Source organism: Corynebacterium nasorum (assembly GCF_030229765.1).
Taxonomy (GTDB): domain Bacteria; phylum Actinomycetota; class Actinomycetes; order Mycobacteriales; family Mycobacteriaceae; genus Corynebacterium; species Corynebacterium kefirresidentii.
Map to the genome: position 1 here is coordinate 205,832 of NZ_JASPGY010000002.1, position 57,671 is coordinate 263,502.

Annotated in this window: 43 protein-coding genes and 1 tRNA gene (2 of these 44 running past the window's edge); 25 read left to right on the plus strand and 19 right to left on the minus strand. The window is 57.7% G+C overall.

The genetic code is table 11. From position 1 onward, the window contains the following. From QP904_RS02865 to QP904_RS02895, 8 genes are all read left to right on the plus strand, one after another. Positions 1 to 734, plus strand: partial view of a succinic semialdehyde dehydrogenase gene (locus QP904_RS02865; protein ID WP_248100022.1) — the 3' portion only. 853 nt of this gene lie to the left of the window's left edge; the window shows 734 of its 1,587 coding nt (coding positions 854–1,587); its start codon lies beyond the left edge, outside the window; it ends in the stop codon at positions 732 to 734. Between the two features lie 166 nt (positions 735 to 900). After that, positions 901 to 1,668: an FAD-dependent oxidoreductase gene (locus tag QP904_RS11775; RefSeq protein WP_396130025.1), complete on the plus strand. Its 768-nt coding sequence runs from the start codon at positions 901 to 903 to the stop codon at positions 1,666 to 1,668. A 32-nt stretch (positions 1,669 to 1,700) separates the two neighbouring features. Then, complete coding sequence (locus QP904_RS02870) at positions 1,701 to 2,597, plus strand: oxygenase MpaB family protein (protein WP_051138306.1); 897 nt, start codon at positions 1,701 to 1,703, stop codon at positions 2,595 to 2,597. A 97-nt stretch (positions 2,598 to 2,694) separates the two neighbouring features. Further along, positions 2,695 to 5,463 carry a (Fe-S)-binding protein gene (locus tag QP904_RS02875; protein WP_023020034.1) on the plus strand — a complete coding sequence of 923 codons (2,769 nt, stop codon included), beginning with the start codon at positions 2,695 to 2,697 and terminating at the stop codon, positions 5,461 to 5,463. Between the two features lie 34 nt (positions 5,464 to 5,497). Then, positions 5,498 to 6,772, plus strand: coding sequence for a cation:proton antiporter (locus tag QP904_RS02880; protein ID WP_284835506.1), 1,275 nt, complete (start codon positions 5,498 to 5,500; stop codon positions 6,770 to 6,772). 96 nt (positions 6,773 to 6,868) lie between these two features. Further along, a complete protein-coding gene (locus tag QP904_RS02885) occupies positions 6,869 to 7,471 on the plus strand; it encodes a DUF1707 SHOCT-like domain-containing protein (RefSeq protein ID WP_034656035.1) in 603 nt (200 codons plus the stop codon). A gap of 55 nt (positions 7,472 to 7,526) precedes the next feature. After that, positions 7,527 to 8,756: a pyridoxal phosphate-dependent aminotransferase gene (locus QP904_RS02890; RefSeq protein WP_023020037.1), complete on the plus strand. Its 1,230-nt coding sequence runs from the start codon at positions 7,527 to 7,529 to the stop codon at positions 8,754 to 8,756. A 149-nt stretch (positions 8,757 to 8,905) separates the two neighbouring features. Beyond that, a complete protein-coding gene (locus tag QP904_RS02895) occupies positions 8,906 to 10,069 on the plus strand; it encodes a YibE/F family protein (RefSeq protein WP_248100018.1) in 1,164 nt (387 codons plus the stop codon). 67 nt (positions 10,070 to 10,136) lie between these two features. Here the strand turns inward: QP904_RS02895 and QP904_RS02900 are convergent, their stop codons facing one another. Both QP904_RS02900 and dcd read right to left on the minus strand, forming a co-directional pair. Next, on the minus strand, positions 10,137 to 11,465 hold the full coding sequence (locus tag QP904_RS02900; protein WP_284835507.1) for a UDP-glucose dehydrogenase family protein: 1,329 nt from the start codon (positions 11,463 to 11,465) through the stop codon (positions 10,137 to 10,139). Positions 11,466 to 11,507: 42 nt separating this feature from the next. Beyond that, entirely contained in the window at positions 11,508 to 12,071 is a 564-nt protein-coding gene (gene dcd, locus QP904_RS02905; RefSeq protein WP_034656041.1) for a dCTP deaminase, read from the minus strand. 65 nt (positions 12,072 to 12,136) lie between these two features. Between dcd and QP904_RS02910 the strand changes: the two genes are divergently transcribed. After that, positions 12,137 to 12,210, plus strand: a tRNA-Gly gene (locus QP904_RS02910). A gap of 22 nt (positions 12,211 to 12,232) precedes the next feature. On the opposite strand, the gene QP904_RS02915 is transcribed toward QP904_RS02910, so the two are convergent. Genes QP904_RS02915 through QP904_RS02925 form a run of 3 tightly spaced genes read right to left on the minus strand, consistent with a single transcriptional unit; the run spans position 12,233 to position 15,429 of the window. Continuing rightward, the gene (locus QP904_RS02915; protein WP_239206591.1) at positions 12,233 to 12,532 is read right to left on the minus strand and encodes a hypothetical protein; all 300 of its coding nucleotides are present in this window, start codon (positions 12,530 to 12,532) and stop codon (positions 12,233 to 12,235) included. Positions 12,533 to 12,545: 13 nt separating this feature from the next. Then, positions 12,546 to 14,234: a VanW family protein gene (locus QP904_RS02920; protein WP_284835508.1), complete on the minus strand. Its 1,689-nt coding sequence runs from the start codon at positions 14,232 to 14,234 to the stop codon at positions 12,546 to 12,548. Between the two features lie 34 nt (positions 14,235 to 14,268). Continuing rightward, entirely contained in the window at positions 14,269 to 15,429 is a 1,161-nt protein-coding gene (locus tag QP904_RS02925) for a glycoside hydrolase family 3 N-terminal domain-containing protein (RefSeq protein ID WP_284835509.1), read from the minus strand. Between the two features lie 58 nt (positions 15,430 to 15,487). On the opposite strand from QP904_RS02925, the gene QP904_RS02930 reads away from it, so the two are divergent. The 3 genes from QP904_RS02930 to QP904_RS02940 are packed head-to-tail and all read left to right on the plus strand — an operon-like array spanning position 15,488 to position 19,285. After that, positions 15,488 to 15,994 (plus strand): universal stress protein, encoded by a 507-nt coding sequence (locus QP904_RS02930; RefSeq protein WP_034655562.1) that lies wholly within the window; start codon positions 15,488 to 15,490, stop codon positions 15,992 to 15,994. Positions 15,995 to 16,016: 22 nt separating this feature from the next. Next, the gene (locus QP904_RS02935) at positions 16,017 to 16,214 is read left to right on the plus strand and encodes a DUF2613 domain-containing protein (protein WP_005325448.1); all 198 of its coding nucleotides are present in this window, start codon (positions 16,017 to 16,019) and stop codon (positions 16,212 to 16,214) included. Between the two features lie 2 nt (positions 16,215 to 16,216). Beyond that, positions 16,217 to 19,285, plus strand: a complete 3,069-nt coding sequence (locus QP904_RS02940; RefSeq protein WP_284835510.1) for an alpha-(1->3)-arabinofuranosyltransferase domain-containing protein — start codon at positions 16,217 to 16,219, stop codon at positions 19,283 to 19,285. On the opposite strand, the gene QP904_RS02945 is transcribed toward QP904_RS02940, so the two are convergent. Beyond that, positions 19,206 to 20,324, minus strand: coding sequence for an acyltransferase family protein (locus QP904_RS02945; protein WP_284835511.1), 1,119 nt, complete (start codon positions 20,322 to 20,324; stop codon positions 19,206 to 19,208). The two genes, QP904_RS02940 and QP904_RS02945, sit on opposite strands and share 80 nt — an antisense overlap. Before the next feature lie 51 nt (positions 20,325 to 20,375). Here QP904_RS02945 and QP904_RS02950 point away from each other — a divergent pair, with 51 nt between their 5' ends. Both QP904_RS02950 and QP904_RS02955 read left to right on the plus strand, forming a co-directional pair. Next, positions 20,376 to 21,533, plus strand: a complete 1,158-nt coding sequence (locus tag QP904_RS02950; protein ID WP_284835512.1) for a PorA family protein — start codon at positions 20,376 to 20,378, stop codon at positions 21,531 to 21,533. After that, positions 21,523 to 22,941: an MmpA family trehalose lipid delivery protein gene (locus QP904_RS02955; RefSeq protein ID WP_284835513.1), complete on the plus strand. Its 1,419-nt coding sequence runs from the start codon at positions 21,523 to 21,525 to the stop codon at positions 22,939 to 22,941. The genes QP904_RS02950 and QP904_RS02955 overlap by 11 nt, the downstream gene beginning before the upstream one ends. Here QP904_RS02955 and QP904_RS02960 read toward each other — a convergent pair. Continuing rightward, on the minus strand, positions 22,856 to 23,965 hold the full coding sequence (locus QP904_RS02960; protein WP_284835514.1) for a glycosyltransferase family 4 protein: 1,110 nt from the start codon (positions 23,963 to 23,965) through the stop codon (positions 22,856 to 22,858). The genes QP904_RS02955 and QP904_RS02960 overlap by 86 nt on opposite strands. 24 nt (positions 23,966 to 23,989) lie before the next feature. On the opposite strand from QP904_RS02960, the gene QP904_RS02965 reads away from it, so the two are divergent. Beyond that, positions 23,990 to 24,757 carry a class I SAM-dependent methyltransferase gene (locus QP904_RS02965; RefSeq protein WP_284835515.1) on the plus strand — a complete coding sequence of 256 codons (768 nt, stop codon included), beginning with the start codon at positions 23,990 to 23,992 and terminating at the stop codon, positions 24,755 to 24,757. Here the strand turns inward: QP904_RS02965 and QP904_RS02970 are convergent. The 3 genes from QP904_RS02970 to QP904_RS02980 form a co-directional block, all read right to left on the minus strand. Next, positions 24,738 to 25,391, minus strand: a complete 654-nt coding sequence (locus tag QP904_RS02970; RefSeq protein WP_200288558.1) for an ABC transporter ATP-binding protein — start codon at positions 25,389 to 25,391, stop codon at positions 24,738 to 24,740. The two genes, QP904_RS02965 and QP904_RS02970, sit on opposite strands and share 20 nt — an antisense overlap. A gap of 4 nt (positions 25,392 to 25,395) precedes the next feature. After that, the gene (locus QP904_RS02975) at positions 25,396 to 27,360 is read right to left on the minus strand and encodes a bacteriocin-associated integral membrane family protein (RefSeq protein WP_284835516.1); all 1,965 of its coding nucleotides are present in this window, start codon (positions 27,358 to 27,360) and stop codon (positions 25,396 to 25,398) included. Between the two features lie 384 nt (positions 27,361 to 27,744). Next, the gene (locus tag QP904_RS02980; protein ID WP_049359979.1) at positions 27,745 to 29,568 is read right to left on the minus strand and encodes a phosphoenolpyruvate carboxykinase (GTP); all 1,824 of its coding nucleotides are present in this window, start codon (positions 29,566 to 29,568) and stop codon (positions 27,745 to 27,747) included. Between the two features lie 347 nt (positions 29,569 to 29,915). Between QP904_RS02980 and trmB the strand changes: the two genes are divergently transcribed. Genes trmB through QP904_RS03005 form a run of 5 tightly spaced genes read left to right on the plus strand, consistent with a single transcriptional unit; the run spans position 29,916 to position 34,795 of the window. Further along, a complete protein-coding gene (gene trmB, locus QP904_RS02985) occupies positions 29,916 to 30,692 on the plus strand; it encodes a tRNA (guanosine(46)-N7)-methyltransferase TrmB (protein WP_200288555.1) in 777 nt (258 codons plus the stop codon). Next, positions 30,693 to 31,286, plus strand: coding sequence for an NYN domain-containing protein (locus QP904_RS02990; protein ID WP_005325427.1), 594 nt, complete (start codon positions 30,693 to 30,695; stop codon positions 31,284 to 31,286). Positions 31,287 to 31,298: 12 nt separating this feature from the next. Next, on the plus strand, positions 31,299 to 33,452 hold the full coding sequence (locus tag QP904_RS02995) for an MMPL family transporter (protein WP_200288554.1): 2,154 nt from the start codon (positions 31,299 to 31,301) through the stop codon (positions 33,450 to 33,452). After that, a complete protein-coding gene (locus QP904_RS03000; RefSeq protein WP_284835517.1) occupies positions 33,453 to 34,469 on the plus strand; it encodes a lysylphosphatidylglycerol synthase transmembrane domain-containing protein in 1,017 nt (338 codons plus the stop codon). It abuts the gene before it with no gap. Then, positions 34,466 to 34,795, plus strand: coding sequence for a DUF3054 domain-containing protein (locus QP904_RS03005; RefSeq protein ID WP_023020056.1), 330 nt, complete (start codon positions 34,466 to 34,468; stop codon positions 34,793 to 34,795). The genes QP904_RS03000 and QP904_RS03005 overlap by 4 nt, the downstream gene beginning before the upstream one ends. Before the next feature lie 196 nt (positions 34,796 to 34,991). Here QP904_RS03005 and QP904_RS03010 read toward each other — a convergent pair whose 3' ends face one another. The 7 genes from QP904_RS03010 to QP904_RS03040 all read right to left on the minus strand — a co-directional run bounded on the left by QP904_RS03010 (position 34,992) and on the right by QP904_RS03040 (position 47,923). Beyond that, positions 34,992 to 36,548: an acyl-CoA carboxylase subunit beta gene (locus tag QP904_RS03010; protein WP_259825187.1), complete on the minus strand. Its 1,557-nt coding sequence runs from the start codon at positions 36,546 to 36,548 to the stop codon at positions 34,992 to 34,994. After that, positions 36,523 to 41,217, minus strand: coding sequence for a type I polyketide synthase (locus tag QP904_RS03015; RefSeq protein WP_284835518.1), 4,695 nt, complete (start codon positions 41,215 to 41,217; stop codon positions 36,523 to 36,525). Before QP904_RS03015 ends, QP904_RS03010 begins: the two co-directional genes overlap by 26 nt. 78 nt (positions 41,218 to 41,295) lie before the next feature. Further along, positions 41,296 to 43,008, minus strand: a complete 1,713-nt coding sequence (locus QP904_RS03020) for an AMP-binding protein (protein ID WP_284835519.1) — start codon at positions 43,006 to 43,008, stop codon at positions 41,296 to 41,298. Positions 43,009 to 43,067: 59 nt separating this feature from the next. Beyond that, positions 43,068 to 43,982, minus strand: coding sequence for a cutinase family protein (locus QP904_RS03025; RefSeq protein ID WP_023020061.1), 915 nt, complete (start codon positions 43,980 to 43,982; stop codon positions 43,068 to 43,070). A 22-nt stretch (positions 43,983 to 44,004) separates the two neighbouring features. Further along, positions 44,005 to 44,436: a hypothetical protein gene (locus QP904_RS03030; protein WP_284835520.1), complete on the minus strand. Its 432-nt coding sequence runs from the start codon at positions 44,434 to 44,436 to the stop codon at positions 44,005 to 44,007. 2 nt (positions 44,437 to 44,438) lie between these two features. After that, positions 44,439 to 46,385: an alpha/beta hydrolase-fold protein gene (locus QP904_RS03035; RefSeq protein ID WP_023027781.1), complete on the minus strand. Its 1,947-nt coding sequence runs from the start codon at positions 46,383 to 46,385 to the stop codon at positions 44,439 to 44,441. Between the two features lie 137 nt (positions 46,386 to 46,522). Further along, on the minus strand, positions 46,523 to 47,923 hold the full coding sequence (locus QP904_RS03040) for an NAD-dependent succinate-semialdehyde dehydrogenase (protein ID WP_023020064.1): 1,401 nt from the start codon (positions 47,921 to 47,923) through the stop codon (positions 46,523 to 46,525). Between the two features lie 342 nt (positions 47,924 to 48,265). Here QP904_RS03040 and QP904_RS03045 point away from each other — a divergent pair, with 342 nt between their 5' ends. From QP904_RS03045 to QP904_RS03060, 5 genes are all read left to right on the plus strand, one after another. Then, positions 48,266 to 48,589: a hypothetical protein gene (locus QP904_RS03045; protein ID WP_239208199.1), complete on the plus strand. Its 324-nt coding sequence runs from the start codon at positions 48,266 to 48,268 to the stop codon at positions 48,587 to 48,589. Positions 48,590 to 49,389: 800 nt separating this feature from the next. Continuing rightward, entirely contained in the window at positions 49,390 to 50,220 is an 831-nt protein-coding gene (locus QP904_RS03050) for a GDSL-type esterase/lipase family protein (RefSeq protein ID WP_198010438.1), read from the plus strand. A gap of 48 nt (positions 50,221 to 50,268) precedes the next feature. Continuing rightward, positions 50,269 to 51,069: a GDSL-type esterase/lipase family protein gene (locus QP904_RS03055; RefSeq protein ID WP_232212561.1), complete on the plus strand. Its 801-nt coding sequence runs from the start codon at positions 50,269 to 50,271 to the stop codon at positions 51,067 to 51,069. After that, positions 50,952 to 52,010, plus strand: coding sequence for an SGNH/GDSL hydrolase family protein (locus tag QP904_RS11780; protein ID WP_396130026.1), 1,059 nt, complete (start codon positions 50,952 to 50,954; stop codon positions 52,008 to 52,010). The genes QP904_RS03055 and QP904_RS11780 overlap by 118 nt, the downstream gene beginning before the upstream one ends. 1,392 nt (positions 52,011 to 53,402) lie before the next feature. Next, a complete protein-coding gene (locus QP904_RS03060; protein WP_234288152.1) occupies positions 53,403 to 53,558 on the plus strand; it encodes an IS3 family transposase in 156 nt (51 codons plus the stop codon). Positions 53,559 to 53,661: 103 nt separating this feature from the next. Here the strand turns inward: QP904_RS03060 and QP904_RS03065 are convergent, their stop codons facing one another. Both QP904_RS03065 and QP904_RS03070 read right to left on the minus strand, forming a co-directional pair. Then, positions 53,662 to 55,347 carry an AMP-binding protein gene (locus QP904_RS03065; protein ID WP_200288550.1) on the minus strand — a complete coding sequence of 562 codons (1,686 nt, stop codon included), beginning with the start codon at positions 55,345 to 55,347 and terminating at the stop codon, positions 53,662 to 53,664. Between the two features lie 38 nt (positions 55,348 to 55,385). Beyond that, positions 55,386 to 57,671, minus strand: partial view of a cytochrome P450 gene (locus QP904_RS03070; RefSeq protein ID WP_200288549.1) — the 3' portion only. The gene runs 984 nt beyond the window's last position; 2,286 of the gene's 3,270 nt are visible here — the last part of the coding sequence; the start codon falls outside the window, past its right edge; it ends in the stop codon at positions 55,386 to 55,388.

Here is a 57,671-nt window from a genome sequence, read left to right on the forward strand (position 1 = left end):
ACACCATAGCCACGGCCTGCTTTTCCAATTCTGGACAACTCTGTGTATCCATCGAGCGAATATATGTTCCTGAGTCCATCTATGATGAATTCTTAAGAGCCTTTCAAAGAGCCACGGAATCCATCGTCTTAGGCAAGGGACTGAATTGGGGTTACACTATGGGCTCTTTGATCGGTCCGGAGCAACTGGACCGAGTGCAAGGATTGGTTGATGATGCAAGAGCAAAAGGGGCAACTGTCCTTACAGGCGGAAAGCCCCGACCAGACATCGGTCCATATCATTTCGAACCCACTGTTCTGACCAATGTGGGCGCGGACATCAAATTGGCAACCCAGGAAGTCTTTGGACCAGTAGTTTTTGTCCAACGAGTTCGTGACATCGATGAGGCAATTTTCCTGGCAAATGAAACCTCGTATGGACTAAACGCATCCGTGTTTGGCAAGCCGGAGACTGCGCGCGACATCGCAGAACGAATAGACGCCGGAGGTGTCACCATTAATGACGGTTACGCCGCGACGTGGGCATCAATTTCTACCCCACTGGGAGGAGTAAAAGAATCCGGTGTAGCTCGCCGCCATGGTGAAGAAGGCCTGACAAAGTACACAGAGGCCAAGAACATTTCCGCCCAGCGAATTATGCCGATGCGAGGTCCGCGGTGGCTACCACGTCGGTTCTACGGCAGCCTTATGACCGCCGCCCTTCGCCTAGGTAGGTTTCTCCGTTTTCTTCCCTAGCCTCCCAAGACATCACACAACTACCCGATTTGTGTACTGCGCTTCACATGGCCAATAAATGTGTGTATCATCACATATCATCCCGCGATAGTTTTAACCCCCCCAAATCCACTACTCGATACGAAAGGTTCCGCACCCTACCGTTGCAACCTCGAAAGGAACAGTAATGTTCAAGCCCTACCGCCGACCAACCGTTGCCGTGGTTGGAGCCGGGGTGACAGGATGCGCTGCCGCCTCTGAGTGCGCATTCGCCGGATTCGACACGACACTTTTTGATAAGAACTCGGAGATCGGAGGTCAGTTCACCTCGCCTAATGCGCCAAGGGTCTCTCGGTCTTTTCATTTTCGCACCCCGTACCTTCGACTGACCAGAACCGATGGGTCACCGGCGTCGATTTCGCAGCACCTCGAAGCTGCCGTCGAAGCGAGCGGTGCCATATTCCGCGGCTCGACAGAGGTAACGGCAGCAGAATTCGATGCTGAAGAAGGTCACTGGACCGTTTCCTACAGTGGAGAATCGGGACTTGAATCCCGATCTTTTGATGTTCTTATCCGAGCTACCGGAGAAAGTTCACCATGGATTTCAGTTCCAGGACGGCCGCATACCAAGATCGATGACTTATATCTTCATCACGGAATTGAGGTACTGGGGCTTCCCAATACTTTATTCGTTGATGGGCCAGTGCCACAGGATTCTTACTTGAAGCGGCATCCACTCGCAGCAGTAGAAGCGCGCGCTGATCACTGCCGTCGATATGTACGCCAATTGGAGATTCGCGGTCCAGGCGCACTGACTGTAAAGCACGATAAGTGGCTAGTTCAGCCGGGTACCGTCCGCGGCATACGAACTACCCTTGCAGGATTCGACGCCGACGCGCACGCATTTACAACTGCTAGCAACTATGACGCCCAGACCGTCTCTTCCACTACCTAACAGCGCAATAAAGCTACCGCCCTCAAGGAGGCATGATGACTAACCTGAGCAATCCCACCAGCACTACTTTCGTTGACTCCACGGCCCATCCAAGCCAGCCGGAACTCCCAGAGCTTGGTCCAGATTCTTTACTGTGGCAGCGTTTTGGTGATTGGCGTTCCGCTTTCGTCGCTCTGTCCGCCGGACTTCTCCAAATTGCACACCGCGACATTAGCCGTTCCCTGGTCCAGCACTCCAATGTCTTTGACAATGAGGTAGCCCGCTTGGTCCGCTCTGCGTTCCCAATTATTCGAACAGTTTATGAGGGCCCAGAAGTTGGCATCATGATTCGTGATTTTCACAAAGACATTAAGGGAACTCACCCCGATGGAAGTCGCTACCACCCTCTAAACCCTGAGGTCTATTACTGGGCGCACGCCACTTTCGCTGCTATGCCATATGCCTTGGCGGGCAATTTCATGAACCCTCTGAGCAGCGAGGAGCGCGAGCGTTTATTCCAGGAGACTCGGACTTGGTACAGCTTCTATGGCGTCGCTGAACCCGATGATGCACCTAAGTCATATGCCGAGTATGAAAAATACATGGATCGCATGATCGATGAGCTCTCAATAAGCGAAACCATTGAGCGTTCTCGCATTATCAATGGGTTGACACTAGACAGCCCTGATCCCAAAGTCCCTAACTGGCTGTGGCGCCCTATTTCTCCATATGCTTCACGCCTCTTGTTGTGGGTAGCTATCGGTCTCATTCCTGACAAGCTGCGAAACAAACTGGGTTGGGAGTGGACTAAGAAGGACGCGCGCAGGCTCAAGCTTTTCTCTCGCAGCGTCAGAGTCGCATTCTCAGTACTGCCCCGAAAGCTGCGTATGGTGCCTATCGCTTCTCGTGCGTTCGATCGCGCAGAGGCTGAGGGCGGCTTTCGTTATTAGGACGTCACGCCTCCGCACTGAATGCAGACTCTCTGATTTCCAGCCCTAGGCTTTAAGGTAGAGAGAAACGTGGAGCATCAGTTTTAAAGGAGCACGCATGACCACCGTGTTCGGTTGGATCGCTATAGCCGCATCGATTCCGGTGTGGTTGTACTTTTTCACCCGCGTATGGGCCCTCTTCAAGTTCATCCGCTCGGGCGGGCCTACCCAGCTCAAACGCACCGACAATATAGGCAAGCGTTTATGGCGCGTGATTGCAGAGGTCTTTGGCCACTCCCATTTCAAGGGAAAACCTCTGGTCAATGCCGCCCACTGGCTGGTGATGGTGGGCTTCCTTTTCGGCATCCTGGTGTGGTTCGAGGCCTATATCCAAACCTTCGCACCGAATAAGGGCTGGCCGTGGCTCAGCCACTGGCCGGTCTACCACTTTGTGGAAGAAGTCTTGGGCATCGCGACGGTGCTCGGCATTGGCTTCCTCATCGGTGTGCGCCTCAAGCTCGGCGATACCGAGCGTGGCAGCCGCTTCTTCAACTCCCAGACCGCCTCCGCACGCTGGGTAGAGTTCATCGTCTTTTCCGAGGGCCTCGGCATGATCTTGGTGAAGTCCACCAAGATCGCCACCTACGGCGGCGGTTCCGCCTGGGCGGATTTCTTGAGTATCCACTTGGCCAAGCTCTTCCCCGAGTCACCGGCCCTGGTGAGCTTCTTCGCCCTGTTCAAGCTGCTGTCCGGCATGCTGTTTATCGTCTTTATCTCCCGCAATTTCCAGTGGGGCGTCATGTGGCACCGCTTCACCAGCTTTTTCAATATTTTCTTCCAACGCAATGCCACCGGTGAAAAGGCACTGCAGTCCTTGCCCACCCCGGATTTGGAAGAGGACATCACACCAGGCAGCTGGAAGATGCTGCTGGATTCCACTTCATGTACCGAGTGTGGTCGCTGCCAGGAGCTATGCCCAGCCTGGAATACCGAGAAGCCACTGAGCCCCAAAAAGCTCATGATGGACCTGCGCCAGGGAGCGCTGGATAACTACAACCCGCACGAGGGCTTGGATGTACTGTCCATGGCCGGCGTTATCGATGATGATGTGCTGTGGTCTTGTACCAACTGTGGTGCGTGCGTGGATCAGTGTCCTACCGATATTGAGCACATCGACCACATCGCAGACCTGCGCCGCTTCAAGGTGCTCGCTGAATCTGACTTCCCATCTGAGCTCACCGGCCTATTCAAGAACATGGAAAACAAGGGCAACCCGTGGGGCCGGAATAATTCTGAGCGCCGCGCCTGGATCGATGAGGCCCGCGCCGATGGCATCGACGTGCCCATCATCGGTGAGGACGAGGCCGATTTCTCCGATATGGAATACCTGCTCTGGGTGGGCTGCGCCGGCGCCTATGATGACGACGGCCGCCGCACCACCCGTGCGGTCGTAGACCTGCTGCATACCGCGGGCGTGAAGTTTGGTGTCCTCTCCACCGGCGAGACCTGTACGGGCGATCCTGCCCGCCGCGCTGGCAACGAGTTCCTTTTCCAGATGATGGCGCAGCAAAACGTGGAGACCCTCAACAACGCCTTCGACGGCGTACCGGAGGGCCAGCGCAAGATCATCACCACTTGCCCGCACTGCTTTAACACCATCCGCAACGAGTACCCAGACTTTGACGGGCATTTCGACGTCTTCCACCACACCCAGCTGCTCAACCGCCTGGTACGCGAAAGCCTGCTCAAGCCGGTGCCGCGTACGCCGGAAAACCGCAAGCCGATTACCTACCACGACCCTTGCTTCCTCGGCCGCCACAACAAGGTCTTCGATCCCCCACGCGAGCTGCTCGAGGCCACCGGCGTGGAACTGCGCGAGATGGACAAGAACCGCGACGAGGCCTTCTGCTGTGGCGCCGGCGGTGCCCGCATGTTCATGGAAGAAAAGCTTGGCACCCGCATCAATGACTTCCGCACCGAACAGGCTTTGGAAACCGGCGCGGAAGAAATTGCCACCGGCTGCCCCTTCTGTAATGTCATGATGACCGGCGGCGTGAAGTCCTTGGCGCAGGATTCTGCCCCCACCACCAAGGTCAATGACGTGGCAGTTATGCTGCGCAATTCCATTTCCCTCGACAAGACCGGCACCCTGCCTGAGCCCCACCCCAAGGCCTTCCTTGCCACTCCGGTGCGCCACCAGAAGTCCACCGGCACCAATGATGCCCCGCTTGCCGACGCTCCTAACGCTCCCGCCCCCTCCGCCTCGGCCCCGGCAGCTCCCAGCGCACCCGCGGCACCAAGCGCGCCCGCCGCCCCTGCGGCACCGGCTGCGCCTGCGCCAAGTGCACCTTCTACTCCATCAGCGCCAACGCCTCCAGCTGCACCGCAAACTCCCCAAGCACCGGCAGCTCCCGCAGCACCGACCGCGCCTACCCCACCGAGTGTCCCGGCAGCACCTGCACCACAAGCACCAGCCGCTCCAACACCACCAAGCGCTCCAACGCCGCCGAACGCACCCGCAGCGCCCGCGGCACCTGCTGCGCCTGCACCAAGTGCACCTTCTGCTCCATCAGCACCGACAACGCCAGCTGCACCGCAAGCTCCCCAAGCACCGGCAACTCCCGCAGCACCGACCGCGCCTACCCCACCGAGTGCCCCAGCAGCACCTGCACCGAAAGCACCAGCCGCTCCAACACCGCCGAACGCACCCGCGGCACCGGCAGCTCCAAGCGCACCGGCTGCGCCTGCACCAAGTGCACCTTCTGCTCCGTCGGCACCGACGCCACCTGCAGCCCCGAAGCCCACACAAGCTGCGCCGCCGGCTCCGCCTGCAGCTCCGGCACCGCCGGCGTCGGAAAGCGCGCCACAGCCGCCTGAATCTGAGTAGGCGCGCAGGGGCATGGGTGCGTACGCTGTAGTCCATGCATTTTAATGCGGGACTCCCCACCGATGCCCTACTGCTAGCAGCAGGCGCGACCGAAAATACACACTCCCTCGTCTCCTTCGCTTGGATCATGGCCGCGGCCCTGCTGGCGCCGCTGGTCTCCTATATGTTGGGCCACCGTCTTCCATCGGTAGCCCTCTTGCTGATTTTCGGCATGATTATTGGCCCTTCGGTGCTTGAACTAGCCGCCGAGGACGAAGGCATCGAAATGCTCAAGGAGCTCGGCGTGGGAGCGTTATTTCTCCTCGCGGGCTTTGAAATTCAAATCTCCACCCTCAAAACAAAGGAAGCCGGAACGGCGTTATCCACTTGGGCAATCTGTGCCCTCGCCTGTGGAGTGGGCGCCTACTTCCTAGTAGATAACGTGCCAGGAGCCATCGTGGTCGCCTTGGCACTGACCTCAACGGCGCTGGGCACGCTCACGCCGATGCTGAAGCAGGACCGCATTCTGGGCACCAAGGTGGGCAACTCTGTGATGATTCACGGTGCCATTGGTGAGGTCGCCCCCATTACCGCAATGGCACTATTGCTGGGTACTCGTTCCACGCTGACGACGATGATCATTTTGTTGTTCTTCATCATCATCGCCGTTGCCGTCGCCATCATGCCGGCGGCTATCGCATCAACGATCCCTTGGGTAAAGACCGCTTTTATCTCTGGTGCGGGCTCAACCAACCAAACGATTCTGCGTCTTATCATCCTTATTCTGGCCATTCTTATGGCCGTTACCGCAGTCTTTGAACTCGATATTGTGCTCGGTGCTTTTGCTGCCGGCATCATTTTGAACCGTATTATCCCGGATGAATTCCACCGCCGCCTAGAACACCGCCTCGATGTGGTGTTTTATTCGATGCTTATTCCGGTCTTCTTTGTGGTCTCTGGCATGAGCATTAGCTGGGATACCATCGCTCATAATCCGTGGAAGGTACTGGGCATTCCGGCTCTCATCTTAGTGACGCGTGGCCTGCCCGTCTTCTTGCGCGAGAATGTTGGGCATACCGGATCTGATATTGAAACCTTCCGCGAGCGCCTCCAAGTAGGTTTGTATTCCGCTACCGGTCTGCCAATCATCGTGGCGGTAACGTCCCTGGCGGTCAATTCCGGAATCATGGAGGCCGAGAATGCCTCGATCTTCGTCTCCGGTGGAGCGCTTACCGTCGCCCTCTTCCCATTCTTAGCCAGCCTGGTGGGCGGAAACCAGCAAGAAAAGAAGGACGAGAAGACCCCTGACGCTGAATCCAAGGAACTATAGGCTGCGTTCGCTGAGAGCACGTCCCTGGAAGGGCAGAATTTTCCTAGACTGGAAAACGTGAGTAATAACTTTGGTTCTTCCCCTGTCAATCGGACTCTGCGCCTGTCCGATTCCGAGCGCAACGATGCCATCAATGACCTCGCCCGCGCCGTGGGTGAAGGCCGGTTAACCATGGAGGAGTTCGAGGACCGCTCGGACGATGTCATGCGCGCCAGCACCCACCAAGACCTCGTGCCCGTCTTCCAAGACATTCCGGCGCGTGGTTCCCACGAGGTCAAGATCTATTCTCGGGGAGAAGTCACGCGCGCCCATAATGCAGGCAAGAAACCGAAGTTTGCGACTGCTCTCTCCGGCTCTGTGGTGCTTGCAGTAGCAAGCCCCACGCTGATCTTCTTGAGCGCTACCATGAGCAACCCATGGCTACTGTTAGGTGGCGTCACGGCAGCCGCACTCATCCCTATCCTGTGGATCATGCTCTACGTCGCCAAGGTCGGCCCCTCCTCGTGGCACGCCCCATCCGTGCGCCAGGTTGAGCGGCAGCAGCTGCGCGAGATTCGCGCTCTCACGGCGCATGAGCGCGCGCAGCAAAAAATGATCGAGGAAAAGATGTGGGCCGATCGCCGTATGCAAGCTGGCGAAATTACCGGCCAAGCCATGGATCTGGCCAAGCGGAAGTTCAGCGAGTGGAGTAAAAAATAGTCATCGCCGGTGTTGAAGCATTTTGTGCAGCTGTGAATCGTGGCACAATATTCCCATGACTTCTCCCAAACACCGCATCTTTGACCAATCCGACAAACTCAAGGGCGTCGCGTATGACATCCGCGGCGAGGTCTCTGCGGAAGCGGAACGCATGGAGCTCGATGGTCACACCATCTTGAAACTCAACACCGGTAACCCGGCCGTCTTCGGCTTCGAAGCACCCGATGTCATCATGCGCGATATGATCGCCGCCCTGCCTACTTCCCAGGGCTATTCCACCTCCAAAGGAATCATTCCTGCCCGTCGATCCATCGTTACCCGCTACGAGCTGGAGGATTTCCCACCCTTCGATATCAACGATGTCTTCTTGGGCAATGGCGTCTCCGAGCTCATCAGCATGACCACTCAAGCGCTGCTTAATAACGGCGATGAGGTTCTCATCCCGGCACCGGATTATCCATTGTGGACCGCTGCTACGTCCCTGGCAGGTGGCACCCCAGTGCATTACCTGTGTGATGAGGAGGATGATTGGAATCCATCCATCGAGGACATCGAGTCCAAGATTACGGATAAGACCAAAGCCATCGTGGTCATTAACCCGAATAACCCAACGGGTGCGGTCTACTCGCGCGAAGTACTGCAGAAGATTGTCAGCATCGCCCGCGAGCATAACCTGCTCATCTTGGCCGATGAGATCTATGACCGCATTCTTTATGACGGCGCGCAGCACATCTCCATCGCTTCCCTAGCCCCTGACCTACTCACCATCACATTTAACGGTCTCTCCAAGGCCTACCGCGTGTGCGGCTACCGCGCCGGCTGGATGGTACTTACCGGCCCTAAGCACCACGCCCGTGGCTTCATCGAAGGCCTTGAGCTTCTGGCCGGAACTCGCCTGTGCCCGAACGTACCGGCGCAGCACGCTATCCAGGTGGCGCTGGGTGGCCGGCAGTCCATCTTTGAGCTCACCGGTACCGGCGGGCGTCTTTTACGCCAGCGCAATATCGCCTACGAGAAGCTCAATGAGATTCCCGGCGTTTCCGCGGTAAAACCCATGGGCTCGCTCTACCTCTTCCCGCGCCTGGATCCGAATGTGTATGAAATCCATGATGATGCCAAGCTCATGCTGGATATTTTGAAGGCGGAAAAGATCCTCATGGTTCAGGGAACCGGCTTCAACTGGCCGAACCCAGATCACTTCCGCGTAGTCACGCTGCCGTGGGCATCCCAGATCGAAAACGCCATTGAGCGCCTTGGCAACTTCCTGGTGAGCTATAAGCAGTAGCTTTCTTCCCCGCCAGTTGCTAATGATAGTAATAATCCATAACAATATGGTGCATGGGAAGACATTCTGCGGCACCTAAGCCTCAGCCGACTCGAAGTTCATGGGGTCGGCTCTCTACTTCGTTAGCTCACCATCCTTGGCGCTTAGCCTTGCTCGGCGTGCTCGTCATAGCTCTTATAGCCACCATTGCGGGCATGGCATTGCTGTGGCCTACTAGCCCAGCCAGCGAGCACACCTCCACCGATTTTCAGCAAACCTACGCCCTCAACCACCCACAGGTCGAAGGCACGGTCGACACGACAGACCACTCGGCTTGCCAATCGGAACTTACTGGGCAGGCCTTCGATAAGCCACCGCTCATTCCAGGGTCTGAAGAAGTGCAGTGCGACCGCGCCTTGGTCAATATCACCTCCGGCGAGGACGAAGGACGCATGACCCAACTGGTCACCTACGGAAATGCCGGCGATCCGCAGCTTAAACCGGGCGACAAAATTGTTCTTTCTAAGGCAGATGACCCTTCCGGCGCTGTGTCCTATGCTTTTGCTGATTATCAACGCACCGGAAGCCTAGCTCTGTGGGCGGTTATCGTCGCCGTCGTCATTATCGCTTTTGCGGCGTGGCATGGCGTACGCGCCCTTATCGGCTTAGCGCTCAGCCTAGGCGTGATCTTTGCGTTCCTCGTCCCCGCTCTTATCGACGCCCATAATCCCCTGTGGTCCGCCCTTGTAGCCTGCTCTGCCATCATTCTGCTGGCCGTTCCTCTCGTCCACGGCATGAATTGGAAATCGGCATCGGCGGTGGGTGGTTCCCTCACCGCTCTCATTCTCGCAGCGGTGCTGGCATGGGCCACTATCGATGGTTCGCAGTTGCAGGGCTACAGTTCTGAGGACAACCTCAAGCTACTTCTTTATATGCCTGATGTATCCATCGTGGGCGTGCTCTTGTGCGGCTTTGTAGTTGGCGCCTTGGGCAGCCTTGCCGACGCCGCCGTGGCCCAAGCATCCACCATTACCGAACTCCACGAAGCGGATCCTGATGCCCGCCCTACACAGCTTTTCCTCTCCGCAATGAAGGTGGGCCGCGACCATATTGCCTCCATGGTCTATACGTTGATTCTCACTTATACCGGCGCGGCCTTGCCGCTGCTTATGCTGATTACCGCAGCAGAACGGCCTGCCGAACAGATTCTGAGCAGCGATCTCGTTGCAACGGAACTGCTGCGTTCCGGAGTGGGCGCGATGGCATTGACCCTCGCGGTTCCCATCACCACGGCCATTGCAGCTTTCACGGTGCCAAAGCGTACAAAAGCTTAAGCCTAAGCAAAAGGCTGAGCCAGCATCGACGCTGCTCAGCCTCTACTTTTAGCCCGTCCGAATCCGCCTAGAGGGTGCGGCCCAAGGCCTCAACCTTCCAGCCTGCCTGCTGCCAATCCGCGACAGGCAGCACATTGCGACCATCGATAATGTGCTTATTGTCCACCAGCTGGCCCGCTTGCTGCGGATCCAATTCCTTGAATTGCTTCCACTCGGTAGCCAAAATCACCAGCTCGGCCTCGCGCAGGGCGTCATCAGTGTCTGCGGCGTAATCCAAGGTGGGGAATACCTTTTTGGCGTTGTCCATGCCCTCTGGGTCATAGACGGTTACTGCCGCACCGGCCAAGGACAAGGAACCGGCCACGGAAAGGGCGGGCGAATCGCGCACGTCATCGGAATTTGGCTTAAACGCGCAGCCCAGCACGGTCACGCGGTGACCAAGCAGAGAACCATTGAAGGCTTCCTTGGCAAGGTCTACCACGCGGTCGCGGCGGCGCATATTGATAGCGTCTACCTCGCGCAGGAAGGTCAGCGCCTGGTCGGCGCCAAGTTCGCCGGCGCGGGCCATGAAGGCGCGAATATCCTTGGGCAAGCAACCGCCACCAAAGCCGAGACCGGCGCCTAAGAACTTGCGGCCGATGCGTTCGTCGAGCCCAATGGCGTCGGCAAGCGCGGTCACGTCCGCGCCCGCAATCTCGCAGATTTCGGAGACTGCGTTGATAAAGGAAATCTTGGTGGCTAGAAATGCGTTAGCGGAGACTTTGACCAGCTCCGCGGTCTGCCAGTCCGTGACAATAAATGGGGTGTCTTGCGAGAGCGGCTGGGCATAGACTTCACGCGCGACCTCTTCAGCTCGACTTTCATTGTTGGTTTCACCAACGCCGAGCACGATGCGGTCTGGGGTGATGGTGTCCTTGACGGCATAGCCCTCGCGCAGGAACTCCGGGTTCCAGGCAATTTCCACGGTGGTGCCTTCTGGGGCAAGCTCATTGGCTAGTTCCTGGAGTTCCGCGGCGGTGCCGACCGGGACGGTAGATTTACCGAAGATGATGTGATCGCCCTTGAGCTTGGGCACCAAGTCCGTAATAACGGCCTTAACGTAGGTCATATCCGCCGCGTAGGAACCACGGCGCTGCGGAGTTCCGACGCCCAAAAAGTGCAGATTGCCGAACTCGGCTGCTTCTTCGTAGTCCGTGCTGAAATCGAGGCGTCCGGCCTCGATATTGCGCTCGAGAACCTCCGGCAGGCCCGGTTCATAGAACGGAACCTTGCCCGATTTAAGAGCGGAAATCTTATTTTCATCTACGTCCACGCCTAGTACTTCGTGGCCGAGCTCGGCCATGCACGCAGCATGGGTTGCACCCAGGTATCCGGTGCCGATTACAGTCATACGCATAAGGCCTTATCTTAAAGGCCTTATGTGAATACCGGTTTAAGCCTATCGAAAATTCAGGTAAGACTTCGATGGCGTCGGGCCACGCTGGCCTTGGTACTTCGACCCCAGCGAACCCGTGCCATAAGGGCTTTCAGCTGCTGAAGTCATCTTGAAAATCGCCAGCTGTCCCACCTTCATGCCCGGCCACAGGGCAATGGGCAGGTTGGCTGTATTAGAAAGCTCGAGCGTAATGTGACCGGAAAAGCCTGGGTCAATAAAGCCCGCGGTGGAGTGGGTCAACAATCCTAAGCGGCCGAGCGAAGACTTGCCCTCCAAGCGGCCAGCCAAGTTCGCAGGCAGGGTGAACTTTTCCAACGTAGCACCGAGGACGAACTCGCCTGGGTGCAGGATGAAGGACTGATCTTCTTCTACCTCCACCAAGGTGGTGAGATCCGGCATTTCCTCTTTGGGGTCAATATGCGTATACCGCGAGTTATTGAAGACGCGGAAATATTTATCCAGGCGCACGTCTACCGAGGAGGGCTGGATAAGCTCGCTGTCGAAGGGCTCGATGCCCAATTCTTCGGCGTCAATGGCGGAACGGATATCACGATCTGAAAGAAGCACGGCCCCAATTCTACTCATGCCGAAGGCCAAGGTGTATAGTAGGCCGGAGCGCACCAGCGCGCAGTGCCGACGTAGTTTAATGGTAGAACTGCAGCTTCCCAAGCTGCTAGCGCGGGTTCGATTCCCGTCGTCGGCTCCAATTTTCGGGGGGAATTTTCTTGCTAGTCTGTGGCGCTTAACCACTGGGCAAGTTCTTTTTGTGCCCGCTCTACCCCTCCTGGATAGTGCGCCTCTAGTTCTGCGGCGGCCGGCTTCAAGAATCTCTCCACAAGCTCGGCCATATCACGCTGAGGCACGGTGCCACGGATATTATCCAGCGGGGCACGGAACGTCACTCCCAGGTCAGTCCGGAGCTGATATCCGCGCCAATCTTCGCTGTAAACGCGCAGCTCTGCCCCGCGCAGGTTCGATTCGATAACCACATTGCCAAAGATGAGCGTTGTCAGAGTTCTCTCTTCCATGGCTCCGAGCCTACTAGCCGCAGCGGACGATGGGCTGCGGGTCGTAGACCGTGGTGGTGGTCTCGCGGGAGAGCTCTTTGCCGCCGAGGTCCTTGATGATGCGGGTATCAGACGTCGTAAAGCCTGGCGCACCAGAGGAAGGCGAGCAGTCGCTGCCTGGCACAGACATCGGCTGTGGGTCGGTATTGGCCCAGCGGCCATTGTTCACAGACTCAACGTCAACGGTCTTGGTGCCCTTCAAACGCACGGTAATCTTGCCGCCCCCGAAGTCGGTCTCAATGCGGACCGGGGTGTTGAAGGTATTGGTGAACTGCAGGTCGATGGCGCCTTCGTAAACGGTGGCCTCGCGGCCGGCGGGGTAGCGCGAAATATAGTACGAGTGCGGGGTGTGGGCGGTATCTTCCATGCCCGCAAAGTAGGCAGCGTTGTACAAGGTAGTGGCGAATTGGGAGATGCCACCGCCGACGGCGGAACCGGAGTGGCCATCAATAATGATGCCGGATTCCACATAGCCCTGAGCAGTGCCGCGCGGGCCGGTGTAGCCGTTGAGCGAGAAGGTCTCGCCCGGGTTGACCACGGCACCGTTGACCTGCTGGGCTACCAGCTCGATGTTCTTGCCCGAGGCAGCCGAGTAGCCCTCGGTGGTGAACTCACCGACGGTATCGTTGAAGGTCGCCTTCTTGGCATCTTCGGTGGTGAACTTGGCTGGGTCCGGCTTATAGGTTGCGTCCCACTCGCGGTCATCGCCGGTCACGCGCTTGTCAAAATCCTTCATGGTCGGTTCCCAGTCGATGATTTCGCCATCTTCGGACGGGGTGACCTGCTTGTCATTGCCGTTGAAGGAAATCTTGGCATTCACCCCGGGCACATCGGCGCCCTCAGAGCGCTCCGCCAACAGCTCCTGCGCGCGGTTGGTATCCACGGCGAGCTTGAGCTTGCCGTCCTTCTTTTCAATGCTGGTGAATTGGGAGATTTCCGGCTTATTCAGGGTAGCCGTGACATTATTTTTAGCCTTCAAGGTAATCGGATTATCCAGCGCCTTAGCGGCGTCGCCGGTGCGCATGGCCTCGATGGCCGCATCATTGATGGCCGGTTCTACCTCTTCTGGGTCCACGTCCACGCCCTCGGAATCGAGCCAGTTTTCTGTGACCGCGTTGTGCAAGGAGCCGGCGTCCACGGTTTGGCCAAGCTTCGGGTCGGTGACCTTGAGCTCGCCGTTGTTAAGCTCCAACATGCCATCGACAGGGTCGGTGGAAAGGTTTTTCTTCACCCGCTCCAAGGCAGGCTGCAGCTGGGCTTCATCTACGTTGGTCTCTACCGGAATATCCCGGGTGGAACGGAAGAAGCTATAAAGGCGGGTGAAAGGGTTGAGGGAAGGCTCCTCAATATTGTCCACGGCCCGCTGGTTGTCCAAGGCAAGGCCCGATTCGGAGGGGACGAGTTCCGTGTGGAGGTCACCGGAGGTAACGGTCACGGGCTCGGTTTCTACGCCCGCGAGCTCATCTTCGAGCTTCTCCACGGCGGCGGTGCGATCCATGGCGGAGATGTCCACGCCGTTGACGGAAACGGCGCGCGGAATCTTGTCCTGGTTTGCCGCGACATCCCAGGCATAAGCAATACCCGCGATCAGGACAAGGCCGACAAATACACCGAGCGCGATGAGCCAGCCTTTAGCACCGTTTTTTCCTTCTGCCTTTTTCACGCCTTAAAGGTTAACGGTTTTAGTGGTATTTTTCCTAGTCCTGTGCGGCCTCGGGTGCAACGTCGGCCGGTGGAACGCTGACATGGCGGGCCGCGTCCTCGAGACGCTCGCGCGGCAGGCGCCCCTCGTCCACGGCACCGACAACGGCATCGATTACCGCATTGATATCGCCCTCGGTGGACCACAGGGGCATATCGGCACCGGCATTGAGGGAGGTCACGACGGCGTCGGCAAGCGGGAGCGAATCCGCAATCGCCTTCATGCCACCGATGTCATCGGTGTAAATAGGGCCGTCGTACTGCAGGGTCTCGCGAGCCAAGCCATAAGCCTCCGGCAGCATAGAAGCAGGAGTCTGGCCATCGCCCAAACCGGGCACGGCGAGGTGGCCCATCATGAGCGCGGCATTCGGCGCTTGAGGGAGGGCGGTTTTAAAAGGAATGAACTCGTGTCCCTCCAGCTCTTCCAGCGGCGGGGTAACGGCCTCGGCCAGGTGGGTATCGCCAGAAGCACGGCCGTGTCCCGGGAAATGCTTGAATACGGCCTTGACCCCAGCGGAATCCAACCCGCGGGCAAAGGCGGCGCCGTATTCACCCGCCTGTGCGGGGTCGGTGGAAAAGGACCGATCGCCCACCACCTCTAGGCCATTGCCATCGACGTCGAGCACCGGCGCAAAGTCCACGTTGATGCCATGAGCCTTGAGAGTGGTACCAATCTCGTGCGCGAGCTGTTCCACCTCTTGCGGGGAACGCTCGGCTGCCATTTGTTGCGGTGCGGGATACTCGCCCAAGATCTCTGAGAAACGCTGCACGCGCCCGCCTTCAAAATCGATGGAGACTTCAAAGTCGCGGCCTACCTCTTGGCGCAGGGCATTAATATCGCGGCCCTCTTCCTGCAGCAGGTTGGGATCCGCCCAGCTGGGAATAAAGATTCCGCCCACGCCAGCATCCAGTTTGGCCTTAGCATCGTCGTAATTGGTGACCGGGGGCATCAACACAGAGGCGGCCATGGCGCGGATGTCCTGCTGCGGGGCTGCTTCCTGCGAAGTCTCTTCTTGCGTCTCTTGCGTCGCGGCCGGTGAGCTCGATGCCGCTGGGGTTGTGGAGTCCTGACTCTCGGCGTCCTCCTGAGGGGAGGTGGAGCAGGCGCCCAAGGCCGTCACGAGGGCAAGGCTGGCGAGAATGCGCGGAGTTTTCATGCCTTCCAGTGTGCAATATTCCTCGCCTTCTGTCTGAAACGGTGGGTAGACTAGCCACATGAGTAACGGCGAGACAATGCTAATTGCCTACGATGGCACCGAACGAGCCGGCCGCGCCCTCGAGCACGCGGCCCAGCTGCTGCGGCCCACCACGGTGGAAATCCTCACCGCTTGGGAACCCGTAGCCCGGCAGACCGCCCGCGCCGTCAGCCGCACTGGAATGCACCAGTCCACCGTCTCCCCGGACGGCGTCGAAGAGGATCCGGCCTACGAGGAAGCGTTGAAAATCTGCCGCCAGGGCATCGAACTAGCCGAAAGCCTGGGCTTGGCTGGCCGCGCCCACTTGGTGGAATCCGCCACCACTATTTCCTCCGCCATCATTGATGCAGCACACGAGCTGGACGTGGATGTCATCGTGACCGGCACCCGCGCCCTGACCGGTTTCCGCGCCTGGTGGACCAACTCCACCGCCGATCAGATTGTGCGCAATGCCGGCCTTCCCGTCTTTATCGTGCCGCAGGAAAACGAGGAAGACGCGGACGATGATGAGGCAGAATACTTCTAAATAGCTGCTAGTATTTTTAGCCATGGCTCTGGAAACCGATTCTTTGAACAAGCGCACCCTTGGCCCCGCCATCGGTAGCGCTGTTGTGGGCATCGCGCTCGGCGTCATCACCATCATCGGCATCGCGCAGTTCTCCGGCACTGATACCGTGCCGGAAGGCAATGCGGTTTCTGCTTCCGATGCGGTTTTGGGCGGCCCTGAGTACGGATCCCGCAACTAGGTGTGCGTACCCTCCGCGGGCGGCTTGCCCGCCCCTACCCGCTGGGGATCTTTGCCCTAGCGCTCATCCTCCTCGTGCAGCCGTGGGGGCTGACAGCTGCCGATACCAAGCATGATCTGGCCGCCAATCCGCTGCATTTTCTCCGCGGGGCACTGAGCGCCTATACGGATACCTTTACCCTGGGACAACTACAAAATCAGGCCTATGGCTATCTTTTTCCCCAAGGGCCCTTCTTCGTTTTGACCCAGCCGCTACCCGATTGGGTGGCACAGCGCCTGTGGTGGCTGGTGGTCTTAAGCGTTGGCTTCATCGGCTTTCATAAGCTCGCCTGCAAGGTAGGCCTGCGCGGCGGGTGGGTCTGGGTGGCGGCGATGCTCTACGCGCTTTCCCCTCGCGCGCTTTCTACCCTGACCGCCATTTCTTCCGAGACCTGGCCGGTTATGCTCGCCCCCTGGGTCATCCTGCCCTTCCTCAATGCCAAGCTCACGTGGCGCGATGCCGCCGCAGCCACCATCCCCGTAGCGCTCATGGGTGCGGTCAATGCCACCGCCACCATCGCCGCCTGCACCCCGGCCGCGGTAATTGTGCTCTACCGCCGCGCATTCAAACCCGGCGCGGCCTGGCTCCTAGGGTGCCTGGCGGTATCGGCGTGGTGGATCGGCCCGCTTATCGTACTTGGCCGCTATGCCCCGCCGTTTACGGAATTCATCGAATCCGCTCGCGTGACCACGCGCTGGCTCAACCTGCCAGAAATTCTGCGCGGAACCACGAGCTGGACACCGTTTGTAGATACCGAGCGCGTGGCGGGCAATGCACTGGCTACCGAATCCTTCTTCGTGCTGGTCACCATGGGCATCGCGGCCGTGGGCATCTACGGACTCACCAAACTGCCGCGTGTGTGGGCCGTTATCCTAATGGTGGGCATCGCGGTGCTGGGTTGCCAGGCGGGGTGGTACCTCGATGCTCTCGATGGCCCGCTGGCCGCGCTGCGCAACCTGCATAAGTTTGATCCGCTGGTGCGCATCCCGCTGCTTTTGGGTGTCGCGCGCGCCTGCGCGCATCTGCCTCTACCGCAGAGCTTGCGGCCTACCAAGAAGCAGACAGTAGGCGCGCTCACGCTACTGCTGTGCATCGCGGTCATCTCCCCGGCATGGTCGCAGCGCTTGCTGCCGCTGGGGGCGTATAAGGAGGTTCCCTCCTACTGGCACGAGGCCACGGACTTTATCAATACTCATGCCGCCGATACCCGCACCCTTATCTACCCGGAAGCATCCTTTGCCCGGCAGACCTGGGGGTGGACGCGCGATGAGCCGGCCCAGCCGCTGCTCGATGTCCCTTGGGCCGTGCGCGATGCCGTTCCACTCGTACCAGCAGAGGCTATCCGCGGGCTCGACGGCGTCATGGCCGCACTGAAGGAGGACCCAGCCACCGGCGTGCGCTCCCTTCAGCGCCTGGGCATCGGCGCGGTCATGGTGCGCCACGATCTCTTCACCGGTGAGGACGAGGCCCTGGCCAGTAAATTTGGCGGCGAAGTCCACCGCTTCGACGAGGTCGATGTCATCTTGCTCAACCACGCCGGCATGTCCTTAGGGCCCACAGACCCAGTCCGCGTGGCCGGCGGCGGGGAAGCCTTGGCGCTTCTCGACGCCCACCATGGCCCCACCACCCGCCAGCTCGTCGATAGCGATGCCGATATCGTCACCGATACCCCGACGCTTTCGGACCGCAACTACGGCACCCTCGATGGCCCTATCTCCGCACCCTTGGCTGCAGATGACCCCAGCCACGTAAATAACCGCCTGCGCGATTATCCTTCCGCAGGGCCTCTTAGCCAGGTCGAGACCCACGGCGGTTCCGTGGCGGTCTCCTCCTCGGCAGCCGATGCCACGGCCTTCGGTGGCGCCCAACCGCACAAGTCCGCTACGGCCGCGGTGGATGGGGAAAATTCCACCGCGTGGTGGCCCGCGCCGGGCGATGATTCCGGGTGGATTGAGCTGCGCGGTCATTTCACCCAACCGCGCCTAAAGCTCATGGCCACCAGCGCCACTACGGTTACGGTGCGCTCCGGCAGTGCCGCGGTGGACGTGGATCTCAAGCCTTTCCATGCACAGGAGGTCCGCGTTCCCGGCGGCGATACCGAGGCCATCCGCGTGGAATTGTCCCACCGCACCGGCATCGCGGAACTAGGGGTAGAGGGCCAGCCGGTCGAGCGCGTAGTGACCGTGCCGGATACCTCCCCCGATGTGCACCAATTCTTCTTCCAGCAGATGCTGCAAGATACCGGTGTGCTCATCCGCGACTTCACGGCGCCGCGCCCCATGCGGGTAAAGGTAGATTCCACCAAGCCGGTGCTTATCGACGCCCACCGCTACTCCCCCGGCGATTCCCTCACCCTGAGCCCCGGCACGCACCGTGTGCGCACCACTGGACCGTGGGTGAGCCTTCGCGAGGTGGGCTGGCGCCCGCCGGAGCCCTCGGAGCCCACTGGATACTCGATTAAAGCCAGCGAGGAAGACCGCCTCTTGGTCACCGGACGCGCCTTTAATAAGGGCCTGCGCGGGTATTTGGACAATGACGAGCTCACCCCGCGCGAGATCGACGCCGCCACCCAGGCTTTTGTCATTCCGGCCGGCCGTTCCGGCGACTTCCATATGTCCTTCACCGCCCAGCCGGTTTATCGCGCCACCCTCCTCTTGGGAGGCTCCTTGGGATTGCTGACGCTCGGCCTGTGCCTCCTGGCGGCCGCGCGCCGCCCGTCCCAGCCCGCCTGGCACGCACCGCGTGGGGGCGCTGCCTCAGCCGCCGTGGCACTTGGTGCACTGGCCCTTACCGGCTGGCCGGCGGCAGTGGCGGCCGTGGCTGCGTGGTTGGTAGTGCGCTGGACCACCATCCCGCGCGCCTATCTCGCCCCCGGCGTAGTCGCTGCGGCCGGAGCCATCCTCGCCCGCGCACCGTGGACGTCTGGTTCCTATGCGGGTGATTCGCTCTTGCCTAGCTGCTTGTGTGCCGCGGGCGTGGCCTGTCTTTTCGCCGCCGACCGAGGAGAAGATCCCGGCCGGGACGCTCGATGAGCGTATAACTAGCGGCCGAAACCACCACGGTGCCCACCACAGTCACGGTCAGAATGACCCAAAAGTCCAGGGGTTTCCCGCTAAAAAGCGGCACCCCGGTAAGGGGAAAGGCCAGACCCAAGATGGCCACATGCCACAAGAAAATGGAATAGGACCATGTACCCAGTGCCTGCATGAGTGGGCTGGTCAGCCAAGATTTCTCCCGCGGGGCGAGTGCCACCGGTACCACTACGACCGCAGCAAAGGCCGCGCCCGCCATGATGCGGCGAGAAAATTCCGCGGGTTCGGGATGGATAAGCCCCTGCGGCCCAAACCACTCGCGACTGGCAACCCACAGCACCACCGCCGCCACGATCCACCACGCCCAGCGCGGCCGCAGCACGCGCTGCACTCGCCGACTGATGCCGGCTTCTTCGAATTCGGCGGCCAGCATTCCCACGGCAAACCACGAGGCATACGCGGGCGGCCAGATCTGCGAGTTGACCTGGTCCTTGGCGTAATCGGCTACAAAGGGCACGAATCCCCACGCCCAGCTGAGCACTCCTGCCACGGCAATGGCGGCAATGCGCCAGCGCCGCGGCAGCGTTCCAAGCAGCCACACCAGCACAGGCAAGAAGAGATAAAAGAAGAATTCCACGCACAGCGACCACAGATGGGTAAGACCTGGGGCCAACCCGTCGACCACATAAATTTGCGTGGAAGTAAGATTGCTCAGCAGTTGGGTGAGGGTGAGCGAGTGGGCGTCGGGAAGCAGGAGCATCACCGCCACCACGCAGGCATAATAGGCCGGTAAAAGACGTGCCACGCGCGAGCGCGCATAGCCGGCTAAGCTGTGCAAGCCGCGGCGGCGCCACAAGAGGAACGCGCTGAGTGCAAAGAAAACGGCGACGAAAAAATCGAAGCGCCCGGCAAACCCCCACCCAGTTCCGGTCTGAAAGGACACGTGGGTGACAATGATTCCAAGGGAGGCGACCGCGCGTAGACCGTCTAGCTCCGGCAGATGCTGGGGTACGCTTTTCACAGATGCCTGCGGCTGCACGCTTGCTCCTAACCCCGGATCGACCTGAAACTGATTGGACATATTACTGCAATGAAACGCTACCTTTGGCCACGCTCGCCACTGGCGTGGGTTGTCATTGCCGCCGTCATTTTCTTAGTGCTGGGCACTGTGGTGCCACCGCTATATAACAATCAGACTCGGCCCCTCGCCTTCGACCAAAACATCAACACCGTGACCGCTCCCTCTGCCGGCGTGTGGATGGATGCGCCCGCCTTTATCGCCGGCGCCAAGGCCACAGGCGATAGCAAGAATCCGCAGTGCCAAGAAAAGAAGGCACCCATCTGGTGCTACCTGCACCATGACCTGCTCACCATCGAGCGCAACACCACGACCGCTGAGGTGGCAGAAGACGATGCGCTCGCTCACTCTGATTCTTTATCGCGCCTGCTCGCCGGAGAGACTCCGCTCGCCCAAATCACCGAGCACTCCGTGTTGAACCGAGAATCCACCTACCCTGTGGCGGCCCCTAAGGATAAATGGGAATTCCTCCTGCCGTCAGTGGACACGGGCATGGCCCGCACAGATTTCGAACGAGATGGCATCAACTACTTTTTCCCCTCCGGAACCGAGCAGCGCTCCTATCCCTTTTTCGATCTGGCCTCACAATCCTCCACGGCGGTGGACTTCACCACTACGGAAAAGCTAGACGGTATCCCTACCTATTCCTTCCACCACGATATTCAGCCCATTTCCCTGGCCGATATGTGCAGAAACATCACCACCGAGGCGGTCGATTCCGGCAGCGGCAAAAAGCAGCTGGCCGCTAAGGACTTCCGCATCTCTGGTCCGGCGAAGCGATTCTATGACGAAGACTCGCGCAAGCTCCTCGGCCTAGATCCCACTGACCGGGTCACGGTGGAACCTTTTTATACCGTCGGCCGCGATATCTCCGTGGAACCCACCACCGGCACCATCGTGGATCTGCGGCAAAATATCAAGATTTTCTTCGCTGCCGACGAAAAACAAGCCGGCACCATGGTGGCCAATAACGATACGGAGGATCGCTCCATCTTCGCTGCCGATATGCGCTGGTCCGATGACACTCGCGCGGAGCGCCTCGACGAGGTGCGTCCGGTCATTCGCACCATTCGTGCCTTGATGGTCGTCGGCTGGGCGGGCAAAGCCATCGGCGTCGGCCTATTGCTCTGTGCTGCCTATATGTACATGCGCCGCCACCGTGAAGGCTAAGCGTCTAGTACTCCTCGCCTGGGGCTTCATCCTCGTGACCGCGGTGTGCTGGCCCTTCGCCCTGCCCGGTGAGTTCCTGTGGCGCGATATGGCGCTGCTTGACCATCCGGCGCTTTCCCCTTCGGCTTTCGGCGGCGGCAGTTTGCCTGCCCGCAATGCCCCGCAAGACGGCTTCTTGGCTGTAGTAGGCGGCGCGTGGGCGGCGCGGGTGCTCATTTTTGCCGCCGCGGCGTCCTCCGCGCTCACCGCGGCGCGCTGGGCGCGCTCCACAGCCTCCGCGGTGAGCGCGATGGGGGTGGCGGTGGCCAATCCTTTCGTTATCGAGCGCCTCCTGCAGGGTCAGTGGTCACTTGCTGTGGCCGCGTGGCTGCTCCCGGTCATCGCGTGGGCCGGAAAGCAGCGCAATTGGGTGGCGTGGCTCGCCATGTGGGGCGCTTCACTTACCCCTACGGGTGGGCTCTTTGCCGTGGTGACCGCGGCGGTGACCTGCCGCAAGCGGGTGGCACTTGGCGGCGTGGTCTTGTGCTTGCCGTGGGCCATTCCAGGAATGTTCTATCCCACTGCGCCCGGTGATACCGCTGCGGCGGTGGCTGCGTTTGCCCCGCGAGCCGAAGAGCACGTCGGCACCGGGGGCGCGTTGTTGCGCCTGGGCGGCATCTGGAATGCACAAGCAGCCATCGGGTTCGCGATATGCGGTGTCATCGTGGCGATCATCGCCCTGCTCGGGGCGTGGCGGGTTCCCGTTCGGCTGAGCATACTGGCAGCTATTGGTCTTGGCGGAGCTGTGTTTTTCTGGCTGGTTCCCGGCGCGCTGGTGTGGTCCATCGATCACGTACCGGGGGCGGCGCTACTGCGCGATAGCGGAAAGCTGACCATGCTGGCATTGCCGCTTTATGTGGCCTCGCTGGGTGCGCTGCCGAACCTGCCGGCGGCACTAGCCACCGTGGCCGCGGCAGTGCAGCTGATTCCGGTTCCGGGGCGGCTAGCGGTGCTCGCACCGCGGGATACGGGAGTAGATAAGCAGCTGGTGCGCGAGATTGACGGCCGAGTGGCTTTCTTTCCAGAGCGCGCCAACCTTGTAGAGGTGCCTGGCGGTGTGGCGGTAGATCCCTATTCCAAGGCGGTGGCCATGGTGGAATCAGGGGAATTGAGCGTAGACGGGACCGTGGTGGATCAGGCTTCGCCGCAGTACCGGGCGGCGCTGCGCGCATGGGAGGCACACGATATGAAGCAGCTGTCCCGGATCGGTGTCGGCGTGGTTGTCGTGGACGGTGCTATAGCCGCGGAGACGGACGCACCACGGCCGCAGGTTCCATGGGCGCTTACTGCGTTGTGGATGGCTTGTCCGCTACTAGCCCTTGCAGCAATTCCGCGAATTGCTCGCCGGTCTTCTCCCACGAGAAGCTAGCGGCAAAATCGCGCGCGTTGGAGCCGAGGGTGCGGCGTAAGGGGGCGTCGGCAAGCAGCTGCTTGGTGGCCGCAACAAAGTCTTCCTCGCGCTCTACTAGGATGCCGGTCTCACCGTTAATAACACTGTCACGCAGGCCAAACGTATAGCCAACAGTGGGGACCCCATGTTGGGCGGCCTCCATTACTGCCAAGCCCCACCCCTCTTTGCGGGAGGGCATAAGCAGGGCATCGGCCCGGGCGAGCAGGGCATGCTTATAGTCCTCGGTCACCTGGCCGCGGAAGCGCACGCGACTGCTGACGCCGTGTTCCTCGGCATAGGCACGCAGGTTAGCCTCCCACCAACCGGAGCCTATGACATCCAGGACCGCGCCCGGGGTCTGCGCCACCGTATCCATGGCATGCTCAATCTGCTTATGCGGCACCAGGCGCGAGAGCGTTACCAAGTGCACGTCGGCCTCTCGTTCCAGGGAAGGCACATGGTCCGGAACCGGGTCCAGACCATTGGCAATGATGTGCGCACCCTTAATTCCCAGTGCCTCTAGATCCTCGCGGGAAGCCTCAGAAACGGTGACATAAGGCGCGCCGCGATACACACGCGGAGCCACCCGGGACTCAAGGAACCAGCCGAGGTGGCCCAGGAGGGGACCTGCCACCGGCCACTGCTCGCGGTGGCAGTGGTGGGTAAGCAGCACCGTCGGTGCTCCAGATACCAAGCGGGCAAAGAAAGGAATGCCGTTTTGGGTATCGATTACCGCATCCACCCCGCGCAGGTCACCCAGCCCCACACGGCCTGCCAGCATCGCCGCCCAGGCACGCGGATACACGCCGAACTTGGCGCCACCGCGGCTATAGCGCACGCCGTCGCGCACCTCCCGGCGCGCGGCATTCATGTGCTTGGAGGTGCGAAAAACCACCTCGTGGCCCTGCGCCGCGAGGTATTCGCCCACGCGCTCCAAGTAGCGCTCCGAGCCCCCGCCTTGCGGGTGGGTGGAATCGCGCCAGCATAGTAAAAGAATCTTCATTGTGAGGTATTAGCCTAGTGGGTTATGAGACATACCCGTGAGATGGCCACGCTGCGCCGCTCCTTGCAGCTGTTGCGTTCCTTTCGCTTTGAGCAGACGCACCCCGAGATTTTCTACGGCGGGCTAGCGGAAGATACGGCCGGACTGGTAGATAACCTCGGCCGCGACTTGGGCGTCCGGCTTCCCGGGGCGAGGGTGCTCGATGTGGGCGGCGGACCGGGCTATTTTGCGGATGCTTTTGCCCGGCGCGGCGCCCACTATGTGGGACTAGAACCGGATGCTGGCGAAATGTCTGCGGCTGGCATCCACTTGAGCAACTCGGTGCGCGGGGACGGCACCAACCTTCCCTTTGCCGATGACTCTTTTGACGTGGTCTATTCCTCCAACGTGGCTGAGCACATCCCCAATCCTTGGGATATGGGCGAGGAGATGCTGCGCGTGACCCGCCCGGGTGGCCTGACTATCCTGAGCTATACGGTATGGCTCGGCCCCTTCGGCGGCCACGAGACCGGCCTGTGGGAGCACTATGTGGGCGGCGAGTTTGCCCGCGATCGCTACACCCGCCGCCACGGTCACCCGCCCAAGAATGTCTTTGGCACTTCGCTTTTCGACGTCCCCTGCTCCGCCGGCCTCCACTGGGCACAGCGCACCGGCGCGCTCAAACTCGCCTTCCCCCGTTACCACCCTAGCTGGGCTTGGTGGCTAACTCGCGTGCCAGGTGTGCGGGAATTCGCGGTTTCTAACCTGACATTGGTATTGCAACCTAAGAGTTTCAATGGCAATACGCGCTGAGATCGAATACCTCGCTACATTGATCTCGGACTCGGTCATCGTGGGTAACCACGATGACCGCAGCACCAGCGGCGGCTTGTTCCTGTAGCAGGGACAGCACGCGGTCACTGTTCTTACTGTCGAGGGCCGCAGTTGGCTCATCCGCCAAGATGAGACTCGGGGTGCGTACCAAGATGCGGGCAAAAGAAACTCGCTGCTGTTCGCCGCCGCTTAAGGAAAATGCTTTCTCCTTCTCTCGTCCAGCTAGGCCCACCTGCTCCAGCGCACCGGCAATAATTTCAGTTTTCTTAGCCTGCGGAGTTTTAGGAGGCAATGCTACGGCCAAATTATCGGCAACCGAATCGGTATCGACCAGTGCAAAATCCTGAAATAGATAGCCAATATCGTGGCGGCGTACTTTTCGCGCCTGCCTTTCTTTCATACGCGTAGCATCGTGACCGAGCACTTCCATGCTTCCGCCGCTGAGCGAGTCCAGAAGGCCTAAACAATTTAATAGCGTGGTTTTTCCGCACCCCGAAGGCCCAGTTAAGGCCACTACTTGTCCTGGCGCGATATCTAAGTCCACTCCCGACCACAAGGTGCGTTGAGCAATGGAGTAGCGACCTTCCCGAATCTTTATTACGGCCTCATTCATTTTTCTATCTCTTTCCTACCCGATATGAGATGTGCACCATTGTCACTACCGAAACGACGGCCACAAGAATTGAAAGCCCAACCCCATAGGCCATTGCTTCTGGCGTTACCTTCAGCTGGGCGACGACGGCGGGCATACTATTCATCCGTTCCAACTCTCGTGCTTGGCCGCCTTTGAACCATAAATAACCTATGGTGACACAACAGATTGCGGCGTCAGCAAGCCACAAGTACCGATACGCACGAGCCATAGGGATTCCCATGAACCGGTAGACGCGAAGCCGCTGTGCAAACAGCTTTCGATACAAAAAGCCCGCGATGACCGCCATGGTTAGCGCAATCAAAGCCGCAGCAATGACACCGAGAACCAACGCAACGGTATCGGCACGCAGCGACGCATTTCCCTTGGCCCAAAGATGTGCAGCCGAGTTGGTCTTCAAAACGAAGTTGCTAAGGTCCGGATCATCGCGAAGCTCAGGCGGAACCTCACCCAGAAAGCCAGTGCCATTCTGAGTCATGCCGGCAACAATGGTTCTATCTGACGGCAGCTGGTCGTCCGGATAGATGGTCATCACCGGCCCCGCAGTTTTTATCTGTTCGCCCCAACCAGTTTCATCTATCTGCCAAGTAGCTACGTCGAAGTCATCACTATCGAGGATTTCCACTGGACATTCGTGCTCGCTGCAATAGAAGTCCTTCGGGACCGAATCTGCACTGCCTTCCAGTCCTCGCGGAATATACCTTGTGGGCTCGTGCGGCGGATTATTCTGCAATTTCTCGCGCAGTGGGCCTTCCACCGAACGCATTGCTGCCGTGTAATTGAAGCTGAGCATATCGCGGCCGACTCCGCCGAACTCTGCCGGTGAGTCCTCAGAAAACTGTACATATTGAAACTGACCAACCGTAGATTTAGCCCGCGCAAGCTCGGCTAACTTGTGTGTTGAATCTACGATGCCATCGCTATCACGCGCCCCTGAAAGTTCCAAGAGCTGCAGATCATCGGCTTGCTTCCAGAAGTTACCAACGCCTTTTTGCACCTCCACTTCATGCAGGTGGTTTAGTGCTGGGGCTATGAGTCCTACAGCTGCAATACAGGGCACGAGTTTCAACAAGACGACAATTGCCACGGTACTACGCTGCGGCAGCTTCCCTTTGAGCCGATCCCTCAACGCTAGCTTTTTACACGCCCATGTAGTCAGGAGGAATGCCACCACCATGACAACGAGAAGGGGAAACAGAAAGACTGCCGAGTAGCGCATAATCCCTAGCATTACTCGTGGCGAAACCAATACTCCGCACAGCACCAGCGCCACCGCCGCGATAGCCAGTGCACCAAGAAATGCACTTGCATAAGAACGCCGAAACTCACGTGCAAATATGACCCTAGGCGATAGTCCCATGAGCTGCCACACGGCATAATCCCTGGTTCGCGCGATCGCACCGGCCACGACGACAGCAAAGCACGTGGCCAGAATCAAAAAATAAATTCCGGCTAGCGCGGTATCCGTGAAAAGGAACGACCATTCTAGGCTTTCGAGTTCCTGATGCTGCGCGCTGTGAGCATCCAGAATTCCATACACTGTATTTTTGAAATCCTCGCCCCCGGACAGTTGTAGGAGTTGACGCGGATCTTTATCCGGTAATTCCGTCAGATCGTGTATGTGAACTGGACTGCCCGGCGCAATCGTGTTGTACCAGGTGCCACCAAAGTCCCCAGCGGCGTAGACGTCGGTATGGTCCGGTTGCTCGAGTTCCACTGCAATGCGTTCACCCTTCGATTGCGCAGCCTCATCGAGTGCAGCAAGAATTTCAGAGCCCTGACCACCATAGGATCCGACGTTGATAAAAGAGCCGGTTTCGAATATTCCCTCCGACTGCGTCATCGCAAATGCCCAGTACCCCAAGAACAATGCGGATAGTACGCAAAATGCGGCGAGAATTCGTTGAGAAAGGCTAACGCCTTCTTTCATGAAATACTTCCTTAACTAAAGCAAGGGTCGCCCATGACGACGACCCTTGTGACGCTTACCTTCTATTAACACAAGCGGTAATAAGCGCCATCCGCCCCGAGCCAACGAGATGATGCCTGCGCACGGGCCCACGTATTCGCTGGTTGGCAGCCAGAGTCAACGTACTGGTGGCCGTTGACGGAACTACCATGATTGACAAATGAAAGCCCCTATTTGGACATTTCAGATATTTTCATATTCTTATATCTTTTTCACCATTACTGGTAAAGAGTTTCACTTTTATTAACTAAGATTAACTTATTGTTTACTTTTTATATCTAGGTAAGGCAATGCGAAAACCCCCAGCAACAATGGTGTCGCTGGGGGCTAGCTGGAGCCTTGATTTTAAGAGGCGTTCTCTACGCGCTCCTTCAGGGCGTGGAACTGGTCCCACACCTCAGATGGCACGCGGGAGCCTAGGAAGTTGAGGTAGCTGGCGTTATCCTGCATATCGCCTTCCCAGTCCTCCGGGTTGACGGCGAGAGCAGCGCGCACATCCTCGATATCAAAGTCGATACCCTCGAGGTCGATATCCTCGGCGCGAGCGGTGTGGCCTACGACGGTCTCCTCAGCCTCAACATTGCCCTCGATGCGGTCAATGATCCACTTGAGCACTCGAGAGTTCTCGCCGAAGCCCGGCCATAGGAAGCGGCCATCGTCGCCGCGGCGGAACCAGTTAACCAAGAAGATAGACGGCATACGGTCGCCGCCCTTTTCACCCATGTCAATCCAGTGCTGCAGGTAGTCACCGGCGTTGTAGCCAATGAACGGCAGCATAGCCATCGGGTCGTGGCGCAAGGTGCCAACGCTGCCCTCTGCGGCAGCGGTCTGGCCAGAGGCCAGAAGAGCGCCGATCATGGTGCCGTGGTTCCAGTCAAAAGCCTGGGTAACCAACGGAACGGTGGTCTTGCGGCGGCCGCCGAAGAGGATGGCATCGATCTTTACGCCCTGCCAATCGTCATACTCTGGAGCAGCGCTCGGGCACTGGGAAATCGGCACGCAGTAGCGGGAGTTAGGGTGCGCAGCCTTGGTAGACGAAGACGGAGTCCAGTCCTGACCGGTCCAGTCGATGAGGTGCTCTGGTGCCTCCTTGGACATCTCCTCCCACCAGACATCGCCGTCGTCGGTAAGCGCAACGTTGGTGAAAATGGTGTTACCCGGCTCCATGGTCCGCATAGCAATCGGGTTGGAGTCGTAGTTGGTGCCAGGAGCCACGCCGAAGAAGCCGTTTTCGGGATTTACGGCGTAGAGACCGTCTTCGCGCAGGTGTAGCCACGCAATGTCATCGCCGACAACCTCAGCCTTCCAGCCCGGAATGGTTGGGGTAATCATGGCTAGGTTGGTCTTGCCACAGGCCGACGGGAAGGCGGCTGCAACGTGGTACTTCTTGCCTTCTGGGTTGGTCAGCTTCAAGATGAGCATGTGCTCGGCCATCCAGCCCTCTTCCTTGGCCATAACGGAAGCGATGCGCAGCGCGTAGCACTTCTTAGCCAGGATGGCGTTGCCGCCGTAGCCAGAACCGTAGGACCAGATTTCCTTAGTTTCAGGGAACTGGGTGATGTACTTGGTGTCATTGCATGGCCATGCCACGTCTTCCTCACCCGGCTCCAGCGGGGCACCCACGGAGTGCAGGGCGTGGACAAAGTTGCCGTCAGCACCGATTTTCTCCAGGGCTTCAGCACCCATACGGGTCATGATGCGCATGGAGAGCACAACATAGGCGGAGTCAGTCAGCTGCACGCCCAACTTCGGCTCCGGATCGCTAATCGGGCCCATACAGAAGGGAACCACGTACATGGTGCGACCCTTCATAGAACCACGGAAAGCTTCCGTCATCTCTTCCTTCATTGCCGCAGGCGGAGCCCAGTTATTGGTAGGGCCGGCGCCATCTTCGTGCTCGGTACAGATGAAGGTGCGGGATTCCACACGTGCGACGTCGGAAGGGTTGGAACGAGCCAAGTAGGAGTTAGGTCGCTTTTCCTCGTTCAACTTGATAAGCGTGCCTTTTTCCACCAGCTCGCCGGCCAAACGGTCAGCCTCGTCCTGGGAGCCGTCTACAAAGACCACCTGGTCCGGCTGGAAAAGCTCAACATTTTCGCTAATCCAGCCGATAAGCTTTTCATTTTTAGTCGGCAGCTCTCCGACGAGCCCTGGGATAGTGGCGGTCATTAGTAATTCTCCTGAGGGTGGGTGTGAAAATTGGAGCAAAAAGCCCCAACTGTGCCTTCCACCTCAAGATTAACGTGCTCGCCCGAATAATTTGCGCAAAACTTGCCACACCGGTTATATCCACCACGTTAACCAGAACTTCACCAAGCGCATACGAAGGTAATGTGTTAAAAATCGCCTTTTCCACTCCCCCTTTCTGGGGGTTCATTGTCCCACTTTTCCGCCTCGAAACGATCTTCTACCACCCCCAACTGGGCCCACTGGTTATATCCGGGATGTCATCGCCACATGTATCCCTCGGCGCGGCGTATTGCTTGGCGGGGCTAAGCAGGGGAAAATAGGCCGCAATGAATAGCACAGATAATTCTCAAAACACCCGCGCTGGGGAAATGCCCCCTGGCCGCCCGCCACAAACCGACTTCAACGCCGTTTTCCACAACGAGCTTGACTACCCGCGCCTAGGCAACGTCACTTTCCGCCGCGGAACGCTCACCGATAACCAGCATGAACTTTTTGAAAAGCGCTGGCCGGAGCTCGGACGCGTGCTGGAAGACGAGGTCATTGATCTCGCTTCCTGGTTCGGCCGCAGCGGCGCCAAGACGATCGTGGAAATCGGTTCCGGTACCGGCACCTCCACCGCTGCCATGGCACCGAAAGAAGCCGATACCAACATCATCGCCGTCGAGCTCTACAAACCAGGCCTTGCCAAGCTGCTCGGCCAGATTGAGCGTGAGGGTATCGAAAATATCCGCATGATCCGCGGCGATGGCATCGAAGTCTTGATGCGCATGTTTGAACCGGAATCCCTCGACGGAATCCGCGTCTTCTTCCCGGATCCGTGGCCAAAGGCGCGCCATCACAAGCGCCGCATTATTCAGTCAGGCACCCTCAATCTTTTTGCCTCCCGGTTAAAGAAGGGCGGTGTGCTGCACGTCGCTACCGACCACGCCGGGTATGCCGAGTGGATCGATGAACTAGTTGAAGTAGAACCAAGCCTGGATTACAAGGGCTGGCCATGGCCGGAGTGCCCGCAGCTGGTAGATCGTCAGGTCATCACCAAGTTTGAGGGCAAGGGTCTAGATAAAGAACACGTGATCACGGAGTATCTCTGGGAGAAGAAATAAATGAGCACCTACCTACTTGTCTGGGATGCGCCCAATATGGACATGGGCCTAGGCTCCCTGCTCGGCGGCCGCCCCACCGCCGCACACCGCCCGCGCTTCGACGCCATCGGCCGCTGGCTGGTACACCTTGCCCAGGACGTTGATGCGGAACCGCGCGCCGATGTCTTTACTAATGTCACCCCGGGCGGCGCCGATGTCATCCGCCCATGGGTAGAAGCCATCCGCAACGTAGGCTTCGGTGTTTTTGCCAAGCCCAAGATCCACGAAGACGATGACGTAGATCCGGATATGCTCGACCACATCGAAAGCCTCCGCGAGGATCTAGCCGGCGTGATTGTTGCCTCCGCCGATGGCCAGAATTTCCAGGAACCTTTGGAAGAGCTCATCGCGGAAGGCCTTCCAGTGACGGTCCTCGGTTTCCACGAGCATGCCGCATGGGCCGTAGGCCACGCGGATATCAATTTTGTGGACCTGGAGGATATCGAGGGCGTATTCCGCGAGCCGCTACCGCGTGTGAATCTGGATAACCTGCCGGAGGGTGGTGCATGGCTGCAGCCATTCCGCCCCCTGGCTGCGCTGCTTAATAACCGCTAGGAGGCTGCCCCAATGTTTGAAAAATGGGGACGTTTTTCCTATGCGCACCGCCGGCTCATCCCCGCCATCATCGTCGCCGCAATCCTTGCGCTCTTCATCGGCTTTGGCATGCAGCTCGAAGATCGCATGAGCCAGGAGGGCTGGGAGGATCCCAATGCGGCGTCGACAAGCGCGGCCCAGATCGAGCAGGAAACATTCGGCCGCGATAACTCCGGCGATGTTATCTTGCTCTTCCACTCCCCCGATGAGAACTTCGACGCCGCCAAGCAGCACTTGGCGCAGCTAAAAGCGGAGTACCCGGACCAGATTGACTCGGTGACCAGCTACTTCGACACGAAGAACCCGAACCTGGTCAATGACGATCACTCCCTCGCCTTCGCAGCCATCGGCCTCAAAGGCGATGACGAACAGACGCTGAAGGATTTCCGCGCCATCGAAGGCGCGCTGACGGATACCTCCGCCCCAGTAGAAATCGCGGGCGCTACCGCAGTTGCAGATGCCCTGGATGAGGGAATGTCCCATGACATCTCCCGCGCCGAAAAGGCTGCGCTGCCACTGGTAGGCATCCTCTTACTGGTGGTCTTTGGTTCCGTCGTTGCGGCTTGCATGCCGCTGGTGGTCGGCGGTCTCTCCATCTTGGGTTCTTTGGGCATCCTGTCCATCCTGGCCAGCTTCTCGCAGGTCAATGTCTTTGCCCAGGCCGTCGTCACGCTGCTGGGGCTCGGCCTAGCCATCGATTATGGCCTCTTTATGGTTTCGCGCTTCCGCGAGGAGCTCGACAAGGGCCGCTCCACTGAGGAAGCCGTGGCCACCACCACTGCAACGGCCGGCCAAACCGTGGTTTTCTCTGCAGCCATGGTTGCCGTTGCGCTCTCTGGCCTTTTCCTCTTCCCCCAGGCCTTCCTCAAGTCCGTGGCCTATGGTTCCATTTCTGCAGTCGGCTTGGCCGCGCTCCTTTCGGTCACCGTGCTGCCATCCTTTTTTGGCATGCTCGGCCCCAAGATCGATACCTGGTCTGTACGCCGCGCCTCTCGGACGGCACGCACGATTCAAGACACCTGGTGGTATAAGCTTCCGCGCTGGGCGATGCGCCATGCCCGCGGACTGACCATCGCCGTATGCGGCCTGCTCATCGCACTCACCCTGCCTATCATGAGCATTACCTTTGGCGGCATCAACGAGTCCTACCTGCCGCCCGACCAGGACACCCGCGTGGCGCAGGATAAATTCAACGAAGAGTTCCCAGCTTTCCGCACAGAGCCGGTCAAGCTCGTGGTGGAAAATGCCTCGAACCAGCAGCTTGTCGACGTCGTCATGCAGGTCCGCGGCCTCGACGGCCTCACCGAGCCCATGGCGCCGACGACCGCCACCAAGGACGGCACTACCGTCCTTTCCGCCGGCATTGAAGACCGCGATGACTACGCGAAGATCGTGCACGAGCTGGAAAAGGTCAAGGCCCCTGAAGGCGTGAACCTCTACGTGGGCGGTACTCCCGCCATGGAGGTGGAGTCCCTCGATGCGCTCTTCCACACGCTGCCGTGGATGGCGCTCTACGTGGTGCTAGCTACATTCCTGCTCATGGCCCTAGTCTTCGGCTCCTTTGTACTGCCGCTCAAGGCCATTGTGATGACACTGCTAACTCTTGGCGCAACGCTGGGCATCCTGACGTTGATGTTCGTTGCCGGCTTGGGCTCGGACATTCTCAACTTCACGCCCGGCCCGCTCATGAGCCCGATCTTGGTGCTCATCATCGCCATTGTCTACGGCCTGTCCACCGATTACGAGGTCTTTTTGGTCTCCCGTATGGTGGAGGCTCGCCGGCGCGGCGCTTCCACCGACGAGTCCATTGCAGCCGGCACCGCGCATACCGGCGGCATCATTACCGCAGCGGCGCTTATCATGATCGTGGTCTCGGGCGCATTCGGCTTCTCCGATATCGTGATGATGAAATACATTGCCTACGGCATGATTTTTGCCCTGCTTATCGACGCCACCATTGTCCGCATGCTCCTCGTCCCGGCCGTCATGCACTTGCTGCGCGAGGATAACTGGTGGGCCCCTAGCTGGCTGCGCCACGCCACCACCACCTTGACCGGCGGTACCACCCACCGCGGCAAGACTGTTCCCTTCTCTGAACTCAAACAACGCCTCGAAGGGGGTAAGTAAGTGAAGAATTGGCTGCGCCTCATCCTCTCGCTCATCGTCTTGCTGGTCTTGGTTTATGTCTTCCGCGATGAGCTGGACTTCTTGCGCGAAGGCTTTTCGCGGCTGTCCAATTCCAACCCGGCCGCGATAGCACTGGTCATCGTCGCCTCCATCGCGGCGGTACTCGCCATGGGTGAGGTCATGCGTCTGCTCATTCGCGCCGGCGGCGTCAAGGTACCGGCCTCAGAAACCGCAGCACTGACGTTAGCCGCTAATGCGTGGTCAACCACTCTTCCGGCCGGACCAGCCTTTTCCGCCATTCTCACCTTCTACGTGCAACGCACGTGGGGCGCGTCCGTCATGCTGTGTGGCTGGTTCTTCGTGCTGTCCTCTGCAATTTCCACGATGTGGCTCGTGCTCATCGGCTTGGGCGGCGTGCTCTTCCTCAATGCCGACATGGCTCTGTGGTCCCTCATTGGCACCCTGGTGCTCATGCTGGCGCTTTCTGGCGGTCTGTTCTGGCTGACCAATCATCCGGATACCATCATCCGCTGGCTCAACCGCCAAAAGCTCATTAAGGGCTCCAAGCGCGAAGCGCTCGTGGATCAGGTCAAAAATTTGGAAGAGGTCCACCTCACCCGCCGCCAATTCGCCTGGGTTTCCTTTTACTCCCTGGCCAACCGCCTCATCGATATGGTCTCGCTGTGGGGCTGTGTGTGGGCCGTGACCGGCCACCTGCCCGCCCTGCACGCGGGAGAGGACACCACGACGATGGCCGGTGTAGCACTGGCTTATCTCACCGCTAAGCTGGCTGGCTCTGCTCAGGCCACGCCGGCCGGCCTCGGTACGGTGGAAGCCGCCATTATCGCCACCCTGGTTGCCACCGGTATGACCGCGGTAGATGCAACCGGCGCGGCAATCATTTATCGTCTGATTTCCTTTGCCCTTATCACCATCATTGGCTGGGTAATCTACTTCTGGCACTATGCTCGCAAGGGCATTACTTACGCCGCCTTGAATCGAAAGGAAAACGCATGAGAATCGCCCCCGTCATCGATATCATCGCCTTGATGCTCTTTGCTGTGGCCGCCCGTCTCGCCCACGGCGGACTAAGTTTTTCCACCTGGGTTGATGCTTTCTGGCCATGGGCCATCGGCGCGCTCATCGGCTGGGCTATCATCCTGGCCGTCAAGGTGCAGGGCAAGTGGAAGGAAGGCGGCGTCGTCTGGCTAAGCACCATCGTGGGCGGCATGGCCCTGTGGATGCTGGTCAATGGTCGGCTACCGCACTGGAGCTTCCTCATCGTGGCAACCGTTATGTCCGCGCTATTCTTCTTCGGCTGGCGGCTTTTCGCCCGCAAATAAAAATAAGGAGGGTTGAACCCTCCTTATTTTTTGCTCGTTTTACTTGGAGCTTACCGGTACGCCTGCTTGATTGAGAATATCGGCTACGAAACCAATGATCTCGCTGATGAGATCCACAGCGCTAGATAGAATCATAAATAACTCCTTGACTAGGATTGGGACTTTATATTCCTATCGCTAATCCAAGCACATGACGTTACATCGGGGCAATGGTGTGCTTCTTCGGCAGGTCGCTTTCCTGCTTCGTTGCCAGCTGCCGCAGCGCTTGGCGGAGAGCCAACCGGGATTGACTCGGCTGAACCATGGCGTCCAAATAGCCGCGCTCGGCGGCGACATAGGGAGCGGTCATGGTCTCATCGTAGAAGTCCATGAACATCTTCTTAGTCATCTCGCGCTGCTCAGGGGTCTCGGCTGCGTCTAGCTGCTTACCGGCGATCATCACCACGGCGGCTGCGGCACCCATAACGGCGATCTGCGCGGTTGGCCACGCCAAGTTGATATCACCGGTGAGGTTCTTCGACCCCATCACGGCATAAGCACCGCCATAGGCCTTGCGCACGATGAGCGAAACCTTGGGCACGGTGGCTTCTACCACGGCGAAAGCAAACTTGGCGCCGCGGTGGATAAGGCCGACCTTTTCTTGCTCTACGCCTGGTAGGTAGCCCGGAGTATCCACCACGAAGACCAACGGAATGTTGTAGGCATCGCAGATGCGGATAAAACGTGCGCCCTTATCGGCGGCGTCCGCATCAATGCAGCCTGCAAGGTGCATGGGATTATTGGCTACAAATCCCACCGTCTTGCCATCGATGCGCCCAAAGGCGGTGATCATATTGGGCGCAAAGTTCTCTTGAATTTCAATGATGTCCTCGTCATCGCCCAATTGGGTCAACAAATCCATCATGTCGTAGCCGGCATTGGTGTCATCCGGCATGAAGGAGTTGAGGTCTTCGTCTTCGGCCACGTCGGCGTCGGAAGGCGCGGCGAATTCCGGGGCCTCATCAAAGCACGTTAGCGGCAGGTGGTCCAAGAGATCGCGCACCATGTCGAAGGCGTCTTCCTCAGAGGGAACGACGGCCGAAACGTTGCCGTTGAGCTCCTGCTGGCGAGCTCCACCCAGCTCGGCGGAAGTAATGTCCTCACCGGTGACCTCACGAATCACGTTGGGACCAGTGACATACATTTCCGCTTCCTGGTCCACGGCAATCACAAAGTCCGTGGTCACAGGAGCATAGACGGCGCCGCCAGCGGATTTACCCATCATGATGGAAATCTGCGGGCTGCGGCCGGACAGCGGCAGCTGGCGGCGGGCGATCTCGGAGTACATGGCCAGCGAGGTCACCGCATCCTGGATACGGGCACCACCGGAATCCTGAATGCCAATGACAGGGCAGCCAATCTTAATGGCCATATCCATGACCTCGGTAACCTTCTTGCCAAAGGTCACGCCGACAGAGCCACCGTAGACGGTCTTATCGTGAGCGTAGATGCACACCGGGCGGCCGGAGATGCGGCCATAGCCGGTGACCACGCCATCAGAATAGATGGCCTCAGGGTCACCAGGGGTCTTGCCCAGAGAACCAGTCTCGACGAAGGAACCCTCATCTAGCAGTTCATTGATGCGCTGGCGAGGCGTGGTGCGTCCAGCCTCGTCGCGGCGCTTGCGCGAGCGCTCACTTCCTGGGTCCTGCGCCTTATCCAGACGCTCACGCAGATCAGCGAGTTTCTCAGCGGTTGTCTGCTTGGCCGCCACGTACCTTCTCCTCGATCCATTCGTTCATATGCTTGCCCACGATGCCGATGGCCGGCTCGTCCGGTACTGCAAGGTGATCGCCTTGCAGCTGCACAATTTCTAGATCCTTAACGATAACTCCCCAACCTCCGTCGGGGTCAATCTCAGCGTAGCGCGGCTCCAGTTCAATCGCACCGTCATGCATGCGCTCGGAGCGGAAAAGCAGAACCGGCACGGTCACATCGGCCCAGCGGTGGAAGTCAATCTTGGCCAGAATCTGGTTATCCACAAAGGAGGCACGCTGGTGCTCTAGCACGCCCGCGGCTAGGCCGTGCTCGGAGGCGTCGGTAGTAGCGAGGAACTCCGCCAACATGGTCATGAGCGCATCCTCGCCCATGGTCTCGAGCATCTCGTACGGCGGTTCAAAGTCCAGCCCGTAGGTCTTCTTGGCAAAGGCCGCGTAGCGCTCCCAGCGAGCACGGGTTTCCTCCGGGGTATCCGGAGCCGGGTGGGATGGCTGGGTGGTATCTAGCAGCGCAATAAACGCCACCTCTACCGAGTCCTGGGTGCGCTTGTGCAACTGGTAGGCCACCTCGTAGGCCAGCGCGCCGCCGAAGGACCAACCGCCGAGCACGACCTTGCGGCCACGAGCGTAGTGCAGGATGTCCTCGACATATACCTTGGCTCGCTCCTCTAGCGAACCCTCGATGCGCTCGACTCCGTAGACAGCCACATCCTCGGGCAGGCGGCGGGTCAGTGGCTGGTAGACCACCGTGGTGCCACCGGCTGGGTGGAACATGAATACAGCGGGGCCGTCGGCCTCGCGCAGCACGCGGATATTGCCCTCTACCTCGGTCTCTAGTCCCTCACGGACCAAGTCAGCCAGGCTCTCCAAGGACTCAGCCTCGTGGACCTGCTGGGTAGTGACTTCGATGCCTGCACGTTCGGTAAGGCGCTCGGCAATGTTGCTAGCAACCTCGTCGCTTATCTTGGGCAGTGCAGAGGTCACTCCCGCCGCGGCCTTGCCGGTAAAGGTAGCCCACGTGCCAAAGACCATGCGCTCGGAGGCATCGCGCGGGGCAACACCCACGCCCTGGCCCGGCTCATCTTCTTCTGGCGCAGGAGTGTCCTCGGAAGCAATCTCGCTGGTATCTACGTTACCGCCGGCTACGGCCTCTTCCACCATGGCAATGACGTCCGCCAGGGAGGCGTCGCGCAGCGCCTGCACCTGCAGCGGCGGAATCTGGAAGTCATTTTCCACGCGATTCTTAATGCGCATACCCATCAGGGAATCCAGGCCCAGGTCAATGAGCGGCAGCTCTCGCGGCAGGTCAGAGACGTCATAGCCCATGGACTCAGAAACGATGAGCGCGAGACGGTCCTCCACGGTTTCCTCCGTGGGATCCCAGCGCACGGCATCGACTTCTTCCGTCGCTGCAGGCGCGCTTTCGGGCACCTCAGCCACGCCTGGAATAGGCGCCGCCCCCAAATCCAAAGCGGAGGCAAAGCCTTCCGCCACCAGCTCTGTCTGTGCACCACGAACAGCGTAGACAGCCACGGACATACCGCCAATGGACTGATTTACCACCGTGGTGACCTCGCCGTGCGGTGGCAAATCGGCGTGTTCCTCGGTGGCGATGATGCGTGCTCCTGGCTTGACGGCCTCGGCCGCAGCCTCGACGATGGCCAGGGCGGATGGCGCTTGGTCCGCATTGGTGGAGAAAGCAACCTTGCCCTCGGGCAGGTTAACGCGTGCGCCCGGCAGGCCAGAAACGCCAGCCGATGGACGGGCATTGGTCCAGAAGCGCTGGCGGTTGAACTGGGTATAGGGAGCCTCTACGCGTGCGCCAGAGCCAAAGACCGCACCGAAGTCCACCGGCATGCCGGCGACATAGAGCTTGCTGAGCAAGTCGAGGAGAGACTCGGTGGGATCTACCTTGCGCTTTAGGGCATACAGCAGTTGCGCATCGGCCTTGCCTACCGCAAAGGCGGTGGACATGAGCCCCATGAGCGCAACCGGGTTTGGCGAGATTTCTACCAGCTGGTTGTGCCCGGCAGCGAAGGCTGCCTCGGTGGCATCCTGCAGGTAGACCGAGTGGCGGGTCATGCGCAGCCAGTAATCCTCATCATGCACGGTGGTTCCAGGACGATAGACCGTGCCCTTATCGACGGAGGAAAATAGCGGGGTGTGCAGCGGCTTGGCTTCCATACCTGCGATGGCAGCATGCAACTCTCCCAGGATGGGGTCTACGGCCGAAGTGTGCCCGGCCGCCTTCACATTGAGAGCGCGGGCGAATTTGCCTTCGCCATCGAGCTTTTCCACCAAGTCCAGCACCTCTTGGCGCGGGCCGCCCACGGTGGTCATACCTGGACCGGTGTACACGGCAGGCTCGATGTTTCCATCAAGCGCGGCAATATCCTCGGCAGAGAGCTCAACTACGGCCATGGCTCCTTGTTCGGCATCGCTTAGCGACGCCTCACCTTCACCCATCAACCGCGCGCGGTGGCAGGCGATTACCATAGCGTCCTCGGCGGAAATACCGCCCGCGGCATAGGCCGCTGCGATCTCGCCCATGGACATGCCCATCACACCGGCAGGGCGCACACCAAAGGAGGCCAGCAAGTCCGTCACTGCAATCTGGATAGCAGTAATGGCTACCTGAGCAGTCTCGGTGTCATATGTTTGCGCATCATCGTTGACAATGTCCATGATGGACCACCCGGACTCAAAGTCCACGATTTTATCTAGCTCTTCCAAGCGGGCCTTGAACTGTGGCGAGAGCGCAATCATGTCCTTGGCCATCTTGCGGTGCTGAGAGCCAAATCCGGAGTACACAAATACCGGACCCGGCACCTGCGGGGAATCCGCAGCGGCAATTCCCACGGAAACCTTGCCCTCGGCCACCTGGCGCAGGCGCTTGACTGCTTCCTCGGCGGAGCTAGCCACCACGACGGCGCGAGAGCGGGAGTGATTGCGGCGGGCGACGGTACGGGCGACGTCGACAAGCGCGGGCTTTTCCGCCTCAATGAAGTCCGCCAACAGGGCCGCAGCGCGTGCCCGGCGCGATGGCAAGAGGCCAGAGACCGGCAACGCGACCGTGTCGGTGGAAAGCTGCGGCTCGCGCTCGGCCGGGGTGCCGCGGTAATCGGTGAGCACGACGTGCGCATTGGTGCCACCAAAGCCAAAACCGGATACGCCAGCGACCTTGCGGCCGGAGTATTCGGGCCACTCGCGCGGGTCCTCGACTACTTGCAGGCGTTCTGCTTCGAAATCGATATAACGGTTCGGCGCCGAGTAATTGATATTCGCCGGAATCACATCATTGCGCATGGCCTGGATGACCTTGATAAGGCCCACCACGCCCGCAGCGGATTCGGAGTGGCCGATATTGGTTTTGGCAGATCCCAGCAAAATCGGCGCATCCGCGCCACGACCGGCGCCGAGCACCCGCCCCAAAGCGGAAGCTTCGATCGGATCACCCAAGATGGTGCCGGTGCCGTGGGCCTCGATATAGTCCACGTCCTGCGGATTCACGCCCGCATCGGCATAAGCTCGGCGGAGAACATCCTCCTGTGCCTCCGGATTCGGGGCGGTCAAGCCATTGGAGTGCCCATCGGAGTTGACGGCCGAGCCTTTAATGACAGCCAAGATATCGTCGCCGTCCGCCTCCGCGTCCTCCAAACGCTTGAGGACGAGGACACCAGCGGCATCGGCGCGCACGATGCCATCGGCGTCGTCAGAAAAAGCGTGAATGGCACTCGTCGGAGAGGTAACGCCCAATTCAGAAAACGCCGTCGACGCGTGGGGAGCGGCGAGGATATTTATGCCACCGGCCAGCGCCACGTCCGCGCTTCCCGTGCGCAAGTCCTTCACCGCCTGATTGACGGCTACGAGGGAGGAGGAGCAGGCCGTATCCACATTGATGGAAGGGCCGCGGAAATCCAGGGCATAGGAAATGCGATTGGCCACCACAGCCGAAGAAATACCGGTCAGCGCATAAGGATGCATCTCGGCAGAATCGGCGGCGATGAGCATGCCATAGTCATTATTGGTCGAGCCCATGTACACACCAGTCTGCGTGCCGCGCAGCTCGTTGGCAGGAACACCAGCGTTTTCTAGCGCTTCCCACACCAGCTCCAACAGGATGCGCTGCTGGGGGTCCATATTGGCGGCTTCGAGTGGAGAAAGACCAAAGAATTCAGCGTCGAAGGAAGCAATATCCTCGATATAGCCACCATCGGTATTTTGCTGGGCGATCTTCTCGCTCATTACAGGGTCCGCCGAGTACTCGGACCAACGTCCTACCGGCAGTGGACCTGTTCCGGCGCGGGATTCGGCCAGCATGGACCAGAATTCCTGGGCATTTTTTGCACCCGGGAAGCGGCCCGAAAGACCAATAACCGCGACATCGGCTCCATGCGCTATGCGAGGAGAGTGCGCCTCAGGCTGAGGCGCTGGAGCGTTCAACAGGCGATTTGCCAGCAATTCGATGGTTGGGTACTCGTATGCCACGGTGGCATCGAGGCGGGTACCGAGTAGATTTTCCAGTTCGCCAGATAGCACTACAGCATCCCGCGAAGAAAGACCATAGTTTTCCAGGGGCTTGGAATCTAGGATCTCTTCTGGGGAAACACCGGTGGCCTGGGCGACCCAGTCACGCAGCCATGCTCGCAGTTGCTCGATGGTCATAAAAGGTCTTTCATTACGAGAAGTTATTAAATGGCAAGAGGGTATATCGCTATATTTTGTCACTTTGTTAGCGATAAATCAGATCCCTACATAGTTCTTCTTAGCTACACGGCGCGCAATCTTGCCGGAAGAAGTACGGTTGATTTCCCCTGGGGCCTTCCACACGATGTCATCTGGCGTAATTCCATGATGCGAGGTGACGGCGGTGCGGATGACTGCGGACGCCTCTGCATCGCCGGCCGGCTGCGCATCATCGGCGCGCTCAACCAACAATACGAGAGATTCAGAATCCTTGCCTTCCACAGAGAAGGCGGCAACGGAGTCCGGTCGCACCTGCGTGGACGCTGCTTGTACGGTGCTTTCAATATCCTGCGGATAGTGATTGCGCCCAGCGATGACGATGAGGTCCTTCAGGCGGCCAGTGATATAAAGCTCACCATCCACGATGGCGGCTAGGTCACCGGTTGCCATCCAGTAATCGTCTTCTGGCAGGCCGTCCTGCTGGCGCTCACCCAAGGTATTGCGGAAGGTCACGGCGGTTTCCTCAGGCCGATTGAGGTAGCCGGTAGCCATATTGGGACCATGCACCCAGATTTCACCGATTACGCCGTCCTTGACCTCAGCGCGCGTTTCCGGGTCCACGATGGCAAGGTGCTGATGCGGCACGCACTGCCCATTGGACGCATAGGCCACAGTCGCGTCGGACTTATCCTCGATGATGGCGCGTCCCGCGGCCAGTTCGGCACGATTGAAGTGGGAGATGACTGGGCGCTTGTCGGTTTGCGGGGTAGATACAATAAGCGCCGCTTCTGCAAGACCATAGGACGGGCGCAGCACGGAACGATCCACACTGAAGGCATTCAAGAAGGAATCCACGGCTGCCTCCGTTACTGGCTCGGAGCCGATAATGATGCCTGCTACGTGCGAGAAATCAGCGTCCTTGGCATGGCGCGCGGCCAGTTCCAGCGCAAAGTTGGGGATAGCGGAGTACGTAGCTTGCTCGCCGGCGGTCAAACGCCGGATCCAGCGGTCTGGGTGTTGGATGAAATCGCGTGGGGTCATCATCTCGAAGTCCAAGCCCAAAATGGTAACGAATACGGCCAAAATGATGCCCATATCGTGGTGCATTGGCAGCCAGGAGACGATGCGAGCCGGCATCTGCAATTGCAGTGCTTGGAAGATCTGCGCAACATTGGTGAGAATCGCTCGGTTGGTGAGCTCCACGCCGGCCGGGGTCCGAGTGGACCCAGACGTGTACTGCAGGAAAGCGGTGTCCTCCGCGCTTCCCTCCACGGGTGTCCAAGAACCAGCCAAGGAATCAGGAAGAGCGTCGAGGGAAATAATCCGCGGGCGCTCACGCTGGGCAGAGAAGTACTTACGCACAGCGGCGGCAGAAACACGATTCGTCACCACGATAGGCGGTTCGCAATCACCGAATACCGCCTCCAGGTGGTCCGCGTGGCCCGGTTCATTGGGGTCATAAAGCGGAATCGGCACCATACCCGCGTACAGTGCACCCAAGAAGCCAAAGACGTATTCCGGTGAATTACCAGCCAAGATGGCAACGCGGGTGCCCGGATCTGCTACCTGCTGCAGTCGCGCCGCCACCACCTTGATGCGTTTATTGACCTGCGCGCGGCTAAGCTCCCGGCAGGTTTCTTCCTCACCGTAGATCCACTGGCGCATAACCACACGGTCTGGGTCAGTCTCCGCCTGGTAGAGCCTTTCTGCAAGCTGGGCCAAACTGAACTCGGGCGCTAGGAATTGCCCCATCTGCGCTCTCAGATCCATGGAATCTCCTTAAGTGAATGGTTTCTTTAATAAAACTATCGGAGGGTGGGGAATTGCTGTTACGCGGCGTCGATAAGCTGTCGGGCCCAGCCCACTACCCACTGGTTAGCCGTCGTGCCATCAATGACACCACTATTAGAGGCGTACTGCGCATGGACGCCATTCGCGGCAATCAAACCCTGCGCGCGCTCCAGCGCATTAGACACGTTTGGCGGGGCATCACAGACTGAATCATTGGGCGCACAAATCTGGAAGGTCCGATCCGCCAAGCTACCGAACCCATTCGGGCGCGCACCACGCATGGACGCACCCGGAACGATGGGCTGAACTAAACCGGATACCGGCTGGAGGGCAATTTCCGCACCCACGCCGCCGACCTTGCGGCCTGGGTTTTGGCCAACGCCATTTTGGCGGCGACCATCTGCAATAAGGGCCACACCTGCAATGCTTTCCGCCGGCACTGCACCCTGGCCGCCACCGATCTCATCGGCAACGTCACCTGCAATGACCGCCCCCTGAGAAAAGCCACTCACAATGAATTTGGTTGCCGGGCAGCTCTCATGCACACTGCGCAGCTCATCATTCATCTTGGCGGTTCCCTCATTGCGGGAATCGTCGTAGCTCATTTCATGCTGTGCATTGATGTTTTTAAACTGCGCGGTATAAGGAAGGGTCCATACCTTCACGTCCTCCCCGTAGGCCTCCTGCAATGGCTTCGTAATAGACAGCATGAACGAGCGCGGATTGGCAGAAGGATTAAGGGGATCGTCGTCAGCCGCAGATTCCCACGTACCCGGGGCGGAAATGAACTCCACGCGCGGGCACCACTCGGGCTGCTGCGGCGGTGGCGCAGCCTGCTCCGTGGAATGCGGAGCTGGGGAGTCATCCGTTCCACTATTGAGGTAACGCGACGCGCCCACGCCGATAACAGCTAAAACGACGAGGACTGCGACAACGGTAATGGTTTTTCTCATGGATTAGTTGTACCAGGTGAACCTAGCAAATCCCTGTACGTGCGGAATCCGTAATCAGCTTAGAAAGCTCTTCAAAGTCCATCGTGGTGCGCTGTTGCTCAACAAGCTGGCCGGCGACCGCAGAGAGGGTGACATCATTCTCATCACAGGCTGCTTTGCCCGCGCCGAGGAGCTGATCTTCTACGCCATCAACGTTGACGCCGGCGTCTTTTAGCCTGCCTAGGTACTTTGCTTCCGATTCCGGCAGCTCGGCGGTGGGAATTTCAGAGATCTCACGCGCACCGCGGTCTTCCTGCGACTTAGAGGATGTCTCTTCCGCAGAGGTAGGGGCCTCCGACTCCCGCTCGAGGGGCGCGACCTCGGTCTCTTGCGAAGGTTCGCTATCCACCGTGGCAGAACCGCACCCCGCAAGGGTCAAGCACAGCGCCGCGCCCACTACTACTAGCTTGCGCATGACTACTTCTTCTCGGTCCGAACCTGGCCCAGAACCTCGCTGATCTTGCCGTGCTGGAATTCCTGGCTCAAGCCACCAGCGGCAATCTCGGAGTAGTCAGAGGTAGGCCAGCCGAACTCGCCCTGCTCCCAGCCAGCCTGGCCCCAGCGGTCCATAATCTTGCTCTTCAGAATGTAGTGCGCACCAGTCTTCGGGGACCAGTAGATGCTGCCCTTTTCAAAGGTCTGGAAGAAGCCGCCATTGACGGCGTTCTCTCCGGACGTCGGGAAGCCGAGCGCAGACTCCGCGCCGCCCATGTCCTTGTATTTGGCGCCGATAGCACCGTGTACTACCTGGTTGGAGCCATCCGGGTTACGGGTAAGGATTCCGTCCTGGAATTCCTGCATGTAGCCCTCACCGACCTTCTTTACCGAGCCGGTCGGGTACTTCAGGTCGCCCTTTTCGTAGCCATTCTTGCCCCAAGCCTGGAACATATCGCCGGTAATCTCCCAAGCGCCAGTCTCCGGGGACCAGTAGATGGAGCCGTGCTCAAAGTGCACGAAGCGGCCCTTGCCATCTGGCGTCTTGGACTCGCCGGTCTTCGGGAAGCCAAGCCAGGAGGTTGGTCCGCCGATTTCGGCGTAGCGAGCACCAATGCGGCCGAAGAGGGCATGCGCACCGGTGTCTGGGGACCAGTAAGCGGTGCCAGACTCGAAGTCCTGGGCCTTGCCCTTCTTAGCGACGTCGTACTCATTATTCAAGCAAGAGCCAATAACGCCGCTCTTGGTCTCCTTAGCGATGGCTCCGATTGCCTCACAGTCCGCACCGCGGTCGGCCTTGTCCATCTGCAATGCATCTGCGATGTATGGCCATGCCTGCTGCATCTCAAACTGCCAGTATTCCCAGCTGTGCACGCCGGATGGGCGGAACTTAACCACAGGGTCAATCTTGGCGCGCTTCGCATAATCAACATAGGTCTGGGTGGACATACGGGAGATGACCTCCAAGCCCATGCCAGCGAGGTTTGCCTGGCCCTTAGCCACGGAGTTGGCGTTGCCAAAGTCATCCTTGCCCGAACCTGCGGAGACATATACCTTCATGTCCTTCAGGTTTTCAATGCCCAGCTTTGGATCATGGTCGATCCAGTTTTGGGAGCCCGGCTGGCCCCACATCTTGCGGGAATCATAACCGCCGGCATCGCGCTGCGAAGCCATGATGGCTTCCGGCATGCCACGCGTAGTGGTATCGAGGTAGCCGGAGAAAGAACCCACGAAGCTAAACAGGTGCGGGTTGCGCTCAGCCAGGTTCATCGCGGCAGTACCGCCCATGGACAGGCCGGTTACCGCGCGCTTGTGGTTGGAGCGGTACTCATTGTCCAGGATCGGGATCAATTCCTTGGTCAGGAAGGTCTCCCACATATAGTGCTTACCGCGGTCTGCTTGCTCCCAGTCCGAGTAGAAGGAAGACTCGCCGCCTACCGGCATGATCAGGTTGACGTTGCGGTCGGCGTACTGGTTCAAAATATTGGTTTCAATGGTCCAGCCGGACTCATCGTCACGTGCACGCAGGCCATCCAGTGCCCATACCTCTGGGAACTTCTTTTCTGGGTGGGAGTACCAGTCACGGGCGAGCTGGATTTGCACCTTCTGCTCTTTGTCCGGCATCGCCGCAGACTTGATGTAGACCATCAAGTGGCGGTTGGTTAGGTACTCCACGCGGTTGATCTTCACGCCCTCCGGCAAGCCCTTAACATCCGGGTATTCGGTGTTCAGCGGGGTGCGGGCGGGTGGATCCTTCGGTGCGAAATGATCGGACAGGCTGGAATCGCCGCCGATTGCGGAAGAGAGATCGCCTACAGAAGATTGTGCGGTGGCGTTTGGCAGCAGGGCCAAACCCACGGCGATGGCGGTAGGTACTGCGGCCACAGCAAGGCCCTTGCGAGCCTTGCTCGGGGAAGTGCTTTTGCGCATAGGTAAACGTCCTTGAAGATTTGCCGCGGTACCTTTCCGAGGGTTCCCCTCCCCCGGACCGATGCCTACGGCGTGAGCTGTCTATCGTGTACTCAAGTTTAAGTTGAACTTGAGACTTACGCTAGACAGACACGCCGCTACATTGCCGGGGAATTACCCGGATTATCCTGTCCGCTCACGCGGTACAGGTGCTCGTTGACGAACTCGCCTACGCCCCAGCGCGCCAACTCGCGGCCATAGCCGGAGCGATTCACGCCGCCGAATGGCAGGCCTGCTGCGGTTACCGACGCCTCGTTAACAAACGTCATGCCATCGTTGAGCTGGTTGGCTACTTCAAACGCAGCATCCAAGTCAGTGCCCCACACGGAGCTAGACAGACCGTACTCAGAGTTATTGGCAATCTCGATGGCCTCTTCAACGTCCTTGGCCTTGTACACAATCGCCACTGGGCCGAAGATCTCGTTGCAGCCTACGTCGGCGGATGGGTCGACGTCGGTAAGCAGGGCAGGCTCCATGTAGGCGCCCTCGCGATCGATCTTCTTGCCGCCTACGCGAATCTTGGCGTCGCCGTTGGCCGCAGCCTTTTCGAGGCGCTCCACAATCTCATCGCGGGCGCCGATGGAAGACAGCGGACCAATGTCGGCATTCTCGTCATCATAAGTGCCGACCTTCATGTCCCCGATCTTCTTTTCGAGGTACTCAACGGTGCGATCGTAGAAGTCCTCAAGAACGATAAGGCGCTTCGGTGCATTGCAGGCCTGGCCGGTGTTGTACATGCGAATCAGGTTGAACTGATCCAGTACCCACTCCAGATTTTCATCATCGATAACCAGGAATGGGTCATTGCCACCCAGCTCCAGCACGGACTTCTTGTAATTTTCACCAGCGGTCTTAGCAACGGCAGAGCCTGCACCCTCGGAGCCGGTCAAAGAAACGCCCTTGATGCGCTTATCCGCTACAAAAGCATCCATCTGGGAACCGGAAGCATAAATGTTAATATACGCATCCTTCGGCAGACCAGCTTCTTCCAAGATGTCCTGACATGCCTGGGAAGACAGCGGACAGATGGAAGCGTGCTTGAGCACGATGGTGTTACCCAGCAGCAGGTTAGGAGCTGCGAAGCGGGCTACCTGGTAGTACGGGAAGTTCCACGGCATAATGCCCAACAATGGGCCAATCGGCTCCTTGCGTACCACGGTCTTGTGCGCGTTCTGAGCCGGCAGGTACTCATCTGCGAGCAGCTCGTGCGCATGCTCGGCATAGTAGCGATAGATATCGGCAACAATCTGCACTTCAGCCTTCGCCCAACGGGTCAGCTTGCCCATTTCACGACCGATGTGGTCTGCCAACTCATCGATGCGCTCTTCATAAAGGTCTGCAGCGCGGGACAAAACCGCGGCACGCTCCTCGATGCGAGTACTACGCCATGCATCGTAGGCCGCGGTGGAACGGTCTAGGATGTCATCGCGCTGCGAATCATCGATGCGTTCAAACTTGTCTTCACTCTTGCCTGTGCTTGGATTCTCAATAGCGAACATGGGCCCCTGTATAGTCGCGGATCACAACCCACGCAAGCTTATGGAGCGACGAACTCGGCTCTAGATTGGGCTAGTTACGCAGGATTTACAACTCCCCGAAACCCCAGTAAACGAATAATTTAAGGATCGTTTATTTAATGATTATTTGATGCCAAGCGACAGGCCAATGCCCCCCATCCAGATCCAACACCTATGTCCGGCTTGAATGCCACTAAGAAGCAGCCCACGTAGCTTCTCGGAACCTGTACTGACGCAAAAACATATGAGACGTAACTGTTGCACCCTTTTGTAACACCTGTGAACGTACCACCCAGTACTATCCCCACGATTGAAGGAATGGCTATGGCCGTACTGCTTCAAATCAACGAAATCGTTTCTGGTCCCATTAAAGACCTTCTAGTTCACATTTCTGGAGGAAACTTCCCAGAAATTAAGCTCCCGAACATATCTTTGCCGGAAGTAAACCTCCCGGAGCTTCCACCAATGTCGTCTCCGACTTACCCAGAAGAGGTTAACCTTGAGGTTGGCGGTTCCTCTTTCGGCGACTTGGGTTCCTCGAATTTCCTCAACGAGACTGGCTCTTCCGAGCTACTGAACGACTTTCAGTCTTCCGAACTGGATCTCAGCGCACTAGGCAGTGTTTTGGGCGGTTACCCCCCCATTTAACACTCGGCACCTTACCACATGCTAGTGATATTGAAAGCTCCTGCAGCACGGCACTAGTTTAGGCATGCGCCTCCCACCCGCAATCTTTTATCATCTAGTTTTAGGGAAAACGTCCTCTTGATTGGCGTGCTACAGGTTGGGCGCCTATTGCTAGGCCATAGGTTCTTTCAGATCTTATGAAAAGCGAAGCAATCGGTTAGTACAGCATGGACGTAGAAGATTGTCGACTTTAACCAGTTTTCTTTTCCAAAACTCTACTACATGTCGAACTGGATCAAGTCGTTAGACAATCGCGTTTTCGAGGGGAGGCACCATTCGGACAGTCTTCCCTGTCGATCTCCTCCCCAATGCGATGCGTTTGAGCCGCTCTTTAATTCCCCCTCCTCTGACTGGCTGTCAGTGGCCGTACGGCCATCGTTTCGGACGACGGTTGCAAGTCAGCGGAAAACCGGTTTTCTATACGCGACGTTGCAGTATTTCATAGCGTTCGCGCACTCCCGTTGCACCTATTCCCTACCTATTCCCTCTGCTAGTTAAATATACACCGGTGCATCAGCGCCTATTCACGCGTTACTGTTTCAAAACACTTAGGCCGGGAAACTCGCACTTGTCACAAACGGAAAAATGATACTTTCACAGACTCGGATTCAAGAGCCTCTAAGCTCACACGGCTACCAATTTTCACCCCCCATAACAGGAATTACTGCCCCTCAGAGTTGGATATTCTCTGTATAAGCACTACGTTTGTCGGGGTGATGAGCAAACCTCACACACTCCTATTGTTCCCGATCCCTAAGACCATGAAAAATATAAAAAACAGGATAGCTGCCGGCTTCATCGCCCTCACCGCGAGTTTCTCCCTCGCCCAAACTGCCAACGCAAGCCAAGGGCAGGAAATGGTTACCTTCGGTGATTCTATTACCGCCAACGGCGGAGCACCTGGTAGCCGCGCATCTACAAGCCCCTACAAGCCCTACATCCAATTCCACCCCTGCTTTAATGACAAACGGAACTGGGCGCATCAAACCGCCGATAACTTCCATTACACCCTCGCAGATTATTCCTGTAACGGGACCAGCTACTCGGTCGACGCCTACGTAAATGACGCTATTCGTACCGGCAATATCGGACTCAACACTAAAGAAGTCGTTTTCATGTATGGGGGCCTTCAGCCAGACACTCACATAGATGCCCTAGCCAACTCCACCCTCCCAAACATTCCTAAAGGATCCAACTATCGAGCGCTGCTTGGCTTAGAGTTCGGCAAAATCCGCCGAGTTGCCCCCAAAGCGCGGATCACTATGGTCAACTACCTGCCAATGACTGTAAATGACACGCTGTGCGCGATTAACGATGGCATCAGAGTTGTGCCTATCTCCTTCCCAGGTGCTACTAATGCGGAAGCCGAATTCAACCGTGAAATCGGACGCGCAGCACAAGCTTTAGGAGCCAACTTCATCAACCTCTATGACCAGGCCAAGACCCACGACACTTGCCAACCTGACGCCACTCAGCGTTGGACTGTAGCGTTGAAAACTCAAGCGGCACCTTCCGTCATGCCTATGCACCCGACAGATATCGGACACGACGGAATGGCCAGAATCATCACCAGCGAACTTCAAAAGCGTTAACCAGACGACAATCCCAGGAAGAACCTAAGAATGCGACTCCACACTAAAATGGTTGCAACTTCCATCGCAGCCGCAGCTCTCATGGCCGGAAATATCACTGCAACAGCCGCAGTAGCAGGCAACACTGTCCTCACCGGAGACAGCGTGGTAGCAAACCCAACGCTCACCGATTTCTTGCAAAATAAAGCCAAAGTCAAGACAAATACCGGAGTAGGCTGCGTCACCGACGGCTCCATTGCCAATGAAATAGCCATCGCTTCTGGGGGCGCCCACGTGGATCAGTACCAATGCGCAGGCGCCTCTTTCGCAACTGGCGGTATACACATTGAAGACACGCTTCGAACTGCCGCACAACGCGGCGATCTCAACCCACAGACCAAAAACGTAGTCATTGTCGCAGGCGCCAACGATACATACCCATACGGGTCTGATGTTGCTGCTTCGGAACGCGCAATCCGAAGCGGTCTGCGTAACGCCATTAACGTAGCACATCGCCATGCTCCAAATGCTAAAGTCACTGTTGTCGGCTACCCACATGTATCTTTCAATAACATGTCCTGCTACAACAGTGGCTTGGGGTCATCAAACCCACTACCCATCCCAGCCGGTAATACCGCTGGCACCGAACAGCGCCTCCAAAACACACTCCGTGAAGTCACGCAACAAAACAACGCTACCTTCCTCGACGCATGGCCGATGTCCCAAGGACACGACGCCTGCTCCCCAGACCGATGGTGGGTAAATCTCGTCGACATCATGCCACCAGCACCAGGAAACCTGCCTTTCCACCTCAATGCCCACGGCACACACGAATACGGCCGTTTCATTGGACGAAACATTGCAAAATAGCCCCATGCCGCCAGTTCCGAGTAAACAATCAAAGGCCTAGGCTTTTCTTCCCTAGTACATTGGATAGACTCTTGCACGCCCAAAGAATCACTGCCGCACTTTTAACCGCAATACTTACAACCACGGCCCTAGCACCCTCCGCTCAAGCCCTCCGACCAGGAGACAAATACGTAGCACTCGGGGACTCCTACGCCTCCACGGGCACAATCACACGGCCTGCTCCGGGGAGCACCCCGGCCTGCGTCAGGGACCGAGACAACTACCCCCACCGACTAGCTGAGCTCCTCAACCTCCAGCTCGACGATGCCACCTGCGCTTGGGCGTTTACCTACCAACATGACAACCCTCAACATCACGCTCTGCCTCTCACCGCTCCAAGTCCTCAGAAGCAACATCTCACCCCCGACACAAAAATAGTCACCATTAGTCTCGGGGGAAACGACGCAGGCCTAGCCGCCCTTTTTGCTAGTTGCGCACCCCACGTTCAAATTCCCGGACTACCCGAGTGCGCGCCCCTCGCCGAGCCTGTAACAGATGGAAGTATCTACAACCCCGATTTCACTGGCAGGAATCTTAAACAGCGACTGATCGATATAGCCAACGATGTAAAGAGACGCGCACCGGCAGCCCAAATATTCTTCACAGGTTACTACACAGCCGCGACCCCAGAGCACACGTGCCCAGAAAGTGGCTTTCTCTCCCTAAGCGATCGACGATACATTGAAAGCTTTCTCACTAAGGTGAACTATACGCTTAAACAGGCAGCTTTGGAGTCACACACGACTTACATCAGCCCCCCAAATGACGATGAAGGTTGGTGCAAACCGCCGCATCAACGAAACTCCAACTTCCACGGGCTTCCCGAGGGCAATCTAATCGCTCATCCCACCGCATTAGGCCAACAACACATGGCACAAGAAATCGCCCGCAAGGTTCGCTAACCTCCTGCCCGAGCGGAGCAGTTGAAAATTTCAGTGGCTACTGGCCTAGACAGTCGAGCAATTCGAGCCTTAGGTAGTTCGGAGGCTCGTGATTTCCTCAGATTGTAAACACCGAGCGCGGTTATCTGGTCGTTCATGCGTCTGCCGGAGACCTTTGGTTGCGGTGACTGTTTACAAAACGCGTTAATGCGGCCGCGGCATTCGTGTAGCCAGGCGAGAAAGGATTTTACGGTGCCTAGCTTCACGAAGTCTACACCAATCAACCAACTCGGGTCTCAGAGGTCCTCCTCTAGCGATGGACAGCCAAGTTAGCGAGACCTGGATATTGACAAGCACGCCAAACTTGACGTACCCCGTAAAGAAGTAGCTAAGCTAAACATGAAAAGGGAGTTCTTCTCAAAAACGGCAGCCTTCTTCGTCACAAAGCAAAGAAGATAGAACGTTTGGGGATGCGGGCATTTCAGGGCTTTTCAGAGTAGCAGCTTGCATCGGCGTTGATTGATGCTTAGCCCCAAGCATTCCAGGCTTTCTCATATAGTGATATGAGTACGGGGTCAAAAATACCCCTTTAAGCAATGAATTGTTCAATTTAACAACCAGTGGATAGCAGTCGAAAGAGAAATCCACCGAATCCCTCGTCAAGCAACGGTCCCCACTCAGTTATGTTGAAGAAGTGTAGTTTAGTCGCTCTGGTTAATCTTGGCGGCATCTCGAAAAATTTGAGCAACTTGCTAGATTGCTCGTAGTTTTAGCTGGTTGTAGAGTGACCCCACTATATAATTTTCCACCACCCGGGCATTCAGAAGTATTCCCAACTGAAGCCCCCAGCCTTTCCGTATTGTACTGCTCCCCATTACTTCGCCTGAGAAATCAATTACCTACTCTAGTGGGGAGCAGTTGTATTCGCGCACGTAGTTCGTTGTCAGTGGCGCAGCGGGAGAATTGGCGGCCCGAGTTATGGTTACTAGGCTGCAGCTCAACATGTTGGTGTTCGCGTTGATCCAGTCCTTGTTTTGTTTGGTCGAGTCTTGCTCCATGGCAAGCTATGTCTTGTGAAAGGCCTTCAAAGCGTGAGGTTGCCGAGTTTAGGGTTGCAGGCCGCAAAGTGTATTTGTCACCGGTAATGGATCTCTTCGACCGCTGTATTGTCGCTCACACCGTGTCGCCATCACCGTCGATAGAGTTTATCGCCAAATTCATTGACAAAAGCGATTGCGGCTTTTGCGCCGAAGCCTGGGTGGGTGATGCACACCTATACCAAGGCTTCCAATACCAGCAGTCGACCTGGCGTACTTTGATTCACGACAACGGCGGTGTTCAGTCAGTGTCGCGTAAAGCCAACTGTGACGACAACGCAGTAATGGTCAACTTTTTCGGACACTAAAAACCGAGATGTACCACGGAGAAGATTTTAGCAACGTCGAGGAACTCACCCATGCTATCGAAGATTACATCCAGTGGTACAAAACCGAACCCATCCAACAACGACTAAAGGGCCTGACCCCGATGCACTATCGGAATCAAGCCCTTGAACGTCTAACCACCTAGACTTAAACCAGCCCAACTTTTGGGGACCAGTTCATATCAGAAGGCAAGCAGAGGGGAGAATAGGCTTAGAAAAATCTCATCCTACACAGACGAATTGAACTCTCTAGGCTGTCGACTTGCCAGGAAGCTCAGGGCGTATAACCTTACCCATTGGGTTGCGAGGAAGATCAGTAACGAAAAACACGTCGCGAGGAGTGTGCGCGTCGGACAAGCCCTCGCGGACTAGCCGGCGAACTTCATCTTCTGTAAGCTCCTCCGAACTCACGCCGTCTTCCCGAATGATGTAGGCACGGAGAGCCTGGCCAAAGTCAGGATCTTGAACGCCGTGTACATGTACCTCTGCGACACGACTGTCTCGGATCAGTAAGTCCTCTAGCTCAGAAGGGAAAATCTTCTCACCATACTGCGTAATTACTAGGTCGTCCGCACGCCCGCCCACGTATAGCTTATTTCCCTTCTTATAGCCGCGATCACCCATACGCAGTAGCCCATTTTGAGTTTTAATATCAATTGATGGATCGGTATATCCGGCAAACATGTCGTAGGCACCGGCGAAAATCTCCCCTACTTCGCCGTCGGGAACCACTTGACCGTCATCGTTTCGTATCTCAATCATTGAGCCTGGGTGAATAGTACCAGTCAACGTTGGGTCTGCCGCCAAGTCTTCGGCTGCCGAAATCGCAAGACCAGAAGTTTCAGTGGAACCGTAGCAATTGTGGAAAATGGGGCCGAACTTTTGATTTACTTTTTGCACCTCGTAAGGGGTGAGGGGGCTACCCGAGGACGTTACAAACTCAAGGCCAGGCACGCGGTCAATACCGTTCTTATCCAAATAACCTATCATCCCGCGAAGCCGAGAGGCGGAGCTGATCCACGCATCCACACCATACCGTTCCACTTGTTCAAGTGCTTTCGCTGAATCGAAATTGCGTTGAGTAATTATCGTCGAACCGGTAAATAAGCACAACAGCATATTACCCCAGCCGTAGAAGTGAAATAGTACGCCTGTAAGAAGGACAGACATATCTCGGCGCCATGGGATAGCGTCCAAAATCGGTCCAATACCCTGAGGCGACTTAAGCTGGCGGCGTACAACTCCCTTCGGCATTCCTGTGGTACCCGAGGTCATCACGACATGCTGAGACTTCGTAGGCTTTTTGGGCAGGAGGCTCAAATTAGGACTGCCGGCTTCTATGATTCCCTCCATAGTAAGGACACCCTCAGGGAGGGAGGAGCTATCCTCCACGTGACCAATAATGATCTGACACGTCTTCTTAGTAGTCTCCGTAAGCCTTTCGTAGAAACATTGGTCCACGATGAGGGTTTTAACTTCATGGAACTCAAGCACGCGCTCGATCTGGGGGCCAGAGCTGTTGGCGTTAATCATGAAAATATGGTAGCCAGCCATCTGACGTGCGCAAAGCGGAAATATTGCAGCACGCCCGTTTAGTGCCATGACGGCTACATTGCTTCCGTCCTCCACACCGTTTTTGAGAAGTCCGGTTGCTAGTCGAGTTACTTGCTCGAAGCACTCACCAAACGTTAGCTCGCCGTCATCATCAACTAGGCCCAGACGTTCAGGGTGACGGCGTGCGGTATTCGCCAATGCGCCACTTTCCAACGTCCCAAACCTTCGAATAGTCTCAAAGTCGGACCTTACCTCCCGCGCCGAACCGAACTCAAAGATGTTGTTTTTCCGAATGACGTTAAGAAAGTAAAGGAACTGACGAACAACTTCCTTCCTAGGAACACCATGCTGAGTGTTTGGTTGCAGTGTGTATTTTGACATTGTTTTCCTTTCACGGCTTAAATTACTTAGTTGCAATTTTATGAAAATGCATCAGTGACATAGGTAAACGATTCTCGTTCCATCTTTCCAACTGCAGCGGCGGCAGCGCTTTCATCTAGGTTGAGATGTTCCCCAACAATCGTTCGCATGACTTCACGCACCGAGGGCGCAACCTTGGTCGCATCTCCGCAAACTAGGACCCTCGCGCCCCTGGAAATATAGTCCATTACCTCGTGACGATTCTCGTATACTTTGTCTTGGACGTACTTCACTTCATTTTGGGAAGAATTCATTTCTGGATGCCTAGAAAAGGCTGTCCTAACGTCGACTAGACCGTCTTTCTCCCAGACTTCCAATTCTTCCCGATACAAGTAATCCGAATCTGGTCCGTGGCATCCGAAAAAGAGTAGTACAGGTTCCACAGCACGCGTTCTATTCCGTGATTGAATCGCGCGTTCCTCGATGAACGCCCTCAAAGGTGCGATCCCTGTACCCGCACCGATCATCACCACTGGTTTGTCCACGTCATCGGCGCGGAAGTGGGGGTTTCCACCAACAACGGAAACGCAAACCTTTGCCCCTGGTTTTAGTCCAGCTAGATAGTTGGAGGCAACACCGGAAAAAACTCCACTTCCAGACCAAGCTGGAGACTCTAGCCTAGAGAAGGTAAGGGACACCCGATTCGTAGATGCCAACGAGGAGGAGGAAATAGAGTAGCGGCGGGGCTTCAGTGGCTCGAGGAGGGACAAATACTCTTCAAAGCTCAAATCAATTGATGAATACTTCTCGAGGAGGTCTATCAATGAGGTCCTATTCTTCAACAACTGAGCATAAGTGGCCGGTTCAAGGAGCATTTCCAATTCCTTCTTTTCCGGGGGGCACACACAGTTGCGTTGTAGGATGCCGATGTGCTGTTTACTAACTGGAGTTGCAAGCTCAACGTAGTTAGTAAGTAGTTCAGTAAGAGTCATCACTTGGCCGACTGGAAGAATCGTAGATTTGCCGTTCAGCTTTATGCGGGCTTCGCTTGACAGCCTAAATCGATCCAAAACGCGATTTACTGAAACTTCTGGATTTCGCGGTAGTACTTCAAGATAGTCACCTGTAGAATAATTAACTTCTTGAGGTAGCTCTATATCCACCCGGTACTTATCATTGATCGGTCCATCTGCGGCGGTTGAAAGCCTGACAACTTTTTGAACTTCGGCCTCAAAAAACTCGCTCTCCGAATCGGTCGACAGGGCATCTGCTCGACCTTCGCTCATGTACTGGATCTGAACTGAATTCGCTTCGTCTTGGCTGTTAATTTCTACCGAAAGATGATCTCCAATAGCCTGCCAAAGCTGCTTTTCCCAGTCCGCGAAATCCGAGAGGTAGTCTCCGCGAACATCTACAGCTCCTCTATCGACGAGCCGGTTAGCCCCCGCCGCTTCCATAGCCTGATCGATGACTGACGGCACGCGTTGGAACGTTTCCGCCCATTCGGAATTACCACTACCAACTACGGCAAAGCTTACTTCACCTAAGTCAGGACAGTCCCCAGTGGTCAGCCACTTGAAAAAAGACTTCGCATTCTCCGGCGGCAATCCCTCATAAGAGCTGGTAGCAATTATTACTACGTCTCCAGAGTGCAGGTCATCAACTGCATCATCGAGGTCAGCCACCTCCGTTTCAAAACCTTGCGAATTAGCGAACGCTTCCAGTTTCTTCGCATGATTCCGAGAAGTCCCAGCATTGGATCCGACGAATAGCCGCAGCTTATGACCGTTTGGCTCGGCAACCGCAACCTTGTCAAGCCTTTCCTCGCCGGAAATCGACCCACCTGCTTCGGTCTCAGACTCCCCGCCTCGACCCCGGTACGGGAACTTTTCTCGCGGAGCGATGTTGATCAATAGATCTTTCGGTTTCGAAGTGAGTCCATCCAACATGGTAAGTTCGTATGAAGGATCAGCGAATTCAAGATCGAAGTGTTGGATAATTAAAGCAAGAACCATTGTCGCTTCCTGCATGGCGAATGCACGGCCTAAGCAGGATCGCTCGCCGTTGCCAAACGGCTTCCAGGCGTTGTGCGGAATTTTCTTTGCACTTTCAAATTCAAACCTCTCCGGTCTAAATTCCTCAGGACTATCCCACACAGCCGGATCACGATGCATGTGTCCCAAAAGGACAAGAAGAGTGTCGCCTGGATTAACAGTTACAGGGTCGCCAGCCGTTCCTCCATTTTCGCCGATTGTGGTGGTTTCATAAGGTGTCACAGCATATGCTGGTGCCGTCGGGTATAGTCGCAAGCCTTCACGTAAGATCTGGTCTATGTATCCCAGATT

Excerpts from the sequence above, each read along its gene's own strand:
- QP904_RS02970 (WP_200288558.1), bottom strand. The coding sequence starts at position 25,391 with ATGAATGAGGCCGTAATAAAGATTCGGGAAGGTCGCTACTCCATTGCT.
- QP904_RS02915 (WP_239206591.1), bottom strand. The coding sequence starts at position 12,532 with ATGGAAGAGAGAACTCTGACAACGCTCATCTTTGGCAATGTGGTTATC.
- QP904_RS03055 (WP_232212561.1), top strand. The coding sequence starts at position 50,269 with ATGGTTGCAACTTCCATCGCAGCCGCAGCTCTCATGGCCGGAAATATC.
- QP904_RS02935 (WP_005325448.1), top strand. The coding sequence starts at position 16,017 with ATGGCTCTGGAAACCGATTCTTTGAACAAGCGCACCCTTGGCCCCGCC.
- QP904_RS11775 (WP_396130025.1), top strand. The coding sequence starts at position 901 with ATGTTCAAGCCCTACCGCCGACCAACCGTTGCCGTGGTTGGAGCCGGG.
- QP904_RS03020 (WP_284835519.1), bottom strand. The coding sequence starts at position 43,008 with ATGGATCTGAGAGCGCAGATGGGGCAATTCCTAGCGCCCGAGTTCAGT.
- QP904_RS02960 (WP_284835514.1), bottom strand. The coding sequence starts at position 23,965 with ATGAAGATTCTTTTACTATGCTGGCGCGATTCCACCCACCCGCAAGGC.
- QP904_RS03060 (WP_234288152.1), top strand. The coding sequence starts at position 53,403 with ATGTACCACGGAGAAGATTTTAGCAACGTCGAGGAACTCACCCATGCT.
- QP904_RS03045 (WP_239208199.1), top strand. The coding sequence starts at position 48,266 with ATGGCCGTACTGCTTCAAATCAACGAAATCGTTTCTGGTCCCATTAAA.
- QP904_RS02870 (WP_051138306.1), top strand. The coding sequence starts at position 1,701 with ATGATGACTAACCTGAGCAATCCCACCAGCACTACTTTCGTTGACTCC.
- QP904_RS02965 (WP_284835515.1), top strand. The coding sequence starts at position 23,990 with ATGAGACATACCCGTGAGATGGCCACGCTGCGCCGCTCCTTGCAGCTG.
- QP904_RS02890 (WP_023020037.1), top strand. The coding sequence starts at position 7,527 with ATGACTTCTCCCAAACACCGCATCTTTGACCAATCCGACAAACTCAAG.
- QP904_RS03015 (WP_284835518.1), bottom strand. The coding sequence starts at position 41,217 with ATGACCATCGAGCAACTGCGAGCATGGCTGCGTGACTGGGTCGCCCAG.
- QP904_RS03040 (WP_023020064.1), bottom strand. The coding sequence starts at position 47,923 with ATGTTCGCTATTGAGAATCCAAGCACAGGCAAGAGTGAAGACAAGTTT.
- QP904_RS02950 (WP_284835512.1), top strand. The coding sequence starts at position 20,376 with ATGAAACGCTACCTTTGGCCACGCTCGCCACTGGCGTGGGTTGTCATT.
- QP904_RS02900 (WP_284835507.1), bottom strand. The coding sequence starts at position 11,465 with ATGCGTATGACTGTAATCGGCACCGGATACCTGGGTGCAACCCATGCT.
- QP904_RS03035 (WP_023027781.1), bottom strand. The coding sequence starts at position 46,385 with ATGCGCAAAAGCACTTCCCCGAGCAAGGCTCGCAAGGGCCTTGCTGTG.
- QP904_RS02875 (WP_023020034.1), top strand. The coding sequence starts at position 2,695 with ATGACCACCGTGTTCGGTTGGATCGCTATAGCCGCATCGATTCCGGTG.
- QP904_RS03005 (WP_023020056.1), top strand. The coding sequence starts at position 34,466 with ATGAGAATCGCCCCCGTCATCGATATCATCGCCTTGATGCTCTTTGCT.
- QP904_RS03030 (WP_284835520.1), bottom strand. The coding sequence starts at position 44,436 with ATGCGCAAGCTAGTAGTAGTGGGCGCGGCGCTGTGCTTGACCCTTGCG.
- QP904_RS02930 (WP_034655562.1), top strand. The coding sequence starts at position 15,488 with ATGAGTAACGGCGAGACAATGCTAATTGCCTACGATGGCACCGAACGA.
- QP904_RS03050 (WP_198010438.1), top strand. The coding sequence starts at position 49,390 with ATGAAAAATATAAAAAACAGGATAGCTGCCGGCTTCATCGCCCTCACC.
- QP904_RS03065 (WP_200288550.1), bottom strand. The coding sequence starts at position 55,347 with ATGTCAAAATACACACTGCAACCAAACACTCAGCATGGTGTTCCTAGG.
- QP904_RS11780 (WP_396130026.1), top strand. The coding sequence starts at position 50,952 with ATGGTGGGTAAATCTCGTCGACATCATGCCACCAGCACCAGGAAACCT.
- QP904_RS02975 (WP_284835516.1), bottom strand. The coding sequence starts at position 27,360 with ATGAAAGAAGGCGTTAGCCTTTCTCAACGAATTCTCGCCGCATTTTGC.
- trmB (WP_200288555.1), top strand. The coding sequence starts at position 29,916 with ATGAATAGCACAGATAATTCTCAAAACACCCGCGCTGGGGAAATGCCC.
- QP904_RS02880 (WP_284835506.1), top strand. The coding sequence starts at position 5,498 with ATGCATTTTAATGCGGGACTCCCCACCGATGCCCTACTGCTAGCAGCA.
- QP904_RS02995 (WP_200288554.1), top strand. The coding sequence starts at position 31,299 with ATGTTTGAAAAATGGGGACGTTTTTCCTATGCGCACCGCCGGCTCATC.
- QP904_RS02980 (WP_049359979.1), bottom strand. The coding sequence starts at position 29,568 with ATGACCGCCACTATCCCAGGGCTCGTCGGAGAGCTGCCGACTAAAAAT.
- QP904_RS02925 (WP_284835509.1), bottom strand. The coding sequence starts at position 15,429 with ATGAAAACTCCGCGCATTCTCGCCAGCCTTGCCCTCGTGACGGCCTTG.
- QP904_RS03025 (WP_023020061.1), bottom strand. The coding sequence starts at position 43,982 with ATGAGAAAAACCATTACCGTTGTCGCAGTCCTCGTCGTTTTAGCTGTT.
- QP904_RS02990 (WP_005325427.1), top strand. The coding sequence starts at position 30,693 with ATGAGCACCTACCTACTTGTCTGGGATGCGCCCAATATGGACATGGGC.